The organism is Streptomyces sp. NPDC001137, from assembly GCF_040298885.1.
Lineage (GTDB): Bacteria > Actinomycetota > Actinomycetes > Streptomycetales > Streptomycetaceae > Streptomyces.
The window spans coordinates 339263-395141 of sequence record NZ_JBEPBA010000007.1; the positions used below are offsets into that span (position 1 = coordinate 339263).

The 55879-nt window shown below is 71.1% G+C and carries 52 protein-coding genes and 1 pseudogene (1 of these 53 only partly in view); 31 read left to right on the forward strand and 22 right to left on the reverse strand.

Going from position 1 to position 55879, the window contains the following annotated elements:
• The first annotated feature begins 183 nt into the window (after window positions 1-183).
• Window positions 184-2076 carry an ICP22 family protein gene (locus ABT254_RS17065; protein ID WP_351470000.1) on the forward strand — a complete coding sequence of 631 codons (1893 nt, stop codon included), beginning with the start codon at window positions 184-186 and terminating at the stop codon, window positions 2074-2076.
• A 95-nt stretch (window positions 2077-2171) separates the two neighbouring features.
• On the opposite strand, the gene ABT254_RS17070 is transcribed toward ABT254_RS17065, so the two are convergent.
• Window positions 2172-2528, reverse strand: a complete 357-nt coding sequence (locus ABT254_RS17070) for an iron-sulfur cluster assembly accessory protein (RefSeq protein WP_030582488.1) — start codon at window positions 2526-2528, stop codon at window positions 2172-2174.
• Window positions 2529-2809: 281 nt separating this feature from the next.
• Here ABT254_RS17070 and nadA point away from each other — a divergent pair, with 281 nt between their 5' ends.
• A complete protein-coding gene (gene nadA / locus ABT254_RS17075; RefSeq protein WP_351470004.1) occupies window positions 2810-3994 on the forward strand; it encodes a quinolinate synthase NadA in 1185 nt (394 codons plus the stop codon).
• A gap of 21 nt (window positions 3995-4015) precedes the next feature.
• On the opposite strand, the gene ABT254_RS17080 is transcribed toward nadA, so the two are convergent.
• The 6 genes from ABT254_RS17080 to ABT254_RS17105 form a co-directional block, all read right to left on the reverse strand.
• Entirely contained in the window at window positions 4016-6244 is a 2229-nt protein-coding gene (locus ABT254_RS17080; protein WP_351470007.1) for a protein kinase domain-containing protein, read from the reverse strand.
• A gap of 99 nt (window positions 6245-6343) precedes the next feature.
• Window positions 6344-9475 carry an efflux RND transporter permease subunit gene (locus ABT254_RS17085; protein ID WP_351470010.1) on the reverse strand — a complete coding sequence of 1044 codons (3132 nt, stop codon included), beginning with the start codon at window positions 9473-9475 and terminating at the stop codon, window positions 6344-6346.
• Window positions 9476-9657: 182 nt separating this feature from the next.
• Entirely contained in the window at window positions 9658-10338 is a 681-nt protein-coding gene (locus ABT254_RS17090) for a response regulator (RefSeq protein WP_351470013.1), read from the reverse strand.
• Window positions 10335-11555, reverse strand: a complete 1221-nt coding sequence (locus tag ABT254_RS17095) for a sensor histidine kinase (RefSeq protein ID WP_351470016.1) — start codon at window positions 11553-11555, stop codon at window positions 10335-10337. Before ABT254_RS17095 ends, ABT254_RS17090 begins: the two co-directional genes overlap by 4 nt.
• A 190-nt stretch (window positions 11556-11745) precedes the next feature.
• Window positions 11746-12024 (reverse strand): PspA-associated protein PspAA, encoded by a 279-nt coding sequence (gene pspAA / locus ABT254_RS17100; protein WP_351470179.1) that lies wholly within the window; start codon window positions 12022-12024, stop codon window positions 11746-11748.
• Between the two features lie 31 nt (window positions 12025-12055).
• Window positions 12056-12820, reverse strand: a complete 765-nt coding sequence (locus tag ABT254_RS17105) for a PspA/IM30 family protein (RefSeq protein WP_389071542.1) — start codon at window positions 12818-12820, stop codon at window positions 12056-12058.
• Window positions 12821-13071: 251 nt separating this feature from the next.
• On the opposite strand from ABT254_RS17105, the gene ABT254_RS17110 reads away from it, so the two are divergent.
• Window positions 13072-13746 carry a DUF3043 domain-containing protein gene (locus ABT254_RS17110; protein WP_351470022.1) on the forward strand — a complete coding sequence of 225 codons (675 nt, stop codon included), beginning with the start codon at window positions 13072-13074 and terminating at the stop codon, window positions 13744-13746.
• An 83-nt stretch (window positions 13747-13829) separates the two neighbouring features.
• The gene (locus tag ABT254_RS17115) at window positions 13830-14531 is read left to right on the forward strand and encodes a class I SAM-dependent methyltransferase (RefSeq protein ID WP_351470025.1); all 702 of its coding nucleotides are present in this window, start codon (window positions 13830-13832) and stop codon (window positions 14529-14531) included.
• Between the two features lie 151 nt (window positions 14532-14682).
• Here the strand turns inward: ABT254_RS17115 and ABT254_RS17120 are convergent, their stop codons facing one another.
• Window positions 14683-14895: a hypothetical protein gene (locus tag ABT254_RS17120; protein ID WP_351470028.1), complete on the reverse strand. Its 213-nt coding sequence runs from the start codon at window positions 14893-14895 to the stop codon at window positions 14683-14685.
• 113 nt (window positions 14896-15008) lie between these two features.
• Between ABT254_RS17120 and ABT254_RS17125 the strand changes: the two genes are divergently transcribed.
• Complete coding sequence (locus ABT254_RS17125) at window positions 15009-16211, forward strand: bifunctional adenosylcobinamide kinase/adenosylcobinamide-phosphate guanylyltransferase (protein WP_351470031.1); 1203 nt, start codon at window positions 15009-15011, stop codon at window positions 16209-16211.
• Here the strand turns inward: ABT254_RS17125 and ABT254_RS17130 are convergent.
• Entirely contained in the window at window positions 16200-16730 is a 531-nt protein-coding gene (locus tag ABT254_RS17130; RefSeq protein ID WP_351470034.1) for a methyltransferase domain-containing protein, read from the reverse strand. The genes ABT254_RS17125 and ABT254_RS17130 overlap by 12 nt on opposite strands.
• 137 nt (window positions 16731-16867) lie before the next feature.
• Between ABT254_RS17130 and cobT the strand changes: the two genes are divergently transcribed.
• From cobT to ABT254_RS17145, 3 genes are all read left to right on the forward strand, one after another.
• Window positions 16868-17992, forward strand: a complete 1125-nt coding sequence (cobT, locus tag ABT254_RS17135; protein WP_351470037.1) for a nicotinate-nucleotide--dimethylbenzimidazole phosphoribosyltransferase — start codon at window positions 16868-16870, stop codon at window positions 17990-17992.
• A gap of 83 nt (window positions 17993-18075) precedes the next feature.
• Window positions 18076-19812 carry a phosphatidylglycerol lysyltransferase domain-containing protein gene (locus ABT254_RS17140; RefSeq protein WP_351470040.1) on the forward strand — a complete coding sequence of 579 codons (1737 nt, stop codon included), beginning with the start codon at window positions 18076-18078 and terminating at the stop codon, window positions 19810-19812.
• Between the two features lie 10 nt (window positions 19813-19822).
• A complete protein-coding gene (locus ABT254_RS17145; protein ID WP_351470043.1) occupies window positions 19823-20524 on the forward strand; it encodes a hypothetical protein in 702 nt (233 codons plus the stop codon).
• A gap of 47 nt (window positions 20525-20571) precedes the next feature.
• On the opposite strand, the gene ABT254_RS17150 is transcribed toward ABT254_RS17145, so the two are convergent.
• On the reverse strand, window positions 20572-21333 hold the full coding sequence (locus tag ABT254_RS17150; protein WP_351470046.1) for a hypothetical protein: 762 nt from the start codon (window positions 21331-21333) through the stop codon (window positions 20572-20574).
• Between the two features lie 60 nt (window positions 21334-21393).
• On the opposite strand from ABT254_RS17150, the gene ABT254_RS17155 reads away from it, so the two are divergent.
• A complete protein-coding gene (locus tag ABT254_RS17155) occupies window positions 21394-22188 on the forward strand; it encodes an adenosylcobinamide-GDP ribazoletransferase (RefSeq protein WP_351470049.1) in 795 nt (264 codons plus the stop codon).
• Window positions 22189-22234: 46 nt separating this feature from the next.
• Window positions 22235-22840, forward strand: coding sequence for an RDD family protein (locus ABT254_RS17160; protein WP_351470052.1), 606 nt, complete (start codon window positions 22235-22237; stop codon window positions 22838-22840).
• Here ABT254_RS17160 and ABT254_RS17165 read toward each other — a convergent pair.
• Window positions 22800-23588 carry an endo alpha-1,4 polygalactosaminidase gene (locus tag ABT254_RS17165; RefSeq protein WP_351470055.1) on the reverse strand — a complete coding sequence of 263 codons (789 nt, stop codon included), beginning with the start codon at window positions 23586-23588 and terminating at the stop codon, window positions 22800-22802. The genes ABT254_RS17160 and ABT254_RS17165 overlap by 41 nt on opposite strands.
• A 244-nt stretch (window positions 23589-23832) precedes the next feature.
• Here ABT254_RS17165 and ABT254_RS17170 point away from each other — a divergent pair, with 244 nt between their 5' ends.
• From ABT254_RS17170 to sucB, 3 genes are all read left to right on the forward strand, one after another.
• Window positions 23833-25365, forward strand: coding sequence for a leucyl aminopeptidase (locus tag ABT254_RS17170; protein ID WP_351470058.1), 1533 nt, complete (start codon window positions 23833-23835; stop codon window positions 25363-25365).
• A 254-nt stretch (window positions 25366-25619) separates the two neighbouring features.
• Window positions 25620-27008, forward strand: coding sequence for a dihydrolipoyl dehydrogenase (lpdA, locus tag ABT254_RS17175; protein ID WP_351470061.1), 1389 nt, complete (start codon window positions 25620-25622; stop codon window positions 27006-27008).
• Between the two features lie 62 nt (window positions 27009-27070).
• Window positions 27071-28888, forward strand: coding sequence for a 2-oxoglutarate dehydrogenase, E2 component, dihydrolipoamide succinyltransferase (sucB, locus tag ABT254_RS17180; RefSeq protein ID WP_351470063.1), 1818 nt, complete (start codon window positions 27071-27073; stop codon window positions 28886-28888).
• Window positions 28889-28953: 65 nt separating this feature from the next.
• On the opposite strand, the gene ABT254_RS17185 is transcribed toward sucB, so the two are convergent.
• On the reverse strand, window positions 28954-29637 hold the full coding sequence (locus ABT254_RS17185; RefSeq protein WP_351470066.1) for a hypothetical protein: 684 nt from the start codon (window positions 29635-29637) through the stop codon (window positions 28954-28956).
• Window positions 29638-29894: 257 nt separating this feature from the next.
• Between ABT254_RS17185 and ABT254_RS17190 the strand changes: the two genes are divergently transcribed.
• From ABT254_RS17190 to ABT254_RS17210, 5 genes are all read left to right on the forward strand, one after another.
• Window positions 29895-30518 carry a GntR family transcriptional regulator gene (locus ABT254_RS17190; protein WP_266954484.1) on the forward strand — a complete coding sequence of 208 codons (624 nt, stop codon included), beginning with the start codon at window positions 29895-29897 and terminating at the stop codon, window positions 30516-30518.
• A 281-nt stretch (window positions 30519-30799) separates the two neighbouring features.
• Window positions 30800-33502: a pyruvate dehydrogenase (acetyl-transferring), homodimeric type gene (aceE, locus tag ABT254_RS17195; RefSeq protein WP_351470069.1), complete on the forward strand. Its 2703-nt coding sequence runs from the start codon at window positions 30800-30802 to the stop codon at window positions 33500-33502.
• A gap of 242 nt (window positions 33503-33744) precedes the next feature.
• Window positions 33745-34722, forward strand: a complete 978-nt coding sequence (locus tag ABT254_RS17200) for a helix-turn-helix transcriptional regulator (protein ID WP_351470072.1) — start codon at window positions 33745-33747, stop codon at window positions 34720-34722.
• Between the two features lie 53 nt (window positions 34723-34775).
• Entirely contained in the window at window positions 34776-35297 is a 522-nt protein-coding gene (locus ABT254_RS17205) for a DUF4240 domain-containing protein (RefSeq protein ID WP_351470075.1), read from the forward strand.
• A 28-nt stretch (window positions 35298-35325) separates the two neighbouring features.
• Entirely contained in the window at window positions 35326-35865 is a 540-nt protein-coding gene (locus ABT254_RS17210) for a carboxymuconolactone decarboxylase family protein (protein ID WP_351470078.1), read from the forward strand.
• 3 nt (window positions 35866-35868) lie between these two features.
• Here ABT254_RS17210 and ABT254_RS17215 read toward each other — a convergent pair whose 3' ends face one another.
• Entirely contained in the window at window positions 35869-36093 is a 225-nt protein-coding gene (locus ABT254_RS17215; RefSeq protein ID WP_351470081.1) for a hypothetical protein, read from the reverse strand.
• A gap of 92 nt (window positions 36094-36185) precedes the next feature.
• On the opposite strand from ABT254_RS17215, the gene ABT254_RS17220 reads away from it, so the two are divergent.
• Complete coding sequence (locus tag ABT254_RS17220; RefSeq protein WP_351470084.1) at window positions 36186-37313, forward strand: lipid II:glycine glycyltransferase FemX; 1128 nt, start codon at window positions 36186-36188, stop codon at window positions 37311-37313.
• Window positions 37314-37350: 37 nt separating this feature from the next.
• Here the strand turns inward: ABT254_RS17220 and ABT254_RS17225 are convergent, their stop codons facing one another.
• Window positions 37351-38094, reverse strand: coding sequence for a peptidoglycan recognition protein family protein (locus ABT254_RS17225; RefSeq protein WP_351470182.1), 744 nt, complete (start codon window positions 38092-38094; stop codon window positions 37351-37353).
• 226 nt (window positions 38095-38320) lie between these two features.
• Here ABT254_RS17225 and ABT254_RS17230 point away from each other — a divergent pair, with 226 nt between their 5' ends.
• The gene (locus ABT254_RS17230) at window positions 38321-39505 is read left to right on the forward strand and encodes a MarP family serine protease (RefSeq protein ID WP_351470087.1); all 1185 of its coding nucleotides are present in this window, start codon (window positions 38321-38323) and stop codon (window positions 39503-39505) included.
• 113 nt (window positions 39506-39618) lie between these two features.
• Here the strand turns inward: ABT254_RS17230 and ABT254_RS17235 are convergent, their stop codons facing one another.
• Window positions 39619-40125 (reverse strand): GNAT family N-acetyltransferase, encoded by a 507-nt coding sequence (locus tag ABT254_RS17235; protein ID WP_351470090.1) that lies wholly within the window; start codon window positions 40123-40125, stop codon window positions 39619-39621.
• Window positions 40126-40163: 38 nt separating this feature from the next.
• On the opposite strand from ABT254_RS17235, the gene ABT254_RS17240 reads away from it, so the two are divergent.
• The 3 genes and pseudogenes from ABT254_RS17240 (at window position 40164) to ABT254_RS17255 (ending at window position 42930) form a co-directional block, all read left to right on the forward strand.
• On the forward strand, window positions 40164-41069 hold the full coding sequence (locus tag ABT254_RS17240; protein WP_351470093.1) for a TIGR01777 family oxidoreductase: 906 nt from the start codon (window positions 40164-40166) through the stop codon (window positions 41067-41069).
• Window positions 41063-41231, forward strand: a pseudogene (locus tag ABT254_RS46540) (DUF1731 domain-containing protein); the annotation flags it as partial. The gene ABT254_RS17240 and the pseudogene ABT254_RS46540, both read left to right, overlap by 7 nt.
• A gap of 349 nt (window positions 41232-41580) precedes the next feature.
• Window positions 41581-42930, forward strand: coding sequence for an NAD(P)/FAD-dependent oxidoreductase (locus ABT254_RS17255; RefSeq protein ID WP_351470095.1), 1350 nt, complete (start codon window positions 41581-41583; stop codon window positions 42928-42930).
• A gap of 94 nt (window positions 42931-43024) precedes the next feature.
• Here the strand turns inward: ABT254_RS17255 and ABT254_RS17260 are convergent, their stop codons facing one another.
• Window positions 43025-44461: an NsdA family TPR-like regulatory protein gene (locus ABT254_RS17260; RefSeq protein WP_351470097.1), complete on the reverse strand. Its 1437-nt coding sequence runs from the start codon at window positions 44459-44461 to the stop codon at window positions 43025-43027.
• Window positions 44462-44714: 253 nt separating this feature from the next.
• On the opposite strand from ABT254_RS17260, the gene lipB reads away from it, so the two are divergent.
• The 4 genes from lipB to ABT254_RS17280 all read left to right on the forward strand — a co-directional run bounded on the left by lipB (window position 44715) and on the right by ABT254_RS17280 (window position 47797).
• Window positions 44715-45515, forward strand: a complete 801-nt coding sequence (gene lipB, locus ABT254_RS17265; RefSeq protein ID WP_351470100.1) for a lipoyl(octanoyl) transferase LipB — start codon at window positions 44715-44717, stop codon at window positions 45513-45515.
• Window positions 45516-45589: 74 nt separating this feature from the next.
• Complete coding sequence (lipA, locus tag ABT254_RS17270; RefSeq protein ID WP_351470103.1) at window positions 45590-46555, forward strand: lipoyl synthase; 966 nt, start codon at window positions 45590-45592, stop codon at window positions 46553-46555.
• A gap of 279 nt (window positions 46556-46834) precedes the next feature.
• A complete protein-coding gene (locus tag ABT254_RS17275; protein ID WP_030932499.1) occupies window positions 46835-47035 on the forward strand; it encodes an SCO2195 family GlnR-regulated protein in 201 nt (66 codons plus the stop codon).
• 60 nt (window positions 47036-47095) lie between these two features.
• Entirely contained in the window at window positions 47096-47797 is a 702-nt protein-coding gene (locus ABT254_RS17280; protein ID WP_351470106.1) for a DUF4191 domain-containing protein, read from the forward strand.
• Between the two features lie 128 nt (window positions 47798-47925).
• Here the strand turns inward: ABT254_RS17280 and ABT254_RS17285 are convergent, their stop codons facing one another.
• Window positions 47926-48393: an RDD family protein gene (locus tag ABT254_RS17285; protein WP_351470109.1), complete on the reverse strand. Its 468-nt coding sequence runs from the start codon at window positions 48391-48393 to the stop codon at window positions 47926-47928.
• A gap of 197 nt (window positions 48394-48590) precedes the next feature.
• Here ABT254_RS17285 and glnA point away from each other — a divergent pair, with 197 nt between their 5' ends.
• From glnA to pspAB, 4 genes are all read left to right on the forward strand, one after another.
• Window positions 48591-50000, forward strand: a complete 1410-nt coding sequence (gene glnA, locus ABT254_RS17290; protein ID WP_351470112.1) for a type I glutamate--ammonia ligase — start codon at window positions 48591-48593, stop codon at window positions 49998-50000.
• Window positions 50001-50112: 112 nt separating this feature from the next.
• Entirely contained in the window at window positions 50113-50376 is a 264-nt protein-coding gene (locus ABT254_RS17295; protein WP_351470115.1) for an SCO2583/SCO2584 N-terminal domain-containing protein, read from the forward strand.
• Window positions 50377-50489: 113 nt separating this feature from the next.
• Complete coding sequence (htpX, locus tag ABT254_RS17300; protein ID WP_351470118.1) at window positions 50490-51407, forward strand: zinc metalloprotease HtpX; 918 nt, start codon at window positions 50490-50492, stop codon at window positions 51405-51407.
• A 1-nt stretch (window position 51408) separates the two neighbouring features.
• The gene (pspAB, locus tag ABT254_RS17305; RefSeq protein ID WP_351470121.1) at window positions 51409-51993 is read left to right on the forward strand and encodes a PspA-associated protein PspAB; all 585 of its coding nucleotides are present in this window, start codon (window positions 51409-51411) and stop codon (window positions 51991-51993) included.
• A 28-nt stretch (window positions 51994-52021) separates the two neighbouring features.
• Here the strand turns inward: pspAB and ABT254_RS17310 are convergent, their stop codons facing one another.
• From ABT254_RS17310 to ABT254_RS17330, 5 genes are all read right to left on the reverse strand, one after another.
• Entirely contained in the window at window positions 52022-52321 is a 300-nt protein-coding gene (locus ABT254_RS17310; protein ID WP_351470124.1) for a hypothetical protein, read from the reverse strand.
• 223 nt (window positions 52322-52544) lie between these two features.
• Complete coding sequence (locus tag ABT254_RS17315; RefSeq protein WP_351470127.1) at window positions 52545-53279, reverse strand: GAF and ANTAR domain-containing protein; 735 nt, start codon at window positions 53277-53279, stop codon at window positions 52545-52547.
• A gap of 79 nt (window positions 53280-53358) precedes the next feature.
• Window positions 53359-53619: an ANTAR domain-containing protein gene (locus ABT254_RS17320; protein ID WP_351470130.1), complete on the reverse strand. Its 261-nt coding sequence runs from the start codon at window positions 53617-53619 to the stop codon at window positions 53359-53361.
• The gene (locus ABT254_RS17325) at window positions 53616-54221 is read right to left on the reverse strand and encodes a hypothetical protein (RefSeq protein WP_351470133.1); all 606 of its coding nucleotides are present in this window, start codon (window positions 54219-54221) and stop codon (window positions 53616-53618) included. Before ABT254_RS17325 ends, ABT254_RS17320 begins: the two co-directional genes overlap by 4 nt.
• 24 nt (window positions 54222-54245) lie before the next feature.
• Window positions 54246-55879 carry the 3' portion of a CheR family methyltransferase gene (locus ABT254_RS17330; protein ID WP_351470136.1) on the reverse strand. The gene runs 214 nt beyond the window's last position, so 1634 of the gene's 1848 nt are visible here — the last part of the coding sequence; its start codon lies off the right edge, out of view; the stop codon is at window positions 54246-54248.

The following is a 55879-nucleotide window of genomic DNA, read 5'->3' on the forward strand; positions in this document are numbered from 1 at the left end:
CGGGGCGCAATCCGCTAGGGCCCGGTAGCCGCGCCGGCGCACAGGAAGGGAACCGCGCGCTCCTCCGCTGCGTCCCATCGCCGTCCCCCGCCGAGGGGATGTGCGATACGACCCTCCCGCGGCCCTTTTTGACAGGGTCGGGTCAGGGTCACAGGACAGCTGTGCAGGTGAAGGAGCGATGCGGTGAACACCGAGCGACCCGACAACGACGCCCCGGACGAGAACGGCACCGCCGGCTCCGCCGAGGAGCAGGGTGCCGTGGAGGAGCAGGGTGCCGTGGGCGCCGGGGCTCCGGGCGTCATGGAGGGCGAAGCGGACGCTCCTGGGGAGGAAGCCGGCGCGGAGAGCCCTTCGGCTGAGGGGGAGGACGCCGAGGCGCCCGGCGTGGTTGAGGAAACCGCCTCGGGCGAGGAAGCCGCAGCGGCCGCCGCCATCAACGAACCCACTGCTGGCCGGACGACCGCCGCGGCCGGAGCGGGCGCCCCCGTCGAGGAGAGCGAGGTCGCCGAGGACGCCAAGGGGCCGACCGTCGCCGAGCCTCCGATCGCCGCCGGTGGTGACACCGAGGTTCCCGACGCCACCCCCGATCCGGACGCGCAGGAGCCCCGCCCGGCGCGTCGCCGCTCCCCCGTGCTCATCGCCTCCGTCGCCGCTGCCGTGCTGCTGGTGGGCGGTGGCGGGGCGTACCTCACCGCGTCGGCCGTTGGCGGCTCCGGTGGGCGTACGGACTCCGGCGCCTCCGGTGACGGCACCACTCCCCCGCCGCTCGCGCTCGACGGTTACTCCGAGGGGGGTACGGACGGCATCGCGCCCGGGGAGCCCAACCCGTACGGCGTGCGGTACAAGGCCGACGGCGCCCTGCCCGAAGGGCCGGACTCGGCGCCCGTGTACCGGGCGGCCGGCGAGGTCACCAAGGACGAGGTGGCGCGGCTGGCCAAGGCCCTCGGGCTGGACGGGGCGCCGGTGGCGCAGGGCCGGGCCTGGCAGGTCGGGCCGGACAGGGACGGGTCCGGGCCGAGCCTGGTGGTGGACAAGCAGGCGCCGGGGACGTGGACGTTCCACCGGTACGCGGCCGGTACCGACGACTGTGGGAGGGCCATCGCCTGTACGAAGGATCCCGCGAACCCGGCCGGTGCCACGGTGAGCGAGGCCGCCGCGAAGAAGGCCGCGGCGCCGGTACTGAAGGCGGTCGGCCAGGACGACGCGAAGGTGGACGCGAGCCAGGTCATGGGCGCCCAGCGGGTGGTGAACGCGAACCCCTTGGTCGGCGGGCTGCCCACCTACGGCTGGACGACCGGGCTGACCGTCGGCGCCCAGGGTGAAGTGGTGGGCGGCAGCGGACAGTTGAAGGCGCCGGTGAAGGGCGACACGTACCCCGTGCTGGGCGCGCGGAAGACGCTGGACCTGATGAACTCGGCGCCCACGACCGACCACCGCATGGGCATCGGCGGCTGCGCCAGCCCCGTACCGCTGAAGGACCGGCTGGAGGAGCCGTGCGGGCAGTCGTCGTCCGGGGCGGGTGCGACGCCGCAGAAGCAGACCGTCACCGTCGACGGTGCGGTCTTCGGGCTGGCCGTGCATGCGGTGGACGGGCGGCAGGCGCTGGTGCCGTCCTGGCTGTTCCAGGTGAAGGGCGCGGGCGCGCAGAACGGCTTCACGGTGACGTATCCGGCCGTCGACCCGAAGTACCTGGCCTCGAACGCGACGACGCCGTCCGGGGCGCCCACCCCGTCGGCGAGCGCACCGGGCGGCGGTCCGTCCTCGGCGCCCGCCACCCGTGACGTCAAGGTGGACAGCTACACGACCGACGGCAGGAACCTGACCGTGATCTTCACCGGCGGGGTGTGCGGAGACTACGACGCGAAGGCGAGCGAGAGCGCCGACAAGGTGACCGTCACGGTGACCGAGACACCGTGGAAGGGCAAGGTCTGCATCATGATCGCCAAGCAGCTGACGCGGACCGTGCGGTTGGACGAGCCGCTCGGCGACCGGAAGGTCGTCGGCTCGGACGGCAAGGAGATCTCGCTGCCGAAGCCGGGTCCGCTGCGGTCGCCGGCGACGGCCGGGGTGCAGTAGCCCGCCGGATGCGCGAAGGCGGCGGCCCTGTCTGAGGGGGCCGCCGCCTTCGGTCTGTTCAGTTGTCCGGCAAGCCGGAGGGCTTACCGCAGGGTTTAGCTGAAGGAGTCGCCGCAGGCGCAGGAACCCGTCGCGTTCGGGTTGTCGATCGTGAAGCCCTGCTTCTCGATGGTGTCGACGAAGTCGATGGACGCGCCGCCCAGGTACGGGGCGCTCATGCGGTCGGTGACGACCTTGACGCCGCCGAAGTCCTTGACCACGTCTCCGTCGAGGGAGCGCTCGTCGAAGAAGAGCTGGTAGCGCAGGCCGGAGCAGCCGCCGGGCTGAACGGCGACGCGCAGGGCCAGGTCGTCACGGCCTTCCTGGTCGAGCAGGGCCTTGACCTTCGCCGCGGCGGCGTCGGACAGGATGATGCCGTCGGTGACGGTGCTGGTCTCGTCCGATACGGACATCTACATCTCTCCCGGGTTGTACGGAGACTGCTTGCCGACTGGTGCAACCGGCAAGGCCGCGGATTCATTCCGGGCCGGGTACCTGATTTTCGGCACCTCACTTCATGCTCGCACATGCGATGGCGAGCGGAAAACGGCTCATCGGGATTCATGTCACATCGACGCAATGACCATCGTCAAACTGACGTGAAGCGGGTTATGATAGATAGCGTCAGTTAGACGAGAAGCATGGCCGCAGTACCTCCAGCAGAACCTCCCGCAGAACAGAAAGGGTGCGTGTCGTGACCACCGCCCAGACCCCGGAGCTCGACGTACAGCCGACTCCTCTCGCCCTGCTGCTGCTCGGCCGCGAGGCCGACCCGAAGAGCGAGCGGGGCGTCGAGTGCCCCGGCGACCTGCCGTCCCCGTCCGACCCGGACCTGGTGGAGCGCGCCCGCGCGGCCAAGGCCAAGCTCGGCGACAAGGTCTTCGTGCTCGGCCACCACTACCAGCGCGACGAGGTCATCCAGTTCGCCGACGTCACGGGTGACTCGTTCAAGCTGGCCCGGGACGCGGCGGCGCGTCCGGAGGCCGAGTACATCGTGTTCTGCGGTGTGCACTTCATGGCGGAGTCCGCGGACATCCTGACCTCCGACGACCAGAAGGTCGTCCTGCCGGACCTCGCGGCCGGGTGCTCGATGGCGGACATGGCCACCGCCGAGCAGGTCGCCGAGTGCTGGGACGTGCTGACCGACGCGGGGATAGCCGAGCAGGTCGTGCCGGTCTCGTACATGAACTCGTCCGCGGACATCAAGGCGTTCACGGGCAAGCACGGCGGCACGATCTGCACCTCCTCGAACGCCAAGAAGGCCCTGGAGTGGGCCTTCCAGCAGGGCGAGAAGGTGCTGTTCCTGCCCGACCAGCACCTCGGCCGCAACACCGCCGTCCGCGACATGGGCATGTCCCTGGAGGACTGCGTCGTCTACAACCCGCACAAGCCGAACGGCGGGCTGACGGCGGACGAGCTGCGCGCCGCGAAGATGATCCTGTGGCGCGGCCACTGCTCGGTGCACGGCCGGTTCTCGCTGGACTCGGTAAACGACGTGCGCGAGCGCATCCCGGGGGTGAACGTGCTGGTCCACCCCGAGTGCAAGCACGAGGTCGTGGCCGCGGCGGACTACGTCGGCTCGACGGAGTACATCATCAAGGCCCTGGAGGCCGCGCCCGCCGGCTCCAAGTGGGCCATCGGCACGGAGCTCAATCTCGTACGACGGCTGGCGAACCGTTTCGCGCCCGAGGGCAAGGAGATCGTCTTCCTCGACAAGACGGTCTGCTTCTGCTCGACCATGAACCGCATCGACCTGCCCCACCTGGTGTGGGCGCTGGAGTCGCTGGCCGAGGGCAACCTGGTCAACCGGATCGAGGTCGACAAGGAGACGGAGGCGTTCGCGAAGCTGGCGCTGGAGCGGATGCTGGCGCTGCCGTAGCCGTGGCCCTGTGCCCCGCTGTCACCCCGAGACGGGTTTCCGCTCGGGGTGCGCGGGGTCGAGGGTGAAGAGCGTGCCGTCGGGGCTGGGCACCAGCAGAGCGCCCTGGTGGAGCAGGAGCCCGGGGATCGGGCCGCTGAGCCTGTACACACGGTCCGCGCGGGGGCGGGACTCCCACAGCAGGGTGCCCGACCGGGCGTCCAGTGCGGCGACCCGCCCGCTCGCGTTGGACACGAACACGCTGCGGCGCCCGTCGGCGACCGGCGTGCCTGGCTGCTCCAGCGTCGTCGCCGTCTGCCACAGGCGCTTGCCGGTCAGCGGGGAGACACCGGTCATCCGGCCGCTGGAGGTGACGAAGCAAAGCACTCCGTGCACCAGAGCGGGCCACCCCTGCTGCTCCTGGGCCAGCTCGGTGGTACGGGCCCGGCCGTCGGCGGGGTCGATCAGCACCGCGCGGGCGTAATCGTTGCCCTCCGCGGTCGGGGCGCTCGTACGCCGCTCGACGAAGACCAGACGTCCGTCCAGGATCCCGGTGTAGGTCGCTTCGGCCGACGGCGCTGACCGCAGCCTTCGCACCGAGCCGTCGGCCGGGTCGACGGCGAGCAGGACCCGCTTCTGGTCGGAGATGGAGCGTCGGTCGGAGCAGTCCGCGTAGGGACGGTCGCCGTCGGCGAGGAACGTGCACCGGTGGTCGGCCGGCAGTGTCATCGTCCAGCGTTTGGTGCCGTCCTGTGCGGAGCGGGCGGTCACGACGGAGCCGTTCGGGACTAGGACCAGGCCCCCGACCAGTGCCGCGTCGGCGTACCGCCCCTCGACCGCCCGGGACCACAGCCGTCTGCCGCTGTCCGTGGCGAAGGCGGAGACGGTGTCCGTGGTGTCGTTGGCCGCGGCGTTCGACACGGCCTCCTGCACGAGCAGCACGTCGTCGCGCACTCCGACGACGCGGGCGCCGTAGCGGTCGATAGGCGTGTCCGGCGGCAGGGCCGCTCGCCAGTTGGTCCGGCCGGTCGAGGCGTCGATGCGGACGGGCAGCGCGCCGTCGTCCGAGCAGTAGACCGATCCGCCGCCCTGCATGCAGGACGGCTGCGTCAGGGAGCCGTTGCCGCCGGTGTCCGCCGCCGGAGCCTGCTTCACTCCCCGGGCGGCGGTCGCGTACAGCGTGGTCTGCCAGGGCCGCCAGCCGGCCGGGAGGGCTGCCCAGCGGCCCGCCGAGGCACTCGGCGAGGGGCCTGCCTCGGCGGCACCGCCGCCCCGGAGCGGTCCGAGGAAGTAGGCCATGAGCCCGATCACCAGCACACCGGCCGCCGCCACCAGCACCGGTGTCCGGCGGTTGCGGGTCCTTTCGGTGGGCGGCTCGGCGGGCTCGGGGCCGGCGGCCGGGGGCATCGTCGGCTGCGGATCCGGACGGCGCTGGGGCACCGTGGGCATGTCGTCCGGTGCCGGGTCCGGCAGGGCCGTCACGAAGGCGTGGGCGAGTTCGTCCGGGCCGGGGCGGGCGGCCGGCTCCTTGGCCAGGCAGCGGGACACGACCGCGCGCAGCGGCGGGGACAGCGCATCCAGCTCCGGTTCCTCGCTCACCACCCGGTACGCCGTCAGATAGGGGCTGTCGGTGTCGAAGGGGCCGCGTCCGGTCGCCGCGAACACCACCAGGGCGCCGAGCGAGAAGACGTCCGAGGCCGGCCCCACCGAACGTGCGTCCACCAGCTGTTCGGGGGACATGAAGGGCGGGGTGCCCATCAGATGCCCCGTTTCCGTCAGCGTCAGATCCCCCGCCGCGCGCGAGATGCCGAAGTCGATGACGCGGGGGCCGTCCTCGGCCATCATGACGTTGGCCGGCTTCAGGTCGCGGTGCACGACCCCGGCACGGTGGATGTCACGCAGCGCCTCCACCAACCCGAGGACCAGACGCCGCAGTTCGGCGCCCTGAAGCGGGCCGTCGGCCCGGATGCGGTCGGCGAGCGAGCGCCCGGGCACGTATTGGGTGGCCATCCAGGGCAGCTCGGCCTCCGGGTCCGCGTCCACGACCGGCGCGGTGAAGGCGCCGCTCACCCTGCGGCAGGCCGCGACCTCCTGCCGGAAGCGGGTGCGGAACACGGCGTCCGTTGCGTACTGGGCGTGCACCACCTTGACGGCGACGTCACGGCCCGAGCGTGATCTGCCCCGGTAGACGACCCCCATGCCGCCGGACCCGAGCCGGTCGACCAGCTTGTACCCGCCGACCGATTTCGGGTCGTCCTTGTGCAGCGGCACGCCCGAGTCCCCTTCCGTGCACAGCAGTTCGAGGCCACAGAATACGTAACGGAGAAGGCCGCGACGGGGGAACACCTGCAGGCCGGGCCTCTCCGCTGACTACACCCCCGCGGCTTCCAGCACCTCCGCCTCCTCGGTCCCCCGGGACTCCCTCTTCGCCGCCCGCTTCCGAGCCCGTCGCTCCTTGCGGAGCTCCAGCATCGCGTACAGCGTCGGGACCAGGAGGAGGGTCAGGAGGGTCGACGTGATCAGGCCGCCGATCACCACCACCGCCAGGGGCTGGGCGATGAAGCCGCCCTCGCCCGTGACGCCCAGGGCCATGGGGAGCAGGGCGAAGATCGTTGCCAGGGCCGTCATGAGGATCGGGCGCAGGCGGTGGCGGCCGCCTTCCACCACGGCCTCCACGACGCCGTAACCCTGCTTGCGGTACTGGTTGATCAGGTCGATCAGCACGATCGCGTTCGTCACCACGATGCCGATCAGCATCAGCATGCCGATCATCGCGGGGACGCCCATCGGGGTGCCCGTGGCGACCAGCAGCCCGATCGCGCCCGTCGCCGCGAAGGGGATGGAGACCAGCAGGATCAGGGGCTGGGCCAGCGAGCGGAACGTTGCCACCAGCAGCATGAAGACGATCGCGATCGCCGCCAGCATCGCCAGGCCCAGGTTCTTGAACGCGCTGTCCTGGTCGGACGTGACGCCCCCGATCTCGGCCGTGGCGCCCGCCGGGAGCTTCAGGGCCTTGATCCTGGACTGGAGCTTGGTGCTCACCGCGCCCGTGTTGTCGCCCGTCGGCTTCGCGGTGATGGTGGCGGCCCGCTGTCCGTCGATACGGGTCATCGAGACCGGGCCGTCGACCAGTTGCACCGTGGCGATGTCGCCCAGTTTCACCGGGCCGAGCCGCAGGTTCTTCAGTTGGTCCAGCGTCGTCGCCGGGGTCGCCGACCTGATGACCACGTCGCGCTCGGTGTCGTCCAGGATCGCCTTGGCCGCTGTGGTGCCCTTGACCGCCTGGGCGACCGCCGCGCCCAGCGTCTGGTCGTTGAAACCGGCCGCCGCGGCGCGGGAGTTGGCCTTGACCGAGATGCGCGGCACGCTCTGCGAGAGGTCGCTGGTCACGTCCGTGACGTGGTCGAGGCCGGCCACCACCGCCCGCACCTGCTCCGAGGCCTTGCGCAGGACGTCCCCGTCGGCCGCCTTCACGACCACGCTCAGGTCCTGGTTGCCGAAGCCGTCACCGGCCGAGACCGTCGTCGTACCGATGCCGGAGAGCTTCTTCAGGCCCGATTCGATGGCGTCCTGGACGTGTGTGGCCGACGCATCGTCCGCCAGCATGACCTGGTACGACGCGTGGTTGGTGTCCGTGCTGCCGCCGAAGGCCGCCATGAAGCCGGACGAGCCCACCGTCACCTGGTAGTCCTTGACGCCCTTCACCGAAGCGAGCAGCTGCTCGACCTTCTTCGCCTGTTCGTCGGTCGCCGCCAGGCTGGTGCCCGGCTTCACCTCCTGCTTGACGGTGAGGACTTCCTGCTCGCCCTGGTCGAAGAAGTTCGTCTTCAGCAGCGGCGCCATGCCGAAGGTGCCCACCAGGACCGCCACCGCCAGCAGGACGCTGGTGAGGCGGCGGCGGGTCGCGAAGCGCAGGACCGGGACGTAGACGCGCTGGAGCCGGCTTCTCGTCTCCTTCTCCTCCGCCTTGCGGCGGGCCTCTTCCGCGTCCTCCGGTGTGCCCTTCGGGGCGCGCAGGAACCAGTACGACAGGACCGGTACGACCGTCAGGGACACGACGAGCGAGGCCAGCAGGGCCGCCGTCACCGTCAGGCTGAACGGGCCGAACAGCTGCCCCACCATGCCGCCGACCAGGCCGATCGGCAGGAAGACGGCCACCGTGGTGAGGGTGGAGGACGTCACGGCGCCGGCCACCTCGCGGACGGCGTTCAGGATCGCCGCCTGGCGCTCCTCGCCGTAGCCGAGGTGCCGTTTGACGTTCTCCAGGACCACGATCGAGTCGTCGACGACCCGGCCGATGGCGATCGTCAGCGCGCCCAGCGTCAGCATGTTCAAGGACAGGTCGCGCGTCCACAGGACGATCAGGGCCAGGACGACGGAGAGGGGGATCGACACCGCCGTGACGAGGGTCGAGCGGACCGAGGCCAGGAAGACCAGGATGACGAGGACCGCGAAGAGGAGGCCCAGCCCGCCCTCCGTCGTCAGACCGCTGATGGCCTTCGAGACCGCCGGGCCCTGGTCGCTGACGACCGTGATCTTCGTGCCGGAGCCCAAGTCCCCCCGGAGGTCCGGAAGTTTGTCCTTGACCGCGTTCGAGATGGCGACCGCGCTGCCGTCGTGGTCCATGGTGACCGTCACGGCGAGGGAGGGCCTGCCGTCGGTGCGGGTGATGGAGTCGGCGGGTGCCTGCTGCTGCGTGACGGTGGCCACGTCACCCAGCCGGACCGGCTGAAGCGGTTTCCCGGCCGCAGCCGAAGTGGCCCCGCCCGTGACCATCAGATCCTTGATCTGGGCGAGCGAGGTGAAGCCGCCGCCGACCTGGACGGTGCGGTTGTGACCGCCCTCGTCGAAGGAACCGGCCGGGACGGTCGCGCCGCCCGCCTGCAGGGCCTGCGACAGCGCCTGGCTGGTCAGGCCGGCCTTCGCCAGCTTCCTGTCGTCCGGTGTGACGGTGACCTGCAGGTCCCGTACACCGTCGACCGTGACCCGGCCGACGCCGTCGATGTCCTTCAGGTCCGGTACGACGGTCTTGTCGAGCTGGTCGGCGAGGGCCTGCTGGTCCTTGCCGGAGGTGACGGCGAGGACGACGGTCGGCATGTCGTCGGTGGAACCGGCGACGACCTGCGGGTCGACGTCGTCCGGGAGCTGGGCCCGGGACCGGTTGACGGCCTGCTGGACGTCGGCGACGAGCTGCTTGGTGTCGTTGCCGTAGTCGAAGGACGCCATGATCACGGCGTTGCCCTCACTGGCCGTCGAGGTGACGCCCGAAATGCCGTCCACGGCTTCGAGGTTGTTCTCGATGGGCTCCACGACCTGCTTCTCGACGACATCCGGGGAAGCGCCCTGGTAAGGGGCGAGGACGGACACCACGGGCAGTTCGATGGAGGGCAGCAGCTGCTGCTTGAGCTGGGGTATCGCGATCGCCCCGAAGGCGAGCGCGATGACGGACATCAACCCGATCAGGGCACGTTGCGCGAGGCTGAATCTGGACAGCCAGGACATGGGTCAGGGGTCTCTCTTCTGTGAGCGGCAGATGAGCGGCAGAAAGGCAGGCAGTACGAAGTGCGGCGCACATCTGAGCGCCCGCCCCTACACCCTGTGCCATCGGCGCGCGGTGATCCGTAGGCCCCAGGTCCATTTCCTTATCCGGCGCATACTCCGGCCGCAGTACGGCCGGGTTGAGCTCACTCCACCCTCGGGCGTACCAGCCCGGACTCGTACGCGATCACGACCAGCTGGGCCCGGTCGCGGGCGCCCAGCTTGGCCATGGCGCGGTTGACGTGGGTTTTCACCGTGAGCGGGCTGACCTCGAGGCGTTCGGCTATCTCGTCGTTGGAGTGGCCGCCGGCGACCTGGACCAGGACCTCGCGCTCGCGGACGGTGAGCGCCTCCAGGCGTTCGGTGCGGGCGGGGTCGCGGCCGTCGTCCCCGTCGCCCTGGGCGAGGAAGCGGGCGATCAGGCCCTTGGTGGCGGCCGGGGAGAGCAGCGCCTCGCCACCGGCCGCGATCCGGATCGCGTTCAGCAGCTCCTCCGGCTCGCTGCCCTTGCCGAGGAAGCCGGAGGCGCCGGCCCGCAGGGACTGCACGACGTAGTCGTCGACCTCGAAGGTGGTGAGGATGACGATGCGGACGTGGGCGAGGGTGGGATCGGTGCTGATCATGCGGGTGGCGGCGAGGCCGTCGGTGCCGGGCATCCGGATGTCCATCAGCACGACGTCGGCCCGCTCCTCCTTGGCCAGCCGTACCGCCTGCGCGCCGTCGGAGGCCTCGCCGACGACCTCCATGTCGGGCTCGGAGTCGACGAGTACGCGGAAGGCGCTGCGCAGCAGAGCCTGGTCGTCGGCGAGCAGGACACGGATGGTCATGCGGTTCCCCCGGGGGTGGCCGTACGGGTCTTGACGGGCAGGATCGCATGGACGCGGAAACCACCGCCGTAGCGGGGGCCGGTGGTGAGCGTGCCGCGCAGGGCGGTGACGCGCTCGCGCATGCCGAGCAGACCGTGGCCGCCGCCGCTGTCGGGGGTGTCGTCCTCGCCGGAGCCGTTGTCCAGGACGGTGATCTCCACGTTCGGGCCCACGCGTACCACGCTGACCTCGGCCTTCGCCTCCGTACCTGCGTGTTTCTGGACGTTGGTGAGGGCTTCCTGGATGACGCGGTACGCGGCCAGGTCGACGGCGGCGGGCAGGGTGGTGCCGTTGTCGGCGCGGGCGACCTCGACATGCAGGCCGGCGCTGCGGAAGGTGCCGACGAGTTCGTCGAGGCGGTCCAGGCCGGGGGCGGGTTCGGTGGGGGCCTCGGGGTCGCCGGACTGGCGCAACAGGCCGACCGTGGCACGGAGTTCGTTCAGTGCGGAGCGGCTGGCCTCGCGTACGTGGGCGAGGGCCTCCTTGGCCTGGTCGGGGCGTTTGTCCATGACGTGCGCGGCGACGCCCGCCTGGACGTTGACCAGGGCGATGTGGTGGGCGACGACGTCGTGCAGATCGCGGGCGATCCGCAGGCGTTCCTCGGCGACCCGGCGGCGGGCCTCCTCCTCGCGGGTGCGTTCGGCTCGCTCGGCGCGTTCGCGGATGGCCTGGACGACGGCTCTACGGCTTCGTACCGCATCCCCCGCGGTGGCGCCGATGCCGGTCCAGGCGAAGATGGCGAGGTTTTCCTGGGCGTACCACGGGAGGGCCCCGAAGAGCATGGAGGCACCGGTGAGGACCGTCATCGTGAGCAGGCCGAGGCGCCAGGTGGTGGGGCGGTCGGTGCTGGCGGCGACGGTGTAGAGGGCGATCACCGCGGACATGGCGACGGGGGCGCGCGGGTCGCCGACGACGCACTCGACGAGGGAGACGGTGCCGGTGAGGGCGAGGACCGTCCTCGGGGCACGGCGGCGGAAGACCAGGGCGAGGGCGCCGAGGACCATGAGGACGAGGGCGAGGGCGTCGGGGGTGCGGACGCCCCAGGTGACGCCGTTCTTGCCGTGCGGGTCGACGAAGGAGCCGGCCACCATGCAGGCGAGTACACCGGCCGCCAGGGTCGCGTCCAGCGCGAGGGGGTGCGCTTTCAGCTGACACCGGGTGCGTTCTAGTGTGCCCACGCTTGAACAGTACGGGGCAGTGGTCCGGGCCGGAACCGGTGGTGGCCGCCCCTGGGGGCTTGCAGCCCCCAGACCCCCGCTTCGGCCCCGAAAGGGCCTCGTCCTCAAACGCCGGACGGGCTGAATTGTGCGGACCGGCGCCACAAAGGAGCCCGGCCGAAGGAAACCGGCCGGCTGCCGGAGAAAGCCGTCAGCCCGGGATCAAGCCGTCGTTCCTCAGCAGCTCCCGGACCTCCTCCAAGGTCGCGTCCGCCGACGGCAGGATCAGTTCCGACGGTTCCAGGGAGTCGTCGGGCAGGGGCTCGCCCAGTTCGCGGACCTTGGCGAGGAGGGCCTCCAGGGTGCGGCGGAAGCCGGGGCCGTCGCCGTTCTCCATCTCCTGGAGGAGTACGTCGTCCAGCTTGTTGAGTTCGGTGAGGTGGCTGTCGGCCAGCCTCACCTGCCCCTCCCCCATGATCCTGACGATCATGTCGCCCATGTCGGCCTCCTAGGCGTGGGCCCTACTGCTTGTCGAAGCGCGGGGTGTCCTGCGGCTGCTGCTGGGACTGAGACTGCCCCGTGCCGCCCTCGATCGCCTGCTGGGACGAGCCTCCGGCCAGCTCCGCCTTCATCCGCTGCAGTTCCAGCTCGACATCCGAGCCACCGGAGATCCGGTCCAGCTCGGCCTGGATCTCGTCCTTGTGCATACCGGACTGGTCGTCCAGGGCACCCGAGGCGAGCAGCTCGTCGATCGCGCCGGCCCGGGCCTGGAGCTGGGCGGTCTTGTCCTCGGCGCGCTGGATCGCAAGGCCCACGTCGCCCATTTCCTCCGAGATGCCGGAGAAGGACTCGGCGATGCGGGTCTGGGCCTGGGCGGCCGTGTACGTCGCCTTGATCGTCTCCTTCTTCGTACGGAAGGCGTCGACCTTGGCCTGGAGCCGCTGGGCCGCCAGGGTGAGCTTCTCCTCCTCGCCCTGGAGCGTCGCGTGCTGCGTCTCGAGGTCGGTGACCTGCTGCTGGAGCGCGGCACGGCGGGACAGCGCCTCGCGGGCCAGGTCCTCACGGCCCAGCGCCAGCGCCTTGCGGCCCTGGTCCTCCAGCTTGGTGGACTGCGACTGCAGCTGGTTCAGCTGGAGCTCCAGGCGCTTGCGGGAGGTCGCCACGTCGGCGACACCCCGGCGCACCTTCTGGAGCAGCTCCAGCTGCTTCTGATACGAGTAATCGAGGGTTTCGCGCGGGTCCTCGGCCCGGTCAAGGGCCTTGTTCGCCTTCGCGCGGAAGATCATCCCCATACGCTTCATGACACCGCTCATGGGCTTCGCGCGCCCCCTTCTGACGGACTTCCAGCTCCAGCTCTGCGACAGAACCCACAGTACGGGCCCTGCATCCATTGACGCACTGTTCGGGGACGGATGCGCTCATCCCCAAGGACGACTGCAACCGCTCCCGCTCCGGCGTAGGGAGTAGGTGTTCCCCCAAGGAGACCACCGCGGACTCCGGGGCCGGAAGCACGTGCAACGTCCCCTCTGTCCCTTACATGACGACTGGTGTTGCCGGATCGTTCCCCGCGGGGCTGGGGTCCAACCCCGGCCACCCCGTACCCTTGGGTTTTGTGTTCCGTAGCCGTGCCAAGGAAGAGAAGGCAGCCGTCGTCGACAAGGCGTCGCTGACCGACTCCAAGCAGCCCCGTGACCCGCAGGCGAAGAAGGGTCGGCCCACGCCCAAGCGCAGTGAGGCCCAGTCCCAGCGCCGCAGCGTCGCCAACACCTCGATGACGCGCAAGGACGCCTCCAAGCGCCAGCGCGAGGAGCGCCGTGCCGCGCTGGAGCGGCAGCGCCAGGCGCTCGCCGGCGGTGACGAGCGGTATCTGCCCGCCCGTGACAAGGGTCCGGTGCGGAAGTTCGCCCGCGACTGGATCGACTCGCGGTTCAACGTGGCGGAGTTCTTCCTGCCCATGGCCGTGGTCATCCTGGTGCTGAGCATGGTGCGGGTGGGCGCGCTGCAGAGCATCGCGCTGCTGCTGTGGCTCGTCGTGATCGTGCTGATCGTGCTGGACGCGATCGTCAGCGCCTTCCGGCTGAAGAAGCAGCTCGCCGAGCGCTTCCCCGACCAGAACACGAAGGGCGCCACCCGGTACGCCCTGATGCGCTCCCTCCAGATGCGTCGGCTTCGGCTGCCGAAGCCGCAGGTCAAGCGCGGAGAGCGGCCCTGAGCACTACGTCGTTCTCCGGGGGCGCGGCGGATGCCTGGCTGGGCAAACTGGGTGGTCTGCGCAATGCCGTACGGCAGGAGCTGGTGGCCCGGCAGCTCGACGAGCAGATAGCGGGGCGGTTCCCGGTCGGGCAGCGGCTGCGGGTGCTCGATGTGGGCATGGGCCAGGGCACGCAGGCGCTGCGGCTGGCGCGGGCCGGGCATCAGGTGACCGGCCTTGAGCAGGACCCGACGATGGTCGCGGTCGCGCGCGAGGCCCTTTCCGGTGAGCCCGAGGGCATCCGGGAGCGGGTGCGGATCATCGAGGGCGACGGCCGGGACACCGGCGTGCACTTCCTGCCGGGCAGCTTCGACGTGGTGCTGTGCCACGGGGTGCTGATGTACGTCGAGGAGCCGGATCCGCTGCTGGCCGGGCTGGCCCGGATGCTCGCCCACGGCGGGCTGCTGTCGCTGCTCGTGCGCAACGGCGACGCGCTGGCGATGCGGCCGGGACTGTCCGGGGACTGGGCCGGGGCGCTGGCCTCCTTCGACACCGTGTCGTACACCAACCGGCTGGGGCTCGACGTGCGGGCCGACCGCCTGGAGGCGCTGACCGCGACCCTCGCCGGGATCGCCGCGCCGCTGCACGCCTGGTACGGGGTGCGGGTGTTCACCGACACCGCGGAGGACGGGGCGGAGATCCCGGCCGACATGGAGACCCTGCTCGCGGTCGAGGAGCGGGCCGGGCGGACGGATCCTTACCGAGGGGTGGCGGCGTTGCTGCACCTGTGCGGGGTGCGCGGGTAGCTCCCCTGGTGGGCGGGACGGGTTGCCGGTTGTCTGCGGCGCCGTCGTGGCTGGTCGCGCCCCGCGGCGGGGCCGCATATCGGGCGAGCAGTGAGACGAGAAGGGGGAGGGAGCGGCCGGATTGCGGCCGTCCCCTCGCCCTCCGTACCGGCTACGCCTCTTCGGCGCGCAGGCTCATCGGCCCGTAGATCTCCGCGGAGTCCTCGAACAGCCGCACCTGGTCGGCGCCGCCTTCCTGCAGGGCCTTCCAGTGCTCCCCGATCCAGGACTCGGCGTCCCCCTGCGTGGTGAACTCCTCGGGCTGGACCGCGGGCTGGACCTCCGCCCCGTCGGCCTTCTCGAACCGCCACGTCCATGACGCCATGTACGCCTCCCGTGTCTGAGCACCTGCAGAGCAGAAGGCGGATCTTGGTCCGCCTCCTGCCAGAAGCCTAGTCGGATGGGCAGCACCTGCGCAGACACGCGAAAATCACTTCCGTGGAAGTGACTCTGCTCGGCACCGGTGCCCCCGCGGGACTGCCCCGCCCCGACTGTCCCTGTGCCGCCTGTGCGACCGCGCTCGGCGCGGATGCCCGGGCGGCGACCGCGGTGCTCGTGGACGGGACCCTGCTGCTGGATCTGACGCCGGGCGCGGCGTTCGCGGCGGCGCGGGCCGGGCATTCGCTCGCCGGCGTACGGCAGGTGCTGTTGTCGCATCCGCACCGCGGGCCCGTGGTCGAGGTGCCGGCGGGACTGCCGCAGCCCGGGCGGGTGCCGGACGGGCGGGAGTTGGCGCTGCTGACGGGGCATCGGGTGCGGGCGGTGGCGATGGACGGTCCGGGCACGGGCTATGCGGTGACCGGGCCGAACGGGCAGCGGCTGCTGTATCTGCCGCCGGGGGGTGCGCCGGCCGGTCTTGAGCACAACGGGACCGTGGCGTACGACATGGTGCTGACCGATGTGGTGGGGCGGCCGGACGCGCTGGCCAAGCTGCGGGCGGTCGGTGCCGTCGGCCCGACCACGGATGTCGTCGCCGTACATCTCGACCACGACGTGCCGCCGGGGCCCGAGTTGAGGCGGCGGCTCGCCGCCGCGGGGGCGCGGGCCGTGCCGGACGGGGCGACGCTGACGGTGGGGGTGTACGAGGACGTGCCCGATGTGCCGCGGCGGACGCTGGTGCTGGGCGGGGCGCGGTCCGGGAAGTCGGTGGAGGCCGAACGGCGCCTCGAGGCCTTTCCGGACGTGCTGTACGTGGCGACGGGCGGCTCGCGGAACGGGGACACGGAATGGGCGTCCCGGGTCGCCGTGCACCGGGAGCGCCGGCCGGGGTCCTGGCGGACGGCCGAGACCTGCGATCTGGTGCCGCTGCTGGCGGCCGACGGCCCGCCGCTGCTCATCGACTGTCTGTCGCTGTGGCTGACGGACGCGATGGACTCCGTAGGGGCGTGGGACGACGCTCAGTGGGCCGACGGCGGGGAGCGGGCCCTGCGGGAGCGGGTGCGGGAGCTGACGGAGGCGGTGCGGGCGAGCCGGCGGACCGTGGTCGCCGTGTCCAACGAGGTCGGCTCGGGGATCGTGCCGGCCACCGCTTCGGGGCGCCGCTACCGCGATGAACTCGGGCGGCTGAACGCGGCGTTCGCCGGGGAGTGCGAGCAGGTGGTGCTGGTGGTGGCCGGGCAGGCGATGGTGCTACGGGGCTGAGGGTCTGCGGCGCGCGATGATCCGGTGCGTGTACGGGAACTGGCCGAGGAGGTGCCGGCTCCTCGCGAGGATCGTGCAGCCGTGGAAGTCGAGTTGGGTGCGCAGGGCGGGTGCCTGCGCCGGCTGGGTCTCCACGAGGAGGAGGCCGCCGCGGCGGACGAGTGTGAGGGCGGCGCGGAGTTCGGCGCGGAGGTCTTTGACCGGTGAGCGGTGCTGGAGGAGCGTGACGACGTCGTAGCGGCCGCGCAGGATCGTGGTGATGTGAGGGTCCGTCACATGCCCCACGAAGGCCTCCTCGACGCGCTCCGCATGGCAGGCGTACGACACACGCGGGGTGGGGTCGAGGCCGTCGAAGGAGGTGTAGGGGAAGAGTTCGCGTGCCGTCCCGGGGAAGTGGGCGTCGCCGGTGCCCACGTCCAGCCAGCTCTCCGGTTCGGGCAGGAGCCGCAGGACCGCGCGGGCCGCCGAGAGGTGGCGGCGTCGGTCACGGGCGCTGACATGGGTGCTCGGGTATGTCATGGCGGCTCCCGGAGGCGTAGGACAATCCGCTGCAAAACGGAACGTATGGGATCCATATCCCGGGGGCAATCACGTCACGCGCGCGTGGTGACGATGTGGCGCTGTCCCGTTCGGCCGGTGCCGGTACTGTTCGGCGAATGAGCTCGCTTAATCTCGACGACTTCACCGATCTGATCGAGCGTCCCGACGGCGGGGTGCGCCGTGACGCCGAGGCGCGCAGGGAGCGTCAGATCGTGCCGCCCGGGTCGCTGGGCCGCCTCGACGACCTGGGTGAGTGGCTTTCGGCGGCCCAGTCCGCCGTACCGGTGCGGCCGATCGATCGGCCCCGGGTCGTTCTCTTCGCCGGTGACCACGGTGTCGCCGAACTGGGTGTCTCGGCCCGGCCGGCGGGCGGCGCCCACGAGTTGGTGCGGGAGATCCTTGAGGGTGGCCGTCCGGTGTCGGTGCTCGCCCGGCGGCTGGGCGTGCCGGTGCGGATCGTCGACATGGCGCTGGACTGCGACCCCGAGACGCTGCCCGAGGAGGTCGTACGGCACCGGGTGCGGCGCGGCAGCGGACGCATCGACCTCGAGGACGCGCTGACGGCCGAGGAGGCGGAGGCCGCCTTCCGCGCCGGTGTCGCGGTGGCCGACGAGGAGGCCGACTCCGGTACGGATCTGGTGGTGCTCGGCGATGTGAGCGTGGGCGGGACGACCGCGGCCGGGGTGCTGATCGCCGCGCTGTGCGGAACCGACGCGTCCGTGGTCACCGGGCGGGGCGGGCTCGCCATCGACGACCTGGTCTGGATGCGCAAGTGCGCGGCGATCCGGGACGCGCTGCGCCGGGCCCGGCCGGTGCTGGGCGACCAGCTGCAGCTGCTGGCCACCGTGGGCGGGGCCGACCTCGCCGCGATCACCGGGTTCCTGCTGCAGAGCGCGGTGCGCAAGACGCCGGTGATCCTGGACGGAGTCGTGACGGCGGCCTGCGCCCTGGTGGCGCAGCGGATCGCCTTCCGGGCGCCGGACTGGTGGCTGGCCGCGCACGACAGCGGGGAGCCTGGGCAGGCGAAGGCACTGGACCGGATGGCGCTGGAGCCGCTGCTCTCGCACGGGGTGACCGTGGGCGAGGGTGCGGGGGCGCTGCTGGCGCTGCCGCTGGTGCAGGCCGCGGCCGCGCTGTCCGCGGAGCTGCCGGAGAAGCCGCAGCCCTTGCGGGTACCTGAGAAGGATGAACCCGAGGCCGAGTGGGCGCAGGACGTCGACACCAAGGAGGAGACCGAGTAGGCCGCAGGAGGGACGAAAGTCGACAGAGCCGCAGACAAAAGATGGATGGGTTCATCAGGGCATCGCCCATATGATCCTCACTCATGGGAGATGCCCGAATTGCCTCGCGGCGCGCTGCCGCATTCGCCGTCTGGTATTTGCGGGCCGTCGCGTTCGTCAATTTCCTCAGTGCCGTCTGGGTCTCTCTGGGGCAGGACGTGCGGCGGCACAACCAGGAGAACTTCTTCACCCCGTATCTGCTGACCGCCGGTTTCGCCTCCGGCGTGTTCACGGCGTTCCTCGCCATCACCATGCGCCGCCGCAAGCGCGCCGCATGGATCCTCAACCTCGCCCTGGCCGGTTCGTTCCTCGCGCTGTTCGCTTTCGCGATGGCGTATCCGGAGATCCGGCAGTACGCCCAGAACTGGATCTCGCTGGGCCTCACGGCCCTCTTCGTCCTCGCCCTGCTGGTCGGGCGGCGGGAGTTCTACGCCAAGGGCGACCGTTCGAACCCGAAGCTGGCCTCCGCCGTCGCGGTGGGCGGCACACTGGTCGCCTCGGTGTTCGCCGCGCTGCTGGTGACGGTCACCAACGAGGCGCCGGACAGGGCGGTTTCGACATTCCTCGAGCGCTGGCGCTACGGCACCCTGCGCCTGGTCTCCGTCGCCGTCGACGAGTCCCGCTTCCCCGGGATCGACGTGCCGAACTGGGTCAACGTCGCCATCAACGTGCTCAGCACGATCCTCGTCCTCGCCGTCCTCTACGCCGCCTTCCGCTCCCGGCGGGCCGTGGACCCGCTCACCGAGGACGACGAGAAGCGGCTGCGGGAGCTGCTGGAGCGGCAGGGCGAGCGGGACTCGCTCGGGTACTTCGCGCTGCGCCGGGAGAAGAGTGTGGTGTGGTCGCCGACCGGCAAGGCGGCCGTCGCGTACCGGGTCGTCGGGGGCGTCTCGCTGGCCTCCGGTGATCCGATCGGCGATCCGGAGGCCTGGCCCGGCGCCATCGACCCGTGGCTCGCCGAGGCCCGCGCACACGGGTGGATCCCGGCCGTGATGGGGGCGAGCGAGGAGGCCGGCACCGTGTACGCGCGGCACGGCCTGGACGCCCTGGAGCTCGGCGACGAGGCCCTGGTGGAGGTCGCCGACTTCACCCTCGACGGACGGGCCATGCGCACCGTGCGGCAGGCCTACAACCGGGTGAAGCGGGCCGGGTACACGGTGCGCATCCGGCGGCACGAGGACATTCCGGCAGCGGAAATGGCGTATCTGCTCAAGCGGGCGGACGACTGGCGCGACGGGGCCACCGAGCGCGGGTTCAGCATGGCGCTCGGGCGGCTCGGGGACCCCGAGGACGGGCAGTGCGTGATGCTCGAGTGCACCGACGGCAAGGGCGAGTTGAGGGCGCTGCTGTCCTTCGTGCCATGGGGGCCGCACGGGCTCTCCCTCGACCTGATGCGCCGGGACCGCGCCTGTGACAACGGCCTGATGGAGTTCATGGTCCTCGAGCTGCTGCGGCGCGCCGGCGAGATCGAGATCACGCAGGTCTCACTGAACTTCGCGATGTTCCGTTCGGTCTTCGAACGTGGCGCACGCCTCGGTGCCGGGCCGGTGCTGAGGCTGTGGCGCTCGCTGCTCAGCTTCTTCTCGCGCTGGTGGCAGATCGAGTCGCTGTACCGCGCCAACGCCAAGTACCGGCCCATCTGGGAGCCGCGGTTCCTGCTCTTCGAGAAGAGCGCGGACCTGCCGCGCATCGGCATCGCCTCGGCGCGCGCGGAGGGGTTCCTGGAGGCGCCGGGACTGCCGAAGTGGCTGCACCGCAAGCACCTGGAGACGCACAGATGAGGATCGCCGGATGAACAGGCTCGCCCGCTGGGCCCGTGCCGAATGGGGATTCCTGTACGTCACGGTGCGTGAGCCGCTGGTCAAGCGGCGCTGGCGGGCGATCCCGATGACCCTCGGGGCGGTGGTGCTGACGACGGCCATACAGCTCGTGCAGAACCAGCCGTGGGGCTTTCAGCTCGTGCAGAACACGGGGGGCGTGCGCGCCGAGGACCCGCTGTGGCTGTCGCTGCTGCGCACCCCCCTGTCGTTGTTCGTCCCGGCTCTCGACCTGCCCGTGTGGGGTGCGCTCGCGCAGATCCTCTTCGTGTTCGGCGTCGCGGAGATCTGCCTCGGCCGCTGGCGCACCCTCGTCATCGCCTACGCCGCCACACTCGCCGGCACGCTCTACGCCCGCCTCGGCATCTGGCTGGGCTTCGACAACGCCTTCGGACTGCCCTCCTCGGACGCCTCGGTCGTGGACACCGGCCCGTCGGCGGCGGTGGTGGGCCTCGCCGTGTTCCTCGGCTGGCGCTACGGCGCGTATGTCACGGCGTGTGCGGTGACGGCGGCGATGGCGGTCGAGGTCCTGCTGAAGGGGAATCTCGCCGGCAAGGAACACATGGCGGCGATCGCGGCGGTGGGGGTGCTGTGCTTCATCTCGGCGGTGCGGCATCGGCACCGGCCCGCGGTGCGGATCGGTTCCGGGTCGGGATTTCCGCCGGCGAGATATTGACTGCTGCGCCGTCGTGGCTGGTCACGCCCCTGCGGGGCGCGGCCACCTCAGCGCCCCAGGGAGCGATCCGGCACCGGGTCCGGCTTGCCGCCCAGGAGGTCCTGGAGTTTGCGCCGGGGACCGGCCCACCGCCGGTCATGGCGATACGCCCGCAGTGTGGCCTTGGCGCGGGCGCGCGGCCGGCGGCGGTAGAAGCGTCTGGCCCAGGGGGAGCCGGGGCGGGCCAGGCGGACCAGGCCGATCAGACCGATGAACGGGATGATCACGCTGAAGATCGCCATCCGCGCCTTGCCCTTGCTGAGGACGGCCAGCGAGAACAGGAAGTTGACCACGACGGTCGAGATCACGTCGCCCCGGTCGTGCAGCTCCTGCCGGCTCATGTCGTTGACGCCGAACGGCGCGAACCCCGAGAGCACCAGCCCCACCAGGGCCGCCGTGAGGACGACGACCTCGACGCTCTTGCGGCCCTCCTCGGTCCAGTAGACGTCGTCGAGGTGCAGGATCAGCGCGAACTCGTCGAGGACGAGTCCCGCTCCGATGCCGAACAGGACGGCGCAGAGGGCCGCGGTGAAGCCGTGCCGGCCGCTGGCCACCGCCCCGAAGCCGCCGACGACGGTGAGGACGACGCCGGGCACGACGTGATGGATGTGCAGCCCGCCCGCCTTCACGTTCCCGAAGGGCCCCTTGCCGGCCCGGATGAGGCGGGTGACGAGCCGGGTGACCAGGAACGTCAGCACGAACGCGGCGAGGGCGAGCAGGAGTGGCAGCTTGCCGGGCTCGACGATGTTGCGATGCAGCCAATGTCCCATATGCGCACTTTAGCGACGGCCCCTGTATCCGCCCTCCCGACCGCCGAGTAACCTGCGCCGGTGCCCGAACCCTCCAAGACCCCCTGGCCTGACGGCCTCCGTTTCGCCTTCGGCACCCTCACCGTGCTCCCGGTGAAGGTGACCCGCTGGGACCGGGACGCCGCGCGCGGCGGCATGCTCTGCGCGCCGCTCGCCGGGCTGCTCGTCGGCGGGTGCGCGGCGCTGGCCGGCGTGCTGCTGCTGGCGCTGGGCGCGGGGGCGCCGCTCGCCGCCGTCGCCTCCGCGGCCGTGCCCGCCGTCCTCACCCGCGGTCTGCACCTCGACGGCCTCGCGGACACCGCGGACGGCCTCGGCAGCGGCAAGCCCGCCGAGGACGCGCTGCGGATCATGAAGCAGTCGGACATCGGGCCGTTCGGGGTGATCACGCTCGTCCTCGTGCTGCTGGCGCAGGTGGCGGCGCTCGCTCAGGCGTACGGCGACTCGTGGGCCCGGGGTGCGCTCGCCGCCGTCGTCTCGGCGACGGCCGCCCGGCTGGCGCTCACCCTGGCCGCGCGCACCGGGGTCCCGGCCGCCCGGCCCGAGGGGCTGGGGGCGGCGGTCGCGGGCGTGGTGCCGGTCCGGGCGGCGGTGGTCGCGGCGGCCGTGGTGACCGGTGCGGCGGCCGCCGGGGGTGCGCTCGTCGGGACGTACGACGTGGTCCGTACGGCGGTCGCGGTCCTCGCCGCCCTCGCCGTCGCCGAAGTCCTGCTCCGGCACTGCACGCGCCGCTTCGGCGGGGTCACCGGCGATGTGTTCGGGGGGCTTGCCGAGACGGCTGCGACGGTTTCGCTCCTGGTGCTTTCCCTGGGGCAGTAGTCTCTTCCGCCGTACACGGACAAGTGATCGTGATCGGGGGATGTTCGTGCCGAGGCTTCGCCGTGCCGTGGCCTGGTTCATCGACTTCGCACTGGTGCTCACGCTGGCGTATCTGCTCGGCGTCCTCACCTTCCACCGGATATCCGCGCTGGTCACCGACGTGCCCGAGCTCGCCGCTCACGGCGGCTTCGATCTGCTGACCTCGCAGGGCGACGTCGTCGGCGCCTCGGAGACCCTCGGGCTGTCGCTGTGGCACAGGGCCGTGCTCGACGTGGAGGAGGCCTTCGGGATGCTGATCGTGGCGACGTTCCTCTACCAGTGGGGCTGCCTCGCCCTCGCCGGACGGACCCTCGGCAAGGGGCTGCTCGGGCTGCGGGTCGCCCCGAGCGTCCCCACCCGGGCCGCGGTGCGTGCCGCGGTCACCACGGCCGCCGACATCGCCGTCTACGCCGTCGCCTGCATCCTGCTGGTCGAGGGGCAGTTCGTGCTGTCGGTGCTGGTGTGGGCGCTGGCCGTGGTCGTCTTCCTGCTCAACGCGCTGCCGGTCTTCTCCCCGACCCGCCGCTCCCTCGCCGACCGGCTGGCGGGCACGGCGGTCACCGGGCTCGGGGTCAGCACGCCCGGCGCCACACCCCCAGTTCGTACTTTTTGAGCATCGAACTGAGCTTCAGACGGCGGGACTCGGCGCAGAACCGGCTGGTCGGCAGCTCGTACTCGACGTGGAAGACGGCCTTGCCGGCCTTGATGAAGGACTTCTCGGCGGCGCACTCGCCGTACTGGGCGCACTGTTCGTTGACGGCGAAGTCGAAGTCCCCCACCAGCCGCGGGATCTGATCGAGGTCGTTCTTCAGGCCGACCGCCATGCCCCGGTCGTGGGCCAGTTTCGCGATCAGGCGGTTGTAGCGGAGCTGGTCGGCTGCCTTGAGGGGGAAGCCGGTGGTGTTCTTGTAGCCGTCCATGTTGTCGGGCTCCACCGCGTCGAAGCCCTTCTCGCGGCACATGTCGAAGCGGGCCGCCATCAGCGGCTCCAGTACGTCGGTGCGCCGGATGTCGAGCCAGCGCTCGCCCTTCCAGCCGTTGCCCTTGCCGAGAACCGACTTCGGGAACTTCTCCGCGTCGGGGCGCCAGTCCTCCCAGGCGCCGGTCGACAGGTAGCAGATGACCTTGCGGCCCTTGTCGTGCAGGGTGGTGACGGTGGCCTTCGGCTGGTCGAAGCCGTCGATGTCGTAGACCGGTACGTCGACGGAGGTGTCGACGCGGCCGCTGAGCTGCCACTGCCAGGCCACGCCGGGGCGCGGCTGCCAACGACCGCCGGACGGCCCGGAGTCGGGCGCGCTGCCGCAGCCTGCCGTGAGCACGAGCAGGGCGAGCAGGGCAAGCAGGCGTATCGGACGTTTCAACGAACGGACTCCAGGGTGCGTAGAAGTGTTCCCCACGGATGATCTCCGATGCCGGGCACCGCGCGCGCCCACGGGAATGAGTGAAGGCGCACACACGCGTAGGCTCATCCCGAGTGTTCGCCGTACCGGGGAAGGCCCCGCTGAGACCGCACCCTGAGGCCGGTTCTAGGGTCGGCTGTCGGGCCCGGTCGACCCACACAGATCGACCACAGAAACTTCACATTGGAAGCGAGAATTCACCACCGTGACTGCTCTCACTCTCAGCACCGCCGCGGCGCCCGGTCTTCGGGCCGACGCGATCGTGATCGGTGTGGCCAAGGGCGCGAAGGGCCCGGTCGTCGCACCGGGCGCCGAGGCCGTGGACAAGGCCTACGACGGCAGGCTCGCCGGCGTCCTGGAAACCCTCGGTGCCTCGGGTGCCGAGGGCGAGGTGACGAAGCTGCCGGCGCCGGCCGGCTTCAAGGCCCCGCTCGTGGTGGCGGTGGGCCTGGGCGCGGAGCCCGAGAAGGACTCCGGCTATGACGGCGAGGCGCTGCGCAAGGCCGCCGGAGTCGCGGCCCGCACCCTCACCGGCGCCAAGAAGGCCGCCTTCGCCCTGCCCGTCCAGGACGCCTCCGACGTCGGCGCGATCAGCGAGGGCGTGCTGCTCGGCGCGTACTCCTTCGACGTCTACAAGAACAACGCGGGCGGCAAGGACGCCAAGGACAAGAACGGCAAGGCGCCGCTCGCCGAGGCCTCCCTGCTGGGCGCCAGGCCCCGTGACAAGGAACACAAGGCGGCCGTCGAGCGCGCCACCACCGTCGCCGAGGAGCTCAACCGCGCCCGCGACCTGATCAACACCCCGCCGAACGACCTCGACCCGGAGGCCTTCGCCGCCGTCGCGCAGACCGCGGCCAAGGAGCACGGCATCAAGGTGCAGGTGCTCGACGTGAAGGCGCTGGAGAAGGGCGGCTACGGCGGCATCCTCGGCGTCGGCGCCGGCTCGGCGGCCGGTCCGCGGCTGGTGAAGCTGTCGTACACCTCCTCCAAGGCGAAGAAGCACCTGGCGTTCGTCGGCAAGGGCATCACCTACGACTCGGGCGGCATCTCGCTGAAGCCGGCCGGCCACAACGAGACGATGAAGTGCGACATGAGCGGTGCGGCGGCCGTCTTCGCCGCCGTGGTCGCCGCCGCGCGCCTGGGTCTCGAGGTCAATGTCACCGGCTGGCTGGCGCTGGCGGAGAACATGCCCTCGGGTTCCGCGACCCGTCCCGGTGACGTGCTGCGCATGTACAGCGGCAAGACGGTCGAGGTCCTCAACACCGACGCCGAGGGCCGGCTGGTCCTCGCGGACGCGCTGTGGGCCGCCTCCGAGGAGAAGCCGGACGCGATCGTCGACGTCGCGACGCTGACCGGCGCGATGATGCTGGCGCTGGGCAGCCGGACCTTCGGGATCATGGCGAACGACGACGCGTTCCGCTCCGCGGTGCACGAGGCGGCCGAGGAGGTCGGCGAGCCGGCCTGGCCGATGCCGCTGCCGGAGCACCTGCGCAAGGGCATGGACTCCCCCACCGCCGACATCGCGAACATGGGCGAGCGGATGGGCGGCGGCCTGGTCGCCGGTCTCTTCCTGCGCGAGTTCGTGGGCGAGGGCATCACCTGGGCGCACCTGGACATCGCGGGCCCGGCCTTCAACGAGGGCGGACCGTTCGGCTACACGCCGAAGGGCGGCACGGGTACGGCGGTACGGACGCTGGTACGGCTGGCCGAGCTCACCGCGGCCGGCGACCTGGGGTGAGGTTGCTCTGAGAACGAGGGGGCTCCGCGCGCGGGTAGGGCGGAGCCCCCTCGTTCATGCGCCTCACCCATCCGCTCAACTGAACGTGGGACGTCTCACACACCGGCCCGGCGTCTCGTTGGCCCTCGACAAGTGCGAAGATGGGGCACGGCAGGACAGGGCCCCCACCACAGGGCCGAAGAAAGAGCGGCCGGACACCAGCCGCCGACCGGTCACCGCTGACCGGCGTGGCGCACATGCATGGAGGACGTGACGTGGCGAACGACGCCAGCACCGTTTTCGACCTAGTGATCCTCGGCGGTGGTAGCGGTGGTTACGCCGCGGCGCTGCGCGGGGCCCAGCTGGGCCTGGACGTCGCCCTGATCGAGAAGGACAAGGTCGGCGGTACCTGCCTGCACCGGGGGTGCATCCCCACCAAGGCCCTGCTGCACGCGGGCGAGATCGCCGACCAGGCCCGCGAGAGCGAGCAGTTCGGCGTCAAGGCCACCTTCGAGGGCATCGACGTGGCCGCCGTCCACAAGTACAAGGACGGCGTCATCTCCGGCCTGTACAAGGGTCTGCAGGGTCTCATCGCGTCCCGCAAGGTGACGTACATCGAGGGTGAGGGCCGGCTGTCCTCCCCCACCTCCGTCGACGTGAACGGACAGCGCGTCCAGGGCCGCCACGTGCTCCTCGCGACCGGCTCCGTGCCGAAGTCGCTGCCGGGCCTGGAGATCGACGGCAACCGCATCATCTCCTCGGACCACGCCCTCGTCCTCGACCGTGTGCCGAAGTCGGCGATCGTCCTCGGCGGCGGCGTCATCGGCGTCGAGTTCGCCTCCGCCTGGAAGTCCTTCGGTACGGACGTCACGGTCATCGAGGGCCTCAAGCACCTCGTCCCGGTCGAGGACGAGAACTCCTCCAAGCTTCTTGAGCGCGCTTTCCGCAAGCGCGGCATCAAGTTCAACCTGGGCACCTTCTTCTCGAAGGCCGAGTACACCGCCGACGGCGTCAAGGTCACCCTGGCCGACGGCAAGGAGTTCGAGGCCGAGCTCCTGCTGGTCGCGGTCGGCCGCGGCCCGGTCTCGCAGGGTCTCGGTTACGAGGAGCAGGGCGTCGCGATGGACCGCGGCTACGTCCTGGTCGACGAGTACATGCGGACGAACGTCCCGACCATCTCCGCCGTCGGTGACCTGGTCCCGACGCTCCAGCTCGCGCACGTCGGCTTCGCCGAGGGCATCCTGGTGGCGGAGCGTCTGGCCGGTCTCAAGACCGTTCCGATCGACTACGACGGTGTGCCGCGGGTGACGTACTGCCACCCCGAGGTCGCCTCCGTGGGCATCACCGAGGCCAAGGCCAAGGAGATCTACGGTGCGGACAAGGTCGTCGCTCTGAAGTACAACCTCGCGGGCAACGGCAAGAGCAAGATCCTGAACACCTCGGGCGAGATCAAGCTCGTCCAGGTCAAGGACGGTGCCGTGGTCGGCGTCCACATGGTCGGCGACCGCATGGGCGAGCAGGTCGGCGAGGCCCAGCTGATCTACAACTGGGAAGCGCTGCCCGCCGAGGTCGCCCAGCTCATCCACGCCCACCCGACCCAGAACGAGGCGATGGGCGAGGCCCACCTGGCTCTGGCCGGCAAGCCCCTTCACTCGCACGACTGATCCCTCGGTCGACGAAGCGACGACACAGACTTCCGCACTTTCCGTAAGGAGCAACCGAAACCATGGCGGTTTCCGTAACCCTTCCGGCGCTCGGCGAGAGCGTCACCGAGGGCACTGTCACTCGCTGGCTGAAGGCCGAGGGCGAGCGTGTCGAGGCCGACGAGCCGCTGCTCGAGGTCTCGACCGACAAGGTCGACACCGAGATCCCCTCCCCCGCCGCCGGTGTCCTGGCGTCCATCAAGGTCGCCGAGGACGAGACCGTTGAGGTCGGCGCCGAGCTGGCCGTCATCGACGACGGCACGGGTGCCCCCGCTGCCGCCCCGGCCCCCGCCGCCGCCGAGGCCCCGGCCCCGGCCGCCGAGGCCCCCGCCCCCGCGCCGGCCGCCCAGCCCTCCACCGAGCAGGCCGCGCCCGCCCCGGCTCCCAGCCCCGAGGCCACCGCCGGCGCGTCCGGCGCCCAGGGCACCGACGTGGTCCTGCCCGCGCTCGGCGAGTCCGTCACCGAGGGCACCGTCACCCGCTGGCTGAAGTCGGTCGGCGACTCCGTCGAGGCCGACGAGCCGCTGCTCGAGGTCTCCACGGACAAGGTCGACACCGAGATCCCGGCGCCCACCTCCGGTGTGCTGCTCGAGATCACGGTCGGCGAGGACGAGACCGCCGAGGTCGGCGCCAAGCTGGCCGTCATCGGCGCTCCCGGTGCCGCTCCGGCGGCCGCCCCGGCCCCCGCCGCTCCGGCTCCGGCGCCCGCCGCCGCTGCCCCGGCTCCGGCCCCGGCCGCCCCGGTGGCTCCGCCGGCGCCCGCGCCGACCCCGGCCCCGGCTCCTGCCGCTCCGGCTCCCGCGCCCGCCCCGGTCGCCGCTGCTCCGGCTCCGGCCGCCCCGGCGCCCGCGCCGGCCGCTCCGGCTCCGGTCACCCCGGCCGCGCCCGCGCCCGCCGCGCAGGCCACCGACGAGGGTGCCTACGTCACCCCGCTGGTGCGCAAGCTGGCCGCGGAGAACGGCGTGGACCTGGCCGGCGTCAAGGGCACCGGCGTCGGCGGCCGCATCCGCAAGCAGGACGTCATCGCCGCCGCCGAGGCCGCGAAGGCCGCCGCCGCTGCTCCGGCTCCCGCCGCCGCTGCCGCTCCGGCCAAGAAGGCGCCGACCCTGGAGGCCTCCCCCCTCCGTGGCCAGACCGTCAAGATGCCCCGCATCCGCAAGGTCATCGGCGACAACATGGTCAAGGCGCTGCACGAGCAGGCGCAGCTGTCCTCGGTCGTCGAGGTCGACGTAACGCGTCTGATGAAGCTGCGTGCCAAGGCGAAGGACTCCTTCGCGGCCCGCGAAGGCGTCAAGCTCTCCCCGATGCCGTTCTTCGTGAAGGCGGCGGCCCAGGCGCTGAAGGCCCACCCGGTCATCAACGCCAAGATCAACGAGGCCGAGGGCACGATCACCTACTTCGACTCCGAGAGCATCGGAATCGCGGTGGACTCCGAGAAGGGCCTGATGACCCCGGTCATCAAGCACGCGGGCGACCTGAACATCGCCGGCATCGCGAAGGCCACGGCGGAGCTGGCCGGCAAGGTCCGCGCCAACAAGATCACCCCGGACGAGCTGTCCGGTGCGACCTTCACCATCTCCAACACGGGTTCGCGCGGCGCGCTCTTCGACACGATCATCGTGCCGCCGGGCCAGGTCGCGATCCTCGGCATCGGTGCCACGGTCAAGCGCCCGGCGGTCATCGAGACCGAGGAGGGCACGGTCATCGGCGTCCGCGACATGACGTACCTGACCCTCTCCTACGACCACCGTCTGGTGGACGGCGCCGACGCGGCCCGTTACCTGACCGCGGTCAAGGCGATCCTGGAGGCGGGCGAGTTCGAGGTCGAGCTCGGCCTGTAAGCCTCAACGGCCGTACGTCGGTGCCCCCGCCCGGAGCTTTCCGGACGGGGGCACCGTCGTGTGCGCTACCGGGGCGTGAGCGTGTGGTCGCTCCAGTCCCACAGCGTCTCCACCCACACGTTGGGGACATCCAGGTGGGGCGCGTACGTCAGGTTCCGGGTCCGGTAGGCGTGCAGCACGTCGTAGGTGGCGTCGAGGCAGTCCCGGGAGGTGAGGTCGCCGGTGTTCCGGTCGAAGCCGACGAGGAAGCCTCGGCCCTCGACGGTGCGGATCATCGACCGGGCGTTGTTCACGTCGCTGGTCGAGGACGAGATGCAGCGGTAACGGCTGTACGGATGCGTGGACTTGCCGGGGTAGTGCGCGTCCCGGGACATGTCACTGAGCATCCGCGCGTACGTCCCCTGCGCATGCCAGGCGCCGATGTAGCCGCCGGGCGGGGTGTACAGCTTGTTCGTCGGGTTCTCGACGGCGCCGTAGACCCACTGGTTCGTGCCCGTGATCCGGAAGCCCCAGCCGACGTGCCCGAACTTCTGCGCGCCGTCCGGCTTGACGAAGACGCAGGCCCCGCCGGGTCCGGCGCCGCTGCGAGCCGCGCCCGCCATGTTCGTGATCGCTTCGGTGCTGCTCGGTTTCGGCTCGGCCGTCGCCCGTGTGGGCATCTGCCGGCAGCCTGTCACGCCGACGATCGCGCCGATCACGGCCGCCGCGGCCGTCCAGCGCAGCGCTCCTCGTCGTCCCCCGATGTCCATGCCGTCCCCCTGCCGTTCCCAGGCGCGCCTCTTTGCGTGCGCCCCTGCCGAACGCCACACGGATCGGGGCGGCCAGGTTCCGTCGGTGACACGGCGGTGACGGCTCCGGACCGCATCCGGTACGGGTCTTTACAGGGGGGCCGTGTCTGCCGGGCGTGTAAGTCTCGTCTCACCTGCATGAAAGCGCCCCCGTGCGCCCCTCCCGAAAGCGCTCGCGGCCTTATTGTCTAAGCGTCAAACGCCCTTAAGGAGCTCTCATGACCGCGCCCGTCGTCCACTCGCTGCGCGAACAGATCCGCGAGCACATCGTGGAGGGGATCGTCAGCGGGCGCTGGAAGCCGGGCGAGCGGATCGTGGAGCGGCGCATCGCGACCGAGCTGGAGGTCAGCCAGACACCGGTGCGCGAGGCACTGCGCGAGCTGGAGTCGCTGCGGCTGATCGAGTCCGCGCCGAACAAGGGCGTGCGGGTGCGCAACCTGACGGCGGCCGACCTGGAGGAGAGCTACCCCGTCCGGGCCGGTCTGGAGGCGATCGCGGCGGAACTGGCCGCGGAGAAGCTGGCGGAGGACTGCTCGGCCCTGGAACCGCACGTCGTCGCCCTCTACGACGCCGACCGCAACGCCGACGGCACGGGCCAGGTGCGGCACACGGTCGCCTTCCACCGCGAACTGGTGCGCGCCGCGGGCAACTCCGTGCTGCTGCACACCTGGGAGGGCCTGGGCATCGAGGTGTTCACGGCCCTGTCGATCCGCTGGCTGGGGACGGTGCAGCAGTCGTACGCGGAGGAGCACGAGGAGCTCGTCCAGGCGTTCCGCAGGCGCGACCCGAGGATCGCGGAACTGGTGAAGGCGCATGTGCTGGGGTGCGCGCCGCGGGCCTGACACAGCCGAGCATCACTGCGCTCACCTGCGGAAACCCCCGAAAAACACGGCACCGGGTGCCCGCCCCAAAGGCACCGCGTGCCTACTTTCTCGAAATCGAGAAGTTTTGCCCGCAACCCTTTGATCGATCATCGATCAGGGAGTTAGAGTCGCCGACGGGCCCGCGACGGAAGCCGCACAGTGTTACAGCACCAGGGCCCTCAGCCCTGTCCTGCCAAAGACCAAGGGCACCCCCCGAAACACCTCATAGGGAACCCCCTTCGACTGAGGAAGGCGGCGACATGACCGACCCCAACGCCATCCAGCCGAGCGAGCTCGACCAGCTCCCCGACCGGGACCCCGAGGAGACCGCCGAATGGCAGGCCTCCCTGGACGCGGTCGCCAAGGCGGCGGGCCCGCACCGTGCCGCGTATCTGATGCGCCGCACGCTGGAGCGCGCGGAGGGCAACGGCATCGCGCTGCCCAAGCTCCTCGAGACGGACTACGTCAACACCATCCCCACCGCCGCCGAGCCGGGTGTGCCCGGTGACGAGGAGATGGAGCGGAAGATCACCGCGTGGAACCGCTGGAACGCGGCCGCGATGGTGACCCGGGGCGCGAAACACGGCGTGGGCGGCCACATCGCCACCTTCGCCTCCGCGGCCTGGCTGTACGAGACCGGCTTCAACCACTTCTTCAAGGGCAAGGAGGCCGACGGCTCGGGCGACCAGCTCTACATCCAGGGCCACGCCTCCCCCGGCATCTACGCCCGCGCCTTCCTCGACGGCCGGCTGACCGAGGCGCACCTCGACAACTTCCGCCAGGAGGCGGGGGGCAACGGCCTCCCGTCGTACCCGCACCCGCGGCGCCTGCCCTGGCTCTGGGAGTTCCCGACCGTCTCCATGGGCCTCGGCCCGCTGTCGGCGATCTACCAGGCCCGCTTCAACCGCTATCTGACGGCCCGCGGCATCAAGGACGTCTCCTCGTCCCACGTGTGGGCGTTCCTCGGCGACGGCGAGATGGACGAGCCGGAGTCGACGGCGGCACTCGCACTCGCCAGCCGCGAGGGCCTCGACAACCTCACCTTCGTCATCAACTGCAACCTGCAGCGCCTCGACGGCCCGGTCCGCGCGAACTTCAAGATCGTGCAGGAGCTGGAGGCCCAGTTCCGCGGTGCCGGCTGGAACGTGGTGAAGACGCTGTGGGGTACGGCCTGGGACGAGCTGTTCGCCCTCGACACGACCGGCGCGCTCGTACGCCGGCTGCGCGAGGTACCGGACGCCCAGGTGCAGACGTACCAGACGCGCGACGCGGCCTACATCCGCGAGGACTTCTTCGGCAAGGACCCGGCGCTCGTCGAGATGGCGAAGCTGCTGAGCGACGACAAGATCCTCGAGTGCTTCCACCTGTCGCGTGGTGGTCACGAGGCCCGCAAGGTCTACGCCGCCTACAAGGCCGCGCTCGACCACAAGGGCGCCCCGACCGTCATCCTGGCCCAGACCGTCAAGGGCTTCACGCTCGGTGAGGGCTTCGCGTCGAAGAACGCCAACCACCAGATGAAGAAGCTGTCGGTGGACGAGTTCAAGAAGATGCGTGATCTGCTCGAACTCCCCATCAGGGACAGCGACTTCGTCGACGGCGTGGTGCCCTACGGCCACCCGGGCGCCGACTCCCCCGAGGTCCGTTACCTCCAGGAGCGCCGCGCCGCTCTCGGCGGCCCGGCCCCGGCCCGCCGTGCGCACGCGCTCGCGCCCCTGCCGGCCCCCGCCGAGAAGGTCTTCGCCTCCTTCGACAAGGGCTCGGGCTCGCAGAACGTGGCGACGACGATGGCCTTCGTACGCCTGATCAAGGACCTGGTCCGCGACAAGGAGACCGGCAAGCGCTGGGTGCCGATCGTCCCCGACGAGGCGCGCACCTTCGGCATGGAGTCGCTCTTCCCGTCCCTCGGGATCTACTCCCCCAAGGGCCAGACGTACGAGCCGGTCGACCGCGACCAGCTGATGTACTACAAGGAGGCCAAGAACGGCCAGATCCTCAACGAGGGGATCACCGAGGCCGGTTCGATGGCCGACTTCATCGCCGCGTCCACCGCGTACTCCACGCACGGCGAAGCGATGATCCCGTTCTACATCTTCTACTCGATGTTCGGCTGGCAGCGCACCGCCGACCAGATGTGGCAGCTCGGCGACCAGCTCGGCCGCGGCTTCCTCGTCGGCGCGACGGCCGGCCGTACGACGCTGACGGGCGAGGGCCTGCAGCACGCCGACGGCCACTCGCCGGTGATCGCCGCGACCAACCCGGCGGCGCTGACGTACGACCCGGCGTTCGCGTACGAGGTGGCGACGATCGTCAAGGACGGTCTGCGCCGTATGTACGGCGAGGCGGCGCCGGGTGAGGACCCGAACGTCTTCTACTACCTCACCGTCTACAACGAGCCGCTGCCGCAGCCCGCGAAGCCGGCCGGCCTCGGTATCGACGAGGGCATCGTCAAGGGCCTGTACCGCTTCAACACGGCGGAGTCGGCCGGTCTTTCGCCGGTGGCCAACGCCCCGCGCATCCAGCTGCTGGGCTCCGGTACGGCGATCCACTGGGTGCTGGAGGCGCAGAAGCTGCTGGCGGAGGAGTGGGGCATCGCGGCCGACGTCTGGTCGGCGACCTCCTGGACGGAGCTGCGCCGCGACGCCCTGGAGGCCGACGCGGCCCTGCTGCGCGGCGAGGAGCGGGTGCCGTACGTCCGTCAGGCGCTGCACGGCGCCGAGGGCCCGGTACTTGCCGTCTCCGACTACATGCGGCAGGTCCCCGACCAGATCGCGCAGTGGGTGGACCAGGACTACTCCTCGCTGGGCGCGGACGGCTTCGGCCTCTCGGACACCCGTGAGGCGGCCCGCCGGCACTTCGGCGTCGACGCCCAGTCGATCGTCGTGGCCGCCCTGGCCCAGCTGGCCCGTCGGGGCGAGGTCAAGGCGACGGCGGTGAAGGAAGCGCGCGAGAAGTACGGGCTGTAGGCCCGCGTGATGAAGGGACCCCGGGCCGGATGGCCGCGGGGTCCCTTCACCCTTTTCCGGTTGTTTGTCGACTGCGGGTGAGTAGGGGCTTGTCGCGCAGTTCCCCGCGCCCCTAACGGGGCCTGGTTTTTAGGGGCGCGGGGCGGTATCGATATGCGGCTCCGCCGCGTGGGCGCGATCAGCCCCCACCGGCCCGCACCCGACGACGTACCCCACCCGCAGGGCCTCGGCAGAATGAACACATGCGTGCTGCCCGCCTCATCAAAATGGTGCTGCTCCTCCAGTCCCGGCCCTCCATGACCGCCGCCGAGCTGGCGCGCGAGCTGGAGGTGTCCGAGCGGACGGTCACGCGGGACGCGCAGGCGCTGTCCGAGGCGGGCGTACCCGTGTACGCGGACCGCGGCCGGGCCGGCGGGTACCGGCTCATCGGCGGGTATCGCACCCGGCTGACCGGGCTGGCGCGCGGTGAGGCCGAGGCGCTGTTCCTGTCCGGTGTGCCGGGGGCGCTGCGGGAGATGGGGCTGGAGGACGCGGCCTCGGCGGCCCGGCTGAAGGTGTCGGCCGCCCTGCTCCCCTCCCTGCGCGACGCCTCGAAGACCGCCGCGCAGCGCTTCCACCTGGACGCACCGAACTGGTTCACGGAACCCAAAGCACCCGAACTGCTGCCCGCCGTCGCCGATGCCGTGTGGGACGACCGCCGGATCACCGCGCGCTACCGGAGCGGGGAGACCGAGGTGGAGCGGGAGCTGGAGCCGTACGGGCTCGTGCTGAAGGCGGGGGTCTGGTACGTGTGTGCGCGGGTGGCGGAGGGCGAGGGGCCGTACCGCGTCTACCGGATCGACCGGTTCACGGCGGTGGCCGCCTCCGGGGAGCGTTTCGTGCGCGAGGAGGAGTTCGACCTTCCCGCCTTCTGGGAGGAACGGGCCGAGCAGTTCGCGCGGTCGATCCTGCGGGCCGAGGTCGTGGTGCGGCTGTCGGCGGCGGGGGCCCGGCAGCTGCCGTACGCCGTCGATCCCGCTTCCGCCCGGGAGGCGCTGGCGGCCGCCGGCGCCCCGGACGAGGGGGGCCTGCTCACGGTCACGCTCCCCGTGGAGTCCGAGGAGGTCGCCCATGCGCAGCTCGCGGGGCTCGGCCCCGAGGTGGAGGTGCTCGCGCCGGACAGTCTGCGGGCGCGTTTCGCCGACGACGCGAGACGGCTGAGCCTGCTGTACGGGACATAACAATCCGCCGCACTCCACGTGCGCCCCACCCGCCCAGGGCCGATGCTGGACCCGTGATGGAAGAGTCGGAGTTCTGGGAGCTGGTGGACGCCGCCCGCGAGGCCGCCGAGGGCGACCCCGAGGAGCAGGCGGACCTGCTGGTGGAGCGGCTCCTTGAGCTCGACCCGGAGACGGTCCTGGACTTCTCCCGGCATTTCGAGTCCCGCTACAACCGGGCCTACAGCTGGGATCTGTGGGGTGCCGCCTGGGTGCTGCTCGACGGGGCGAGCGACGACGCGTTCGACTTCTTCCGGTGCTGGCTGATCGGTCAGGGGCGGGAGGTGTACGAGGGTGCCGTGCACAACCCTGACGCTCTGGCCGACCTCCTGGACGACTTCGACGAGGAGATCGACGGGGACGGGGAGGAACTGGGCTACGCGGCGGACGAGGCCTACGAGCAGCTCACCGGGACCGTCGCACCCGACCTCGGCATCCCGGCCCCGCCCTCCGAGCCGGAGGGCACACCGCTCGACTTCGAGAACGAGCGGGTGCTGGCGGAGCGCTATCCCAAGCTGTGGGAACGCTTCCGGGAGTGACGTTCACATCCGTGCGACGAGGGGGACCATGGCTCGAATCCCGTACCCGGAGCGGCCGTCCGACGCCGTCGCCCGGCTGCCCGTGCCGCTCAACGCCTTCCGCATGCTCTCGCACGCGCCACCGCTGACGGGCCCGACGATCGAGCTGGGCCTCGCCGTGCTGCGCGAGTCGACGCTTTCGGTCCGGTTGCGCGAGCTGGTCGTGATGGCGGTCGCGTCCGCGACACAGTGTGCTTACGAGGCCGCCCAGCACCACCCGATCGCCCTGAACGCGGGGGTGACGCCCGAGCAGCTCGCGGCGGTCGCCGAACGGCGCGCCGACGGGCCGGAGTTCGACGAGCCGGAGTCGGCGGCGGTGACCGCGGCCTTCGAGCTGGTGTCCCGGCACACCCTGTCCGAGACCACGCTGGCCGCTCTCCGCGCCTCCTTCACCGACCGTCAGCTGACCGAGATCGTCACCACGACCGGCTACTACGTCATGCTGGCGGGCCTCATGAACGGCCTCGGAGTGGACGTCGACCCGTCCGGGGAGCAGTTCCTGGGACTGGTGGGCGGCGACCCCGGATGAGGATCAGGCCGCCCGGCGGCGGGTCGGCGCCGAGGGGATGTAGGCCTGCGTCTGGTCGGCCTTGACCGCGTGGTGCATCGGGGCTGCGTTGGCCTGGTCGAGCGCGGACGCGGTGACGGCGGCCGGGCCCAGGACGACGGCCGCGGCCGCGCAGAGCGCCGCCCAGGGGCCGTGGGCGGTCCGGGAGCGGCCCTCGGTCTTGTGCGTGGTGTCGTGGTGACTGTTCACTTCTTCCCCACCTCCGGTCAGTGCGTGTGCATGACGATAGGGAGAGCGCCTCGGGAAGATCCGTGAGGCGGCTGAGAGGAACCTGTGAGGCCATGACCAGCCCGTACATAAGGGAGATCACGCGCGAGGAACACCTGGCCCAGCTGCGGCAGTACCCCGACGCGAGCCACCTCCAGATCCCCGAGTGGGGCGATGTGAAGCCCGACTGGCAGGCGGAGAGCGTCGGTTGGTTCGAGGGCAGGACGATGGCCGCGGCGGCTCTCGTGCTGTACCGGCCGCTGCCCGGCACCCGGCGCTGCCTCGCCTATCTCCCCGACGGGCCCGCGATCGACTGGCACAACCCCCGCCTGGAACGCCTGCTGGACCCGCTCGTCGCCCATGTCGAGGAGCGCGGGGCCTTCTCGCTCCGGATCGGACCGCCCCTTGTCGTACGCCACTGGGAGGCGGCCGGTGTCGCGGCGGGCATCGCCGACCCCGACGTACGTCATCTGCACGATCTGCCGGCGGACGGCCTCGACGGGTACGCGCTGGATGTGGCGGAGCGGCTGGGCCGGCTCGGGTGGCGGCGGTGCGAGGAGGACGAGGGCAGCGGCTTCGGCTTGGGCCAGCCGCGCTACGGCTGTCACATACCGCTCGCGGGGCGCTCGGTGGACGAGCTGCGCGGGGCGCTGGCACCGCACTGGGAGCAGTCCCTGCGGACGTCCGAGCTGGGGGGCGTGCGCGTCGGCTGGGGTGCGGCCGCCGACCTGCCCGAGTTCCACCGGCTGTACACCGCGACCGCCGCCCGCGACGGCTTCAAGTCCCGTCCGCTGGACTACTTCCGGCGGATGTGGAAGGCGCTGAACGCGGAGGACGACGACCGGCTGCGGCTGTATCTCGCCGAGTACGACGGCGAGGTGCTCTCCGCCGCGCTCATGATCAACGTCGGCTCGCGGGTCTGGCACTCGTACGCCGCGTCCGGCCGCCGGGGGCGTGAACTGCGGCCCAGCAGCGCGCTGGTCTGGCGGATGCTGTGCGACGCGCGGGCGGCGGGGGCGGCCACGTACGACCTGCGTTCCGTCACCCCCGTCCTGACCGAGAACCGGCTGCTGAACCGGCTCCGTTTCAAGACGGGCGCGGGCGGCCGGGCGGTGGAGTACCTCGGGGAGTGGGAGTTGCCGGTGGGCAGCCAGGGCAAGGTGCTGCAACGGGCGCTGGGGGCGTATCTCGGGCGCAGGTGAGGCTGTGTCGATGTGCGGCTGCGCCGCGTGGGTGCCGCTACGGCGTGCGGCCCTGCAAGCGTGCCGCCAGTTGCCGGATCCCGGGGAGGCGGGCGATGAGGGCCAGGCCGGGACAGCTCGTCATGTAGGCGTCCTTGTGAGCGGCGAGGGCGGGGAGGGTTGCGGTGGTGCCGGAGCGGTAGCGGCTGAGGCTGTTGCTGGAGACCAGGCGCGCCTCGGCACGCGGGTCGATGTCCGCGAGGCCCAGTTTCCAGGCGGCCAGGGCGGCTATCGCGTCGGTCATGGCCTGCGGGACGGGGGTGCCCGCGGTGAAGGTGCCGAGGGCCGCGATGCCTGCCGTTCGGTGGTTGAAGCCCTGGGTGTGGGCGCCGGTGACGGGGCGGTCGACGCCGCCGGCGCGGCCCTCGTAGATGGTGCCGCAGCGGTCGACGAGGAAGTTGTAGCCGATGTCGTCCCACTGGCGGGCGCCGGTCTGGCCCGCGTAGAGGTAGCGGATGATGCGGGGCGCCTCGGCGCAGTCGTAGCCGTTCGGCGAGTCGGTGTGGTGGACGAAGACCGCGACCACCTTGTCGTCGTAGCGCGGGGGCGGCTGGGCGTGCCGGGCGAGGGAGTCGAGCCAGGCGGACCGGGGCACGATGTGCGGCATGGGCGCGGTGTGCGGCGCGGCGGGGCGCGGGGCCGCGACGGGCGGACGGGGCTTCGCGGCCGGGTGTCCGATGCCGTCCGCGCACAGGATCAGCCCGAGGGCCGCGGCCAGTCCGGGCAGGCAGGCGAGCAGCACGCGCGGGACACCGGGCCCCGCCGCGGCGCGAGCGTCCCGGGGCGCTCGCGATCTTCGGACGCGCATGTCCCCACTCTCGGCCGCATCCGCTCCGTCCGCGATGTGTGCTGTGCCACCCGGTGGAACCATCGTCCTGGTCCGGGGCGTTTCTCCTCATGCACGCGCGCGTGGCTGATCACTGGGCCCGTCCCGCGCGTACTAAGGGGTCTGAGAGAAAGGCGGCTCTGTGGACCTGCTCGACATCCTGCTGTCGCTGGTGGTCGTGGCCTACGCGGCATCGGGCTACCGGCGCGGACTGGTCGCCGGCTGTGTCTCGCTCGCCGGGTTCGTCGGCGGCGCCGTGCTGGGCGTGTGGATCCTGCCGTGGATGATGGACCTGGTGACGGCGGGCACGGCCCAGGCGACGGTGACCGCGGTGCTGACCGTGCTGGTCCCGGCCGTCGTGGGGCACGAGCTGGCGGGGCGTCTCGCGCTCAGGCTGCGCCGGGAGCTGGACCGGGGGCCGCTCCGGGTGGCCGACGGGGTCGGCGGGGCCGCGGCCAACTCGGTCGCCGTACTGATCGTGGCCTGGGTCGCCGCGAGCGTCCTGGGCGCCTCCTCGTCACCGCTGCTCACCACCGCGATCCGGGACTCGGCGCTGCTCGGTGCCGTGCAGGACGCCATGCCGGACACCACCCCCACCTGGTTCTCCCGGGCCACCTCGGCGCTCACCCAGGCGGGCTTCCCGCAGGTGTTCAACCCGTTCGAGAACGAGTCGACGGCCGAGGTCGCCAAGCCCACCGGCGACAGCGTCACGGCGAGCGCCACCAACGCGGCCAAGCGCAGCACGGTCAAGATCGAGGGCGTCTCCGGCACCCAGGGGCGCGAGGGCAGCGGGTTCGTGTACTCCCGCGACCATGTGATGACCAACGCGCACGTGGTGGCCGGAATCGACGACCCGAGCGTGCGGATCGGCGGGGTCGGGCGGTCGTACGAGGCCAGGGTGGTGCTCTTCGACCCCGACAGGGACGTGGCCGTTCTGTACGTGCCCGGGCTAGGCGCGCCGGTCCTGAGGTTCGACGACGGCGCCGCGCGCGGCGACTCGGCGGTCGTGGCCGGCTATCCGCAGGACGGCGACCTCGACCTCCAGGCGGCGACGGTCGCGAACCGGGTGCGGGCGACGGGCCAGAACATCTACAGCGACGCCATGGTGACCCGCGAGATCTACTCGATCCGCTCGACCGTCCGCCCCGGCAACTCCGGCGGCCCGCTGCTGACGACCGACGGCCGCGTCTACGGCGTGGTCTTCGCCCGCTCGACGTCCGACAACGAGACGGGTTACGTCCTGACGGCGGCGGAGGTCGCCTCCGACGCCCGGCGCGCGGCGAACGCGACGGCGTCGGTGGACACGGGCGACCTGGTCACGTCCTGAGCGGCCGTGGCGAGGTCAGGTGCGGTACCGCGCCCCACAAGGGGCGCGGGGCGGTATCGATATGCGGCTCCGCCGCGTGGGCGCGACAAGCCCCCACCGGCCCGCGGGTTTGATCACTGCCCTGCCGGCGGAGCGAGACTGCACCCCATGAGGACGTCGTCGACGTACTCGCCCTCCAGCAGGAACTCTCCGGGCAGGATCCCCTCGACGACGAACCCCTCGGCCTCGTACAGCTTGCGGGCCGGGGTGTTGTGGCCGAGGACGCGCAGCGTGAGCCGGCGCGCGCCCTGATTGCGGGCCTCCTCCCGCACCGCCCGCAGCAGCGCCCGCCCGACACCGGCGCCCCGCGCCCGCTCGGCGACGACGAGGCCCTGGATCTGCCGGACGTGGGCGTTGCAGACGAGCGGGGTCGGACGGGCCAGCCGGATGTAGCCGACGACCTCCCCGTCGAACTCCGCGACCAGATGGTCCCGGGGCCCGAACCGCTCGTTGTAGAAGGGCTCGTAGGGCGGTTGGGGGCGCGGTTGCACGGAGTGCAGCGGGGACCAGGTGACACGGTCGAGGCGCCCCAGCGTCTCCTCGTCGCCGAGCGTTGCGTGGCGTATGAACGGAACCGGCATGACGGCAACCTTATGAGTCCCACGAGCAGAATGGGCCCATGGAACGTTCCCGAATCGCGGTGGCCGGTGCGTCCGGGCTCATCGGTGGCGCCCTGGTGCGGTCCCTGACCGCGGACGGGCACGAGGTGGTGCGGCTGGTGCGCCGGGCGCCCCGGGCGAAGGACGAGGTCCGCTGGGACCCGGAGGGCGGGCGCGTGGATCCGGCCGCGTTCGCCGGGTGCGACGTCGTGGTGAACCTCGCGGGCGCCGGTGTGGGCGACCACCGGTGGACGGACGCGTACAAGACGCGGATCCGGAGCAGCCGGGTGTTCGGCACCGCCGCGCTGGCCGAGGCGATCGCCGCGCTGGAGAAGAAGCCGCGGGTGTTCGTGAACGGCAGCGCGATGGGCTACTACGGCGAGACCGGCGACCGGGCGGTCGACGAGAGCGCGCCGCCCGGGACGGGGTTCCTGCCGGAGCTGTGCGTGGAGTGGGAGGGCGCCGCGGCCCCCGCGCAGGAGGCGGGCGTACGGACCGTGTTCACCCGGACGGGCCTCGTGGTGGCCACCGGCGGCGGCGCCTGGGGCCGGCTGTTCCCCCTGTTCAAGGCGGGCCTCGGCGGTCGTATGGGCGACGGCGGCCAGTACTGGTCGTACATCGCGCTGCACGACGAGGTGGCCGCGATCCGCCATCTCATCGACACCGACGGCCTCTCCGGGCCGTTCAACCTCACCGCCCCCACCCCGCTGACGAACCGTGAGATCACCGCGGCCATGGGCCGCGTCCTGCACCGTCCGACACTGTTCGCCGTCCCCGCACCCGCACTGCGGGCCGTACTCGGCGAAATGGCCGGAGACGTGCTCGGCAGCGCACGGGTACTGCCCAAGCGCCTGCTGGAGTCCGGCTTCACCTTCACCTTCCCCGACATCGAAGGAGCCCTCAAAGCGGCGCTCGCGAAGCCGTAGGGCGCACACAGCACCGTTCCCCGCGCCCGCGCCCGCTCGGCGAAATGGCCGGGGACGTCCTGGGCGGCCCGGGTACTGCCCAAGCGCCTGCTGGAGTCCGGCTTCACCTTCACCTTCCCCGACATCGAAGGAGCCCTCAAAGCGGCGCTCGCGAAGGCGTAGGGCGCACACAGCACCGTTCCCCGCGCCCGCGCCCGCTCGGCGAAATGGCCGGGGACGTCCTGGGCGGCACGGGTACCGCCGAAGCGGCTGCTCGGGTTCGGCTTCGTGTTCGCGTTCCCGGACATCGAAGGGGCGCTCGAGGTCGCGCTCGCGGAGCCGTAGGGCTCGGGCGGTCCGGAGGCGCGATAACGAAGGCGTGACCGTATGCGACCGCTGTGCGACCGTGCCCTGTTCATGCGCGACTGTCCTTGACCGGTCGCAGCCCTACCCTCGACCCGAACTCGGGCATTCCTGGAGCCAGTTGGGGGCATGACGTCTCCACCGGCCGCGCAACCTCGAGGAGGGGCACGTGCTTGAGCCCGCGTACCAGGCGGACGTCGTGATCGTGGGAGCCGGGGTTGCCGGACTCTCCGCGGCGCATCGGCTGACCAGCGCTGGAGTGACGACCGCGGTCCTGGAGGCCGCCCCTTGCGTGGGCGGCCGCATGTCGACGGAGAAGGTCGACGGATTCCGGCTCGACCGGATCGGCCAGCTGCTGTCCACGGCGTATCCCGAGCTACGGCCGACCCCCGGCCTGGACGCACTCGTGCTGCGCCCGTTCGCGCCCGGCGTCCTGCTGCACAGCGACGGACGCCACCACCGCGCGGGCGCCCCGGCGGCCGCGGGGGGCGCAAGGGGCGCACTCCATGCGGTACGCGCCCTGGCGAGCGCCCCCACCAGGGGCGCCCCACGGACCACCGCCCCGCTCGGCACCGCCGTGGACCAGGCCCGCCTCGGCAACGCCCTGTCCCGGCTCGCCACGATCCCCGTCGAACGTCTGCTGTCGCGCCCGGAGTTGCCCGCCGCCCAGGCCCTCACGGCCCGCGGCGTGCCCGCCCGCACGATCGACAGCTTCCTGCGCCCGCTGCTGGCCGCCCTGCTCTGCGACCCGGAACTGACCACCTCCAGCCGCTGCGCCGACCTGGCACTGCGCGCCTTCGCCTGCGGGCGCCTGTGTCTGCCGGAGGGGGGCGCCGAGATGCTCCCGGAACTGCTCGCCCGAGCGCTGCCACCGGGCACGGTCCACACGGGAGTCCGCGTCACCTCGGTCTCGACCAGCGCGGTCACGACCGCCGAACACGGCGAGATCCGCTGCCGGGCGGTCCTCCTGGCGACGGACGCCCGCGCCGCCGCCGACCTGCTCCCCGGCCTGCGCGTACCGGACTTCCACCCCCTGACGGTCCTTCACCACACCACGGACGAGCCCCCGGCCACCGGCGCCTCCCTCCTCCTGGACGCCGACCGCAGCGGCCCCGTCGCCCACACGGCGGTCGTCAGCGCGGTGGACCCCGGCCGCGCCCCCGCGGGCCGCGCCCTCATCTCCTCGACGGTCCTCGGGCCACCCCCATCGGAACTGGACACCGCGGTACGCATGCACCTCTCCCGCCTCTACGGCACCTCGACCGCACGCTGGGAGACGCTGGCTGTCCACCACACCCCGGAGGCGGTCCCCGCCATGCGCCCACCGCACGATCTCCGGCGCCCCGTAAGGCTGCTGGCAGGCCTGTACGTCTGCGGAGACCACCGGGACACCAGCACGGTCCAGGGCGCCCTGCACTCGGCCCACAGGGCCTCCACAGCCATCCTCACGGACCTGGGAGCAGCAGGCTCGATGCACAGGGCGGACCCACCCAGCAGCACAGTGGAGCAAGCGGCGTGAGCAAGCGCCCCTTCAGGGGCGCGGGGAACTGCGCGAGTAACCACAACGAACGCACGCACGGCATGCAGCAGTCGAAGTTACGGCGATACCCCGCCTAGCCCAGCGCAGCGACCTTGTCGCGATACCCCCGCACCGGCGCAGCATCCTTGTACGGCTCCAACCGCCGCTCGAACTCCCGCACATACTCCACCGCCCGCACCGACCGCATCTCCGCCGCGGCACTCGCCGCCTCCGCCCCCAGCGCACAGGCCTGATCAAGCTCCCCCAGGCCCAGGCGGGCGGAGGCCAGCACCACCCGGCAGAACAGCCGACTCCGCGCATACGCGGGCGCACGCAACTGCAGCGACCGCTCGGCATGCTGCGCCGCCGCCCGGAACTGCTGCAGATCCCGGTGCGCGTGCCCGAACTCGTCCGCAAGCTGCGCCTCGTCGAAGAACCGCGCCCAGTAGGGCACTTCGTCACCGGATCGCGCGGCCTCCAGGGCCCGCTCCGCCCGCACCAGCGAGGCGGTGCAGTTGCGCACCTCGCCGAGCACCCCGTGCCCGCGCGCCTCGGCCGCGTGCAGCAGCGCCTGCACCACCGGCGGGGCACTGGTCCCGACGCCCTGCTGGGCGACCCGCGCCAACTGCACGGCCTCCCGCCCGTGGCCGAGATAGACGGCCTGGCGGCTCATGGTGACGAGCACGTACGAGCCGTACGCCCGGTCCCCGGCCGCCTGGGAGAGCCGCAGCGCCTGCACGAAGTACCGCTGCGCGAGCCCGTGCGCGGCGATGTCGTACGACGTCCAGCCGGCGAGCCGGGTCAGATCGGCGGCCGCGCCGAACAGCCGCCGTCCCGTCTGCTCACCGTAGGTGCCGCGCAGCATCGGCTCGCACTCGTGCTCCAGATAGCGCACGAGGGCCTGGCGGGCGTGGCCGCCGCCGTACTTGTCGTCGAGGGTGCGGAACAGTTCGCCGACCGAGCGGAGTGCGGCGATGTCGCCGGCGGTGACCTTCTGACCGGGGCCGCGCTCGGCCTGGCCGCGCTGGCGGGGCACCGTCGGGCGCCCCTGGGCGGGGACCCGGCCCGGCTGTTCGCCGCGGGCGACCTTGTCGTCGGCGCGGCCGATCAGCCAGTCGCGGCTGGGCACGACCAGACCGGCGGGCGTGAACGCGATCTTGCGGAGCTCGGCGTGCGAACCGGAGTCCTTGCGCCACAGCCCTCCGACGATGTCGACGGCCTCCTCGGGGGCAGCGGCGAACTCGAGCCCGGCGTACACCGGCGCGCAGGCGTCGAGGCCGAGGTCCTGGGCGGTGAGACGGCGGCCGAGACGGCGGGTGAAGACCTCGGCGATCAGGGCGGGGGTGGTGCCGCGGGGCTGCTGCCCGCGCAGCCAGCGGGTGACCGACGTCTTGTCGTATCTGAGATCAAGCCCGTGTTCGAGGCCGAGCTGGTCGACTCGGCGGGCGAGACCCGCGTTGGAGAACCCGGCTTCTGCGATGAGCGCGGCGAGCTGGCGGTTGGGAGTGCGCTGCGCGGGTCGTTCCGTCATCTGCGGTGCGGTCTCCTGCCTTTCGGGCCTCCAGGGACCACTGCCGGCCCTGTGTGCCCGGATTGCCTGTGAGCAGCCCTTATGGCCTCTGTGAACGGCGCGAATGTAGCGGAGAGTGAGCAGGTGGTAGCACACTTCGACCCTCGTTCATCCGATCGTGTGAGGATTGGCCGCGCGGCTGACGCGGGACGGTCGGTCGTACAGTGGCGTAGGCGCGTTTCGTGCCTTACGACCTTCTAGGGAGGCGCTTGCCGTGAGTGAGCTGCGGTTCGTCCGCATGGGATTCGGTGCCGAGGCCGTCGAGTACCAGGTGGCGTGGGACGAGCAACGCCGGGTGCACGCGGCGCGGTTCGCCGACGAGATCCCCGACACCGTCCTGCTGCTCGAACACCCTCCGGTCTATACGGCCGGGCGGCGCACGGCGGACAACGAGCGGCCCCTGGACGGCACTCCCGTGATCGACGTGGACCGCGGCGGCAAGATCACCTGGCACGGCCCCGGACAGCTGGTCGGCTACCCCATCCAGAAGCTCCCGCGCCCGGTGGACGTGGTCGCGCACGTACGACGCCTGGAGGAGGCCCTGATCCGCACCTGCGCGGAGTTCGGGGTCAAGACCACGCGCGTCGAGGGCCGCAGCGGCGTGTGGGTGCTCGGCGACCCGGTGGAGCAGCGTCCGTCGCTCGGCGGGCTGTCCCTGGACTTCGACCCCCGTCTGCACGACGAGGAGTTCGACCCGCGGATGAACGGCCCGGAGTACGCCCCGTCCAACGCGGGCCAGCGCCGCGAGGACCGCAAGATCGCGGCGATCGGCATCCGTGTGGCCAAGGGCGTCACGATGCACGGCTTCGCGCTGAACGTGAACCCGGACAACCGGTGGTTCGACCGCATCATCCCGTGCGGCATCCGCGACGCGGGCGTGGCCTCGCTGGCCGGCGAACTCGGCCGGGACGTGACGATCGCCGAGGTGCTGCCGGTCGTGGAGCGGCACCTGACCGACGTACTGGAGAACGCGGACCTCAAGCCCAGGGTGATCGAGAAGACACCGGCAGCCTGAACACCGCCGAAGGCTTTCAAATCAACGGGCGTACCCTTGAGCACGCCGAAGAATCAATCGCTAGGGAGCCGGTCGTGTCCGCAGTCGCACCCGACGGACGCAAGATGCTGCGCCTGGAGGTCCGCAACAGCCAGACCCCCATCGAGCGCAAGCCCGAGTGGATCAAGACCCGGGCGAAAATGGGTCCCGAGTACACGAAGATGCAGAACCTCGTGAAGAGCGAGGGCCTGCACACGGTCTGCCAGGAAGCCGGCTGCCCGAACATCTACGAGTGCTGGGAGGACCGCGAGGCGACCTTCCTCATCGGCGGCGACCAGTGCACCCGGCGCTGCGACTTCTGCCAGATCGACACCGGCAAGCCCGAGGCGCTCGACCGTGACGAGCCGCGCCGCGTCGGCGAGTCCGTGGTCACCATGGACCTGAACTACGCCACCATCACCGGCGTCGCCCGCGACGACCTGGAGGACGGCGGCGCCTGGCTGTACGCGGAGACGGTCCGCCAGATCCACGCGCAGACCGCCGGCCGCGAGGCCGGGCGGACGAAGGTGGAGCTTCTCGCCCCGGACTTCAACGCCGTGCCCGAGCAGCTGGAAGAGGTCTTCTCCTCCCGCCCCGAGGTCTTCGCGCACAACGTCGAGACGGTGCCCCGGATCTTCAAGCGCATCCGCCCCGGTTTCCGCTACGAGCGCTCGCTGAAGGTCATCACAGCCGCCCGCGACTACGGGCTCGTCACCAAGTCGAACCTGATCCTCGGCATGGGCGAGACCCGTGAGGAGGTCAGCGACGCGCTGCGGCAACTGCACGAGGCCGGCTGCGAGCTGGTCACCATCACGCAGTACCTGCGCCCGTCCGTGCGCCACCACCCCGTCGAGCGCTGGGTCAAGCCGCACGAGTTCGTGGAGCTGAAGGAGGAGGCCGAGCAGATCGGCTTCTCCGGCGTGATGTCCGGCCCGCTGGTCCGGTCCTCCTACCGGGCCGGCCGGCTGTACCAGATGGCCGTCGAGAAGCGTGGTGCCTACGTGGCTTCGCAGGCCGTCTGACGGTCGCACGCCCCATCGCAGGATGGCACGGAGTGCCACTACTCCGTGTGAATCTGCGCACAAGAAACTACCCGCCGGTAATGGCTGATTCGACGCGGTCCTGACAGTCCTCGCAGATGAGGGCACACGTCAGGACCGCTTCGGTGTTTGCGCTCGTCGCATCAAGGCTTCATGGGTGTTTGACCGGTCGGTCACGCCCTGGTAACACCAATCAGTGACGCTGGACTCACGCCACGTACATCCGCCCCAGTGCCCGTATCCCGAGGGGGGACCTCAACTATGCAGGCCGCGCCGGTTCGCGCCAACGCCATCCCGTCATTCACCACTGCACTGCGTGCCGTCGAGTCGCTGCTCATGAGCAGCGGTCAGCGCACCGCCCGTCGCAACGCCTGGACCTCCGTCCTGGAGGACCGCCGCCGCGCCAAGGACCGGGTCGAGGCTCAGCGCGTCATGGAGCAGACGCTCGTCGTCCGCCCCTGAATCCCACCCTCCGGACAGTGCCGTCGTACGGCGCTCCCGGGGCCACGTAGACTTCGTGGCATGGCGAGGAAGGAACCTGCAGCGGACGCTGCGAACCCCGGGCGACTGAAGCAGATCGCTCTGACCTACAAGATGACCCGCAAGGCCGACAAGAAGATCGGTCTTGTACTCGCGGCTGTAGGCATCGGCATCTTCGGTGTTTTCCTCGCGATCGGTTTCTTGATCGGTCACCCCATCTATCTCGGCATCCTGGGCCTGCTGCTCGCCTTCCTCGGAACGGCGATCGTGTTCGGGCGCCGGGCCGAGCGGGCGGCCTTCGGGCAGATGGAGGGCCAGCCGGGCGCGGCCGCGGCGGTCCTGGACAACATCGGCCGGGGCTGGACGACGACGCCCGCGGTGGCGATGAACCGCAGCCAGGACGTGGTGCACCGGGCCGTCGGCAAGGCCGGCATCGTCCTGGTCGCCGAGGGCAACCCGAACCGGGTGAAGAGCCTGCTGGCCGCCGAGAAGAAGAAGATGAACCGCATCGTCGCGGACGTACCGGTGCACGACGTCATCGTCGGCACGGGCGAGGGCCAGGTCGCGCTGAAGAAGCTGCGGACCACGATGCTCAAGCTGCCGCGGGTGCTTACCGGGCCGCAGGTGACGGCCACCAATGACCGGCTGCGGGCCATGGGCGACCTGATGAGCAACATGCCGCTGCCGAAGGGTCCGATGCCGAAGGGCATGAAGCTGCCGAAGGGTGGGCCGAAGGCCCGCTGAATTCGCTCCTACGACGAAGGGGGCGCCCGATTGCTTCGGGCGCCCCCTTCGCCGTAGGGAAACGTCTTTCGTCTGCGGCAGCGTCTGGGCTGATCGCGCAGTTCCCCGCGCCCCTAAGGGGCGCGGCCCTAGCTGCGGACTTCGACCGTGCGGGCCAGGCGGTCGTGCAGACCCCTGCCGTCGCGGTCCCAGATCAGGGCCGGGATCGCGAGGCACAGCAGGGCCGTGCGGAGGGTGGCGCGCAGGGGGCTGGGGCGGCCGGTGTCCAGGGCGACCACGCGGAGGCCGAAGAGGCGCTTACCGGGGGTGAAGCCGATCGTGCCGACGGTCAGGACGCCGAGCAGGAAGAAGACGAGCAGGGCCCAGTTGCCGGTCGCCTGGTTGTAGCCGTGAGTAATAAGACCGTATGCGATCAAGAGGCACAGGCCCCAGTCGACGACGAGGGCGCCGAACCGGCGGCCCGGGCGGGCGACGGAGCCCGGCCCCTCCTGCGGCAGACCGAGCTGCTCGCCGCGGTATCCGAAGTCGACACCGGCTTCCTCTGCGGCCGCGCGGGGGCCCGAGAGCCATGAGCCGATTGCATCCCTGTTGTCCACGCGTCCACGGTACTGCGCCCGTTTCGCGATACGGACAGGTGGGGTACACCGGACTGGGTCCGGTTAACTTGTGCGAAACAAATGGGTCACGCCCGAGAAATCACCCGTCCCTAGTGTCGGGGACAGCGTGTGCCACCGCACTGGCCGCACGAACGAACTACCACCCCGGCAAGGCGGTCGGGAGTAGGAGGAGCTGGATGTTCCAGAACGCCGACGAGGCCAAGAAGTTCATCGCGGACGAGGACGTCAAGTTCATCGACGTCCGCTTCTGCGACCTGCCGGGCGTCATGCAGCACTTCACGGTGCCCGTCGAGGCGTTCGACCCGGACGACGAGCTCGCCTTCGACGGATCCTCGATCCGTGGTTTCCAGGCGATCCACGAGTCCGACATGGCCCTGCGCGCGGACCTGTCGACCGCCCGTGTCGACCCCTTCCGCCGCGACAAGACCCTCAACATCAACTTCTTCATCCACGACCCGATCACGGGCGAGCAGTACTCCCGTGACCCGCGCAACGTGGCCAAGAAGGCCGAGGCCTACCTCGCGTCGACCGGTATCGCGGACACCGCGTACTTCGGTCCCGAGGCCGAGTTCTACGTCTTCGACAGCGTTCGCTTCGCCACCTCGGCGAACGAGAGCTTCTACCACATCGACTCCGAGGCCGGCGCCTGGAACACCGGTGCCCTCGAGGACAACCGTGGTTACAAGGTCCGCTACAAGGGCGGCTACTTCCCGGTCCCGCCGGTCGACCACTTCGCCGACCTGCGCGCCGAGATCTCCCTCGAGCTGGGCAAGGCCGGCCTTCAGGTCGAGCGCCAGCACCACGAGGTGGGCACCGCCGGCCAGGCCGAGATCAACTACAAGTTCAACACGCTGCTCGCCGCGGCCGACGACCTCCAGCTCTTCAAGTACATCGTGAAGAACGTCGCCTGGCGCAACGGCAAGACCGCGACCTTCATGCCGAAGCCGATCTTCGGTGACAACGGCTCGGGCATGCACGTCCACCAGTCGCTGTGGAGCAACGGCGACCCGCTGTTCTACGACGAGGCCGGCTACGCGGGCCTGTCGGACACCGCCCGCTACTACATCGGCGGCATCCTCAAGCACGCCCCGTCGCTGCTGGCCTTCACCAACCCGACGGTGAACTCCTACCACCGTCTGGTCCCGGGCTTCGAGGCGCCGGTGAACCTCGTCTACTCGCAGCGCAACCGTTCCGCGGCCATGCGTATCCCGATCACGGGCTCCAACCCGAAGGCCAAGCGCGTCGAGTTCCGCGCGCCCGACTCCTCCGGCAACCCGTACCTGGCCTTCTCGGCCCTGCTGCTCGCGGGTCTGGACGGCATCAAGAACAAGATCGAGCCGGCCGAGCCGATCGACAAGGACCTCTACGAGCTGGCCCCCGAGGAGCACGCGGGCGTCCCGCAGGTCCCGACCTCGCTCCCGGCCGTCCTCGACTCCCTCGAGGCCGACCACGAGTTCCTGCTCGCCGGTGACGTCTTCACCGCCGACCTGATCGAGACCTGGATCGACTTCAAGCGCGCGAACGAGATCGCCCCGCTGCAGCTGCGTCCGCACCCGCACGAGTTCGAGCTCTACTTCGACGTGTGATCGACGCCTGACCCAGGCACAGCGCCCGCGCCCCCGTTGTCGTACGACAGCGGGGGCGCGGGCGTATGTTCTATTCTTCCTCTGCCGATGACACGACACGGGGGTGGACGGGATGCCGGAGCACGAACACGACGACCAGGAGCGCGATTTCGACCTGAGGTGGGCGGACGACGCGCAGCACAAGGAGCCCTCCGCCCGCGCCCGGATGCTGGCCGCGCGGTGGAAGGAGAACCCGCCGGAGCCGCAGCCCTTTCGTGCGGATCCCGAGCCGGTGGCGCCGCGGCGGTCCTCGTGGGTGTCGACGGCGATCGTGCTGGGCAGTGTGGCGGCGATCATCGTGCTGCTCGGGTGGGCGCAGTTCCGGGCCCCGTACTAGAGGCCTCTCACAGGGACCTTTTGCGGCTCCTAGAGCCGTTCGGGACCACTTCATGGCAGTCGCCGGGTGCACACTGGCAGTGGGACGAGTGCCTGACTGCGGGGTGATGGCAGATGCAGAGCCGCTTCCGGAGCGACCGGCGGTTGACCGTGCGGATGACGGTCACGATGTTCCTGCTCGGGTTGCTGTACGTGGCGTTCGTCGCCGCGTTGATCGTATTGCTGAAGTCGTGGCTGCTGGTCGTGGTGCTGGTGGCGGCGATGTTCGTCGCGCAGTTCTGGTTCTCCGACCGGATCGCGATGTTCGCCATGCGCGGGCGGGTCGTGGAGCGCGAGGAGTATCCCGAACTGCACGCGGTCGTCGACCGGCTGTGCGCGATCGCCGACATGCCCAAGCCGGTGGTGGCCGTGTCCGAGATGGACATGCCGAACGCGTTCGCGACCGGACGCAATGCCGACCATGCGGTGGTGTGTGTGACGACCGGGCTGCTGCGGCGGCTGGAGCCCGCGGAGCTGGAGGGCGTGCTCGCGCACGAGCTGTCGCACGTGGCGCACAAGGACGTCGCCGTGATCACGATCGCGTCCTTCCTCGGCGTGATCGCGGGCCTGATCGTGCGGTTCGCCTTCTACTCGCAGCTGTTCGGCGGCGGGCGCCGGGACCAGAACACCGCCGCCGTCTTCGCCGCCGTGATGGGTGTCTCGGCGGCCGTGTACGCGATCAGCTTCCTGCTGATCAGGGCGCTGTCGAGGTACCGGGAGCTGGCCGCGGACCGGGCGGCGGCGCTGCTCACCGGGCGTCCCTCGGCGCTGGCCTCCGCGCTGACCAAGGTCTCCGGCGAGATCGCGCGGATCCCGACCAAGGACCTGCGGACGGCGCAGGCCTTCAACGCCTTCTACTTCACTCCGGCGACCGGCAAGGAGCCCGGCATCGAGCGGTTCTTCTCCACGCACCCCAGCCTGGAGCAGCGGCTCGACCAACTGGGGCGGATCTCCGCCGAGTTGGGTGAGGCGGCAACACCCGGAAAGGGGTGACATGGGGCTGCTGGACATTCTGCTCGGCCGTACGAAACCGGTTCTGCCCGATCTCGACCAGCTGTTCGCGCTGCCGTCGGCGGCCGTGACGCTGGAGGCCGCGGCCGGTTTCACGCCGACCGGCACGGGTGCGGTGTGCTTCGCGACGGTCGAGGGCGGGGCCTTCGAGCAGACCCACCGGGAGGTCCAGGCCCTGCTGGACGCGGACGCCGACCGGGAAGGCCCCCCGGTGGAGCTCAGCCAGGACGAGTACGGCTACTCCTGGCTGGTCTCGCGACGCTCCCCGGGCCAGCTGTCCGAGCTGGTCAACGATCTGCACGCGGTGAACAGCTCGATGGAGGTCAACGGCTTCGGGCCGCAACTGCTGTGCTCCCTGGCCGGTTTCCAGGGCGAGGGGGGCCGGCGGCTCGCGCTGGTCTATCTCTACAAGCGCGGCACGTTCTACCCGTTCGCGCCGCTGCCCGGCGATGGGCAGCGGCGCGACAACGCGCTGGAACTGCAGGTGAAGGCGGCGCTCGCCGACGACCTGCGGATGGAGCAGGACCTGAGCCGCTGGTTCCCCTTGTGGGGCGCGCCGGGACTGTGACTGGTGCCTACCAGCGGTTCACGTCGTCTCACTTGCTCTTCTCGCGCTCCTGGCGGCGCGACTCCAGGGGGCGCTCGCGACGGTAGCGGCGCTCCCACTTGGCCTGCATGTCACGGCGCTTGCGGTAGGCCTGGTACGTGGCCGGCATCGACCCCGACGAGGATCCCCCCGACGACTGCGAGGACTGCGAGGCGGAGCCGCCCTTGGTGTTGCCGCGCCCGTACTGCGTGTACAGGAAGAGCACGGCGACCGCGGCCAGCCACCAGACGTGGTTTCCGAATCCTAAGAGCACCAGGACGGCGGTCCCGGCTATGACGATGGTGCCCATGACGGGCCTCCGTGTGGGCGTGGATGAGTGAGCGGTGATGGTTTTTCCGTCCCGACGGGGCGCTGGGGGATGGGCGCCCGTCCGTCGGTGCGTAGAGAGTAGCCCCGAGTCCGCAGGGTGATGCCTGTCCTGCGGCAAGCGGTGGTGGGCAGCTCCGCGACGCATGTCCAGCGTAGGGAGGCGGTCACTGCGCGTGCATCCCGTTTTCCGGCTGCCCCCGCGTTCAGTCCGCTTGCAGGTCCAGCTTCCGTTCCACCACCTCGCGGGCCACCTCCGTCAGACGGCGGCGGTGGGAGCGGGCGTGGGAGCGCAGGACGCGGAAGGCCTCGTCGACCGTGATGGAGTGCCGGGCGGCGAGGGTGCCCTTGGCCTGTTCGATGACGATACGGCTGGTCAGCGCCTGGCCCAGCTGGTCGGCCAGGGCCCGCGACTCGCGCAGCCGGCGCTCCCGTTCCAGGGCCCAGCCGGCGGCGTCGGCGAGGGACTGCCCCAACGCCAGGAGTTCGTGGGGCAGCGGTGTGCTGCCGGGGCCCAGCAGCACCAGGGCGCCCAGGGTGTTCTCGCCGGCCTGGAGGGGCAGGGCGGCGGCCCGGCCGTAGCCGAGTTCCACCGCCCGGGCCGTGTAGCGCGGCCAGTCCCGGCGGGCCCGGTCGCCGTCGAGGGCGGTGTCCGGCACCGGGAGGCCGGTGCGGCGGGCTTCGGACCCCGGTCCCTCGCCCCAGGTGGCGGCGGAGCGCGCCAGGTGCAGCAGTTCCTTGCCGGTGCCGGCCACCTCGGGACCGCAGGAGTCGTCGGGGACGTACAGCACGACCGCGTCGCAGTCGCCGAGCAGCTCGGTTCCGTGGGCGGCGAGGGCCGCGAGGAGCCCGGTGGGATCGGAGGCCTCCGTGACCGGGCTGGCGGCCAGGTCGACGAACGCCTGTGCCACCTGCTGCCGCGACGGGGATACCGTGCTCATCAGCTTCCCTTCGTCTCCCGGAACCGGTCGCGGCCCGGGGTCCGCAGTCTTCCTTGTGCACGCCCGGCGGCCACCCGTTTCAGGCAAGTCGCAGCTCGCCCCGGACGATGCGGTCCGCGACGACGTGCGCGGAGACGCCCTCGGTGAAGGCACGCGCCTTGATCAGTTCCAGTGCGTCACTCACCAAGCAGTCGAGCTGGACGGAGACCATGCCGGCGGCCTGGTGCACCAGGGCGCGCAGGTCCGTGCCACCGTACAGTTCGGGGTCGCCGGCCGGGTTGAGGATCATGGTGCGGGTCAGGACGTCGGCGACCTCCGCGAAGGTGTCCGAGCCGGTCATGCGGGAGGCGGCGTCGAAACGGTGAGGGCGCCGACACAGGTGCCCTCCATGCTGAGCGGTACGGCCGTCACCTCCTCGATGCCGAGTTCGCTGACTGCCGGCCCGTAGCCGGGCCAGCGGTCGGTGATGCCCGAGCCGGTCGCCGTCACCGCCCGGACCTGCCGGGTCGCGTCCCGGGCCGGGCCCTCACCGAGCAGGAACTCCAGTTCCTGGGCGGCACGGGAGGGTTCGTCGGAGGCGGCCAGGGAGAGCTGGTCGAAGGTGGCTCCGACCAGCGTGAGGGCGGCGCTGCGCGTGCCGCAGGCCGCCGCGACGCCTGTCATGAACAGCGGCCGTGGAGTGCTCGTGGCGCCCGCCCAGCCCGCGAGCCGGGCCGCGTAGCTCTCGTGGAGCCGGGCCGCGGACCGATGGCGGGACGCGGTCGAGCGGTGGACGGCGGCCATCCGCAGATGTGTGTCCCTGCGGACTTCGGTGAGCGCCCGGTCGGCGAGGGCCTCATGCCGTTCGGCGCTCCTGGTCTCCTGCGCGGAACGTGCACGCGCCGCAACGGCTTTCCGCTCCGCGGAAGCCATGGGGTCCTGGGACCCGCCGACAGTGGCCATACCGGAAGCCTACGCCCCGCCGGCTCAGTCGGGGCCGTTCGCCCTTTCTTCTTCCATCAGCAGAACGACCCCGCCGTTGTGGGCGTCGAAGGGGCTGCACTGCACCATGCAGGTGATGGCCCGGCCCAGCCGGTCGACGGACGGCACGGGCAGCGGGTGTCCGCGCCGTCCGGTGTCGATGCAGTGCTGGATGGTCTCGCGCAGTTTCTCGGTGGGCAGACCGAAGTCGAGGCCGAAGAAGGGCTGGTCGATGACCTCGTCGGGGCGCAGGCCCCACAGGTCGACTGCGCCGCGGTTCCAGCTCTTGACCTTCAGGCCCTGGTCCAGGACGACGACTCCGGCGGTGATGGAGGTCAGCACGGCCTCCAGGAAGGTGCGGGCCTCGTCCAGCTCCTCGGTGCGGACCCGCATCTCCTCGTTCACGGTCTCCAGTTCCTCGTTGGTGGTCTCCAACTCCTCGTTCGTGGACTGGAGTTCCTCGTTGGTCGTCTCCAGCTCCTCGATGCTCGACTGGAGTTCCTCGTTGGTGGTCTCCAACTCCTCATTGGTGGACTGGAGTTCCTCGTACGCCGTCTCCAGGTCCTCGCGTACGCGCTTGATCTCGGCCTTGAGCTGGGTGGTGACGGTGACGTCGGTGAAGGTGATGTGGGTGGCGGCGGTCATTCCGTCGACCCCGTTCAGGGGCTGGACAAGGATGTCGTAGTACTGGATCTCCTCGCCCGTGCGCCGCTCGGCGCCGTTGACCCGAAGGGTGCGGCGTTCGTGCGTGGCCTGTTCGATCAGGGAGCGGAGTTCCACGGGGCGGTAGGAGATCTCCAGGTCCTGGAAGGGGCGCCCGATGTCGTTCGCGGTGAGGCCGAACTGCACGCGCGCGTGGCTGTTGATCAGCAGGACGCTGCCGTCGGAGTCGACGGCCACGGCCGCGCTCGGCGTCGAGTCGAGGATGAGGTCGCGCAGCTGCCGGTGGCGGGCGACCGAGTGCAGTTCGCCGCCCAGGCCACTCCTGATCTTCACCGGAGCGGGCTGGTACGGCGCCGTGGCCTCGCCGGGGCGGCGCCGGAACACCCGCTGCCGCATGCTCATGACCGAGAACCGCTCGGCGGCGTTGAGCAGCATCTCGGCCTTGCCGAGGAAGAGGAAGCCGCCCTCGCCGAGCGCGAAGTGGAAGCGGTCGACGATCTGTGTCTGCGCCTCGACGTTGAAGTACATCAGCGTGTTGCGGCACACGAGCAGGTCGAGGCGGGAGATCGGGGCGTCGCGGGTGATGTCGTGGCGGCCGAAGATGACTCTGCGGCGCAGATCGGGGCGGAATGCGAAGCGGGCGCCGCTCTGCTCGAAGTACTTGTCACGCAGCTCGGGCTCGAGCGGTGCGAGCGACTTGGCCGAGTACAGACCGGAGCGGGCGTCGCGCAGCGCCTCGTCGTCGACGTCCGTGCCGTAGATCTTGACCCGGTCCAGGGTCTCGTCCAGCCCCAGCGCCTCGGCGAACATGATCGCCAGGGAGTAGGCCTCCTCGCCGCTGGAGCAGCCGGCGCTCCAGACCCGGATCTCGTCGTCGGCGCTGGTCCGGGCGAGCAGTTCGGGCAGTACCTCGCGCTGCAGGAAGGTCCAGGCGTCGGGGTCGCGGAAGAAGGACGTGACGTTGATCAGGATGGTGT

Excerpts from the sequence above, each read along its gene's own strand:
- ABT254_RS17070 (WP_030582488.1), bottom strand. The coding sequence starts at position 2,528 with ATGTCCGTATCGGACGAGACCAGCACCGTCACCGACGGCATCATCCTG.
- ABT254_RS17085 (WP_351470010.1), bottom strand. The coding sequence starts at position 9,475 with ATGTCCTGGCTGTCCAGATTCAGCCTCGCGCAACGTGCCCTGATCGGG.
- ABT254_RS17090 (WP_351470013.1), bottom strand. The coding sequence starts at position 10,338 with ATGACCATCCGTGTCCTGCTCGCCGACGACCAGGCTCTGCTGCGCAGC.
- pspAA (WP_351470179.1), bottom strand. The coding sequence starts at position 12,024 with ATGATCGTCAGGATCATGGGGGAGGGGCAGGTGAGGCTGGCCGACAGC.
- ABT254_RS17105 (WP_389071542.1), bottom strand. The coding sequence starts at position 12,820 with ATGATCTTCCGCGCGAAGGCGAACAAGGCCCTTGACCGGGCCGAGGAC.
- ABT254_RS17110 (WP_351470022.1), top strand. The coding sequence starts at position 13,072 with ATGACGACTGGTGTTGCCGGATCGTTCCCCGCGGGGCTGGGGTCCAAC.
- ABT254_RS17120 (WP_351470028.1), bottom strand. The coding sequence starts at position 14,895 with ATGGCGTCATGGACGTGGCGGTTCGAGAAGGCCGACGGGGCGGAGGTC.
- ABT254_RS17130 (WP_351470034.1), bottom strand. The coding sequence starts at position 16,730 with ATGACATACCCGAGCACCCATGTCAGCGCCCGTGACCGACGCCGCCAC.
- cobT (WP_351470037.1), top strand. The coding sequence starts at position 16,868 with ATGAGCTCGCTTAATCTCGACGACTTCACCGATCTGATCGAGCGTCCC.
- ABT254_RS17140 (WP_351470040.1), top strand. The coding sequence starts at position 18,076 with ATGGGAGATGCCCGAATTGCCTCGCGGCGCGCTGCCGCATTCGCCGTC.
- ABT254_RS17145 (WP_351470043.1), top strand. The coding sequence starts at position 19,823 with ATGAACAGGCTCGCCCGCTGGGCCCGTGCCGAATGGGGATTCCTGTAC.
- ABT254_RS17150 (WP_351470046.1), bottom strand. The coding sequence starts at position 21,333 with ATGGGACATTGGCTGCATCGCAACATCGTCGAGCCCGGCAAGCTGCCA.
- sucB (WP_351470063.1), top strand. The coding sequence starts at position 27,071 with ATGGCGGTTTCCGTAACCCTTCCGGCGCTCGGCGAGAGCGTCACCGAG.
- ABT254_RS17185 (WP_351470066.1), bottom strand. The coding sequence starts at position 29,637 with ATGGACATCGGGGGACGACGAGGAGCGCTGCGCTGGACGGCCGCGGCG.
- ABT254_RS17190 (WP_266954484.1), top strand. The coding sequence starts at position 29,895 with ATGACCGCGCCCGTCGTCCACTCGCTGCGCGAACAGATCCGCGAGCAC.
- aceE (WP_351470069.1), top strand. The coding sequence starts at position 30,800 with ATGACCGACCCCAACGCCATCCAGCCGAGCGAGCTCGACCAGCTCCCC.
- ABT254_RS17200 (WP_351470072.1), top strand. The coding sequence starts at position 33,745 with ATGCGTGCTGCCCGCCTCATCAAAATGGTGCTGCTCCTCCAGTCCCGG.
- ABT254_RS17210 (WP_351470078.1), top strand. The coding sequence starts at position 35,326 with ATGGCTCGAATCCCGTACCCGGAGCGGCCGTCCGACGCCGTCGCCCGG.
- ABT254_RS17220 (WP_351470084.1), top strand. The coding sequence starts at position 36,186 with ATGACCAGCCCGTACATAAGGGAGATCACGCGCGAGGAACACCTGGCC.
- ABT254_RS17235 (WP_351470090.1), bottom strand. The coding sequence starts at position 40,125 with ATGCCGGTTCCGTTCATACGCCACGCAACGCTCGGCGACGAGGAGACG.
- ABT254_RS17240 (WP_351470093.1), top strand. The coding sequence starts at position 40,164 with ATGGAACGTTCCCGAATCGCGGTGGCCGGTGCGTCCGGGCTCATCGGT.
- ABT254_RS17260 (WP_351470097.1), bottom strand. The coding sequence starts at position 44,461 with ATGACGGAACGACCCGCGCAGCGCACTCCCAACCGCCAGCTCGCCGCG.
- ABT254_RS17275 (WP_030932499.1), top strand. The coding sequence starts at position 46,835 with ATGCAGGCCGCGCCGGTTCGCGCCAACGCCATCCCGTCATTCACCACT.
- ABT254_RS17280 (WP_351470106.1), top strand. The coding sequence starts at position 47,096 with ATGGCGAGGAAGGAACCTGCAGCGGACGCTGCGAACCCCGGGCGACTG.
- glnA (WP_351470112.1), top strand. The coding sequence starts at position 48,591 with ATGTTCCAGAACGCCGACGAGGCCAAGAAGTTCATCGCGGACGAGGAC.
- ABT254_RS17295 (WP_351470115.1), top strand. The coding sequence starts at position 50,113 with ATGCCGGAGCACGAACACGACGACCAGGAGCGCGATTTCGACCTGAGG.
- htpX (WP_351470118.1), top strand. The coding sequence starts at position 50,490 with ATGCAGAGCCGCTTCCGGAGCGACCGGCGGTTGACCGTGCGGATGACG.
- pspAB (WP_351470121.1), top strand. The coding sequence starts at position 51,409 with ATGGGGCTGCTGGACATTCTGCTCGGCCGTACGAAACCGGTTCTGCCC.
- ABT254_RS17310 (WP_351470124.1), bottom strand. The coding sequence starts at position 52,321 with ATGGGCACCATCGTCATAGCCGGGACCGCCGTCCTGGTGCTCTTAGGA.
- ABT254_RS17315 (WP_351470127.1), bottom strand. The coding sequence starts at position 53,279 with ATGAGCACGGTATCCCCGTCGCGGCAGCAGGTGGCACAGGCGTTCGTC.
- ABT254_RS17320 (WP_351470130.1), bottom strand. The coding sequence starts at position 53,619 with ATGACCGGCTCGGACACCTTCGCGGAGGTCGCCGACGTCCTGACCCGC.
- ABT254_RS17325 (WP_351470133.1), bottom strand. The coding sequence starts at position 54,221 with ATGGCCACTGTCGGCGGGTCCCAGGACCCCATGGCTTCCGCGGAGCGG.